This window comes from Massilia sp. Bi118 (assembly GCF_918697865.1).
Lineage (GTDB): Bacteria > Pseudomonadota > Gammaproteobacteria > Burkholderiales > Burkholderiaceae_D > Telluria.
This window is the reverse complement of record NZ_CAKKMV010000005.1, coordinates 279,519-337,189: the sequence shown is the minus strand read 5'-3', so window position 1 is coordinate 337,189 and position 57,671 is coordinate 279,519. Positions and strand designations below refer to the sequence as shown.

General features: G+C 66.0%; 43 protein-coding genes and 1 tRNA gene (2 of these 44 cut by a window edge). 19 read left to right on the top strand and 25 right to left on the bottom strand.

All coding sequences use genetic code 11. The features are described 5' to 3' along the window. Together LQV39_RS10125 and LQV39_RS10120 are read right to left on the bottom strand one after the other, a co-directional pair. Positions 1-188 carry the 5' portion of a heavy metal sensor histidine kinase gene (locus LQV39_RS10125; protein WP_230024957.1) on the bottom strand. Its footprint begins 1,186 nt before the window's first position, so 188 of the gene's 1,374 nt are visible here — the first part of the coding sequence; it begins with the start codon at positions 186-188; the stop codon falls past the left edge of the window. Further along, positions 185-874, bottom strand: coding sequence for a heavy metal response regulator transcription factor (locus tag LQV39_RS10120; RefSeq protein ID WP_230024955.1), 690 nt, complete (start codon positions 872-874; stop codon positions 185-187). The genes LQV39_RS10125 and LQV39_RS10120 overlap by 4 nt, the downstream gene beginning before the upstream one ends. 135 nt (positions 875-1,009) lie before the next feature. Between LQV39_RS10120 and LQV39_RS10115 the strand changes: the two genes are divergently transcribed. From LQV39_RS10115 to LQV39_RS10100, 4 genes are all read left to right on the top strand, one after another. After that, positions 1,010-1,510 carry a heme-binding protein gene (locus tag LQV39_RS10115; RefSeq protein WP_230024953.1) on the top strand — a complete coding sequence of 167 codons (501 nt, stop codon included), beginning with the start codon at positions 1,010-1,012 and terminating at the stop codon, positions 1,508-1,510. Positions 1,511-1,521: 11 nt separating this feature from the next. Further along, positions 1,522-1,935, top strand: coding sequence for a hydroxyisourate hydrolase (gene uraH, locus LQV39_RS10110; RefSeq protein ID WP_230024951.1), 414 nt, complete (start codon positions 1,522-1,524; stop codon positions 1,933-1,935). A gap of 51 nt (positions 1,936-1,986) precedes the next feature. Continuing rightward, positions 1,987-2,853, top strand: a complete 867-nt coding sequence (locus LQV39_RS10105) for a DUF4886 domain-containing protein (protein ID WP_230024949.1) — start codon at positions 1,987-1,989, stop codon at positions 2,851-2,853. Positions 2,854-2,945: 92 nt separating this feature from the next. After that, positions 2,946-3,914 (top strand): DUF2167 domain-containing protein, encoded by a 969-nt coding sequence (locus LQV39_RS10100; protein WP_230024947.1) that lies wholly within the window; start codon positions 2,946-2,948, stop codon positions 3,912-3,914. Positions 3,915-4,181: 267 nt separating this feature from the next. On the opposite strand, the gene LQV39_RS10095 is transcribed toward LQV39_RS10100, so the two are convergent. Further along, on the bottom strand, positions 4,182-6,263 hold the full coding sequence (locus LQV39_RS10095; RefSeq protein WP_230024944.1) for a M13 family metallopeptidase: 2,082 nt from the start codon (positions 6,261-6,263) through the stop codon (positions 4,182-4,184). Between the two features lie 157 nt (positions 6,264-6,420). Here LQV39_RS10095 and LQV39_RS10090 point away from each other — a divergent pair, with 157 nt between their 5' ends. Further along, positions 6,421-7,299 (top strand): CAP domain-containing protein, encoded by an 879-nt coding sequence (locus tag LQV39_RS10090; protein ID WP_230024943.1) that lies wholly within the window; start codon positions 6,421-6,423, stop codon positions 7,297-7,299. A gap of 116 nt (positions 7,300-7,415) precedes the next feature. Beyond that, positions 7,416-7,844 (top strand): organic hydroperoxide resistance protein, encoded by a 429-nt coding sequence (locus LQV39_RS10085; protein ID WP_230024942.1) that lies wholly within the window; start codon positions 7,416-7,418, stop codon positions 7,842-7,844. Positions 7,845-7,933: 89 nt separating this feature from the next. Here LQV39_RS10085 and LQV39_RS10080 read toward each other — a convergent pair whose 3' ends face one another. Then, positions 7,934-9,307, bottom strand: a complete 1,374-nt coding sequence (locus LQV39_RS10080) for an HD-GYP domain-containing protein (protein WP_230024940.1) — start codon at positions 9,305-9,307, stop codon at positions 7,934-7,936. Positions 9,308-9,520: 213 nt separating this feature from the next. Here LQV39_RS10080 and LQV39_RS10075 point away from each other — a divergent pair, with 213 nt between their 5' ends. Beyond that, a complete protein-coding gene (locus LQV39_RS10075) occupies positions 9,521-10,975 on the top strand; it encodes a catalase (RefSeq protein WP_230024938.1) in 1,455 nt (484 codons plus the stop codon). Between the two features lie 175 nt (positions 10,976-11,150). Beyond that, entirely contained in the window at positions 11,151-17,240 is a 6,090-nt protein-coding gene (locus LQV39_RS10070; RefSeq protein ID WP_230024936.1) for a type I secretion C-terminal target domain-containing protein, read from the top strand. Positions 17,241-17,256: 16 nt separating this feature from the next. Here LQV39_RS10070 and LQV39_RS10065 read toward each other — a convergent pair whose 3' ends face one another. Beyond that, positions 17,257-17,952 carry an alpha/beta fold hydrolase gene (locus LQV39_RS10065; RefSeq protein WP_230024934.1) on the bottom strand — a complete coding sequence of 232 codons (696 nt, stop codon included), beginning with the start codon at positions 17,950-17,952 and terminating at the stop codon, positions 17,257-17,259. Positions 17,953-18,094: 142 nt separating this feature from the next. On the opposite strand from LQV39_RS10065, the gene LQV39_RS26370 reads away from it, so the two are divergent. From LQV39_RS26370 to LQV39_RS10045, 3 genes are all read left to right on the top strand, one after another. Then, entirely contained in the window at positions 18,095-19,819 is a 1,725-nt protein-coding gene (locus LQV39_RS26370) for a methyl-accepting chemotaxis protein (protein ID WP_290368570.1), read from the top strand. A 64-nt stretch (positions 19,820-19,883) separates the two neighbouring features. Then, the gene (locus LQV39_RS10050; RefSeq protein ID WP_230024932.1) at positions 19,884-20,354 is read left to right on the top strand and encodes an acyl-CoA thioesterase; all 471 of its coding nucleotides are present in this window, start codon (positions 19,884-19,886) and stop codon (positions 20,352-20,354) included. A gap of 43 nt (positions 20,355-20,397) precedes the next feature. Continuing rightward, positions 20,398-20,473: transfer RNA gene (locus LQV39_RS10045), tRNA-Phe, on the top strand. Between the two features lie 62 nt (positions 20,474-20,535). On the opposite strand, the gene LQV39_RS10040 is transcribed toward LQV39_RS10045, so the two are convergent. The 18 genes from LQV39_RS10040 to LQV39_RS09955 all read right to left on the bottom strand — a co-directional run bounded on the left by LQV39_RS10040 (position 20,536) and on the right by LQV39_RS09955 (position 45,104). Beyond that, on the bottom strand, positions 20,536-20,988 hold the full coding sequence (locus LQV39_RS10040) for a hypothetical protein (protein ID WP_230024930.1): 453 nt from the start codon (positions 20,986-20,988) through the stop codon (positions 20,536-20,538). 58 nt (positions 20,989-21,046) lie between these two features. Then, positions 21,047-22,096 (bottom strand): glycine betaine/L-proline ABC transporter substrate-binding protein ProX, encoded by a 1,050-nt coding sequence (gene proX, locus LQV39_RS10035; RefSeq protein WP_230024928.1) that lies wholly within the window; start codon positions 22,094-22,096, stop codon positions 21,047-21,049. Positions 22,097-22,111: 15 nt separating this feature from the next. Continuing rightward, positions 22,112-23,167: a glycine betaine/L-proline ABC transporter permease ProW gene (gene proW, locus LQV39_RS10030; RefSeq protein WP_230024926.1), complete on the bottom strand. Its 1,056-nt coding sequence runs from the start codon at positions 23,165-23,167 to the stop codon at positions 22,112-22,114. Beyond that, a complete protein-coding gene (gene proV, locus LQV39_RS10025; protein WP_230024924.1) occupies positions 23,164-24,399 on the bottom strand; it encodes a glycine betaine/L-proline ABC transporter ATP-binding protein ProV in 1,236 nt (411 codons plus the stop codon). Before proV ends, proW begins: the two co-directional genes overlap by 4 nt. 370 nt (positions 24,400-24,769) lie before the next feature. Further along, positions 24,770-25,225, bottom strand: coding sequence for a hypothetical protein (locus tag LQV39_RS10020; protein ID WP_230024922.1), 456 nt, complete (start codon positions 25,223-25,225; stop codon positions 24,770-24,772). After that, positions 25,222-26,010, bottom strand: a complete 789-nt coding sequence (locus LQV39_RS10015) for a glycoside hydrolase family 19 protein (RefSeq protein ID WP_230024920.1) — start codon at positions 26,008-26,010, stop codon at positions 25,222-25,224. The genes LQV39_RS10020 and LQV39_RS10015 overlap by 4 nt, the downstream gene beginning before the upstream one ends. Before the next feature lie 30 nt (positions 26,011-26,040). After that, on the bottom strand, positions 26,041-26,847 hold the full coding sequence (locus LQV39_RS10010) for a hypothetical protein (protein ID WP_230024918.1): 807 nt from the start codon (positions 26,845-26,847) through the stop codon (positions 26,041-26,043). A 174-nt stretch (positions 26,848-27,021) separates the two neighbouring features. Beyond that, entirely contained in the window at positions 27,022-29,496 is a 2,475-nt protein-coding gene (locus LQV39_RS10005) for a glycoside hydrolase family 31 protein (RefSeq protein WP_230024916.1), read from the bottom strand. Then, positions 29,493-30,746 carry a sugar MFS transporter gene (locus LQV39_RS10000; RefSeq protein ID WP_230024914.1) on the bottom strand — a complete coding sequence of 418 codons (1,254 nt, stop codon included), beginning with the start codon at positions 30,744-30,746 and terminating at the stop codon, positions 29,493-29,495. The genes LQV39_RS10005 and LQV39_RS10000 overlap by 4 nt, the downstream gene beginning before the upstream one ends. Positions 30,747-30,755: 9 nt before the next feature. Then, complete coding sequence (locus tag LQV39_RS09995) at positions 30,756-33,158, bottom strand: GH92 family glycosyl hydrolase (protein ID WP_230024912.1); 2,403 nt, start codon at positions 33,156-33,158, stop codon at positions 30,756-30,758. Continuing rightward, positions 33,158-34,081, bottom strand: a complete 924-nt coding sequence (locus LQV39_RS09990; RefSeq protein WP_230024909.1) for a carbohydrate kinase — start codon at positions 34,079-34,081, stop codon at positions 33,158-33,160. The genes LQV39_RS09995 and LQV39_RS09990 overlap by 1 nt, the downstream gene beginning before the upstream one ends. Continuing rightward, the gene (locus LQV39_RS09985) at positions 34,074-35,288 is read right to left on the bottom strand and encodes an AGE family epimerase/isomerase (RefSeq protein ID WP_230024907.1); all 1,215 of its coding nucleotides are present in this window, start codon (positions 35,286-35,288) and stop codon (positions 34,074-34,076) included. Before LQV39_RS09985 ends, LQV39_RS09990 begins: the two co-directional genes overlap by 8 nt. A gap of 22 nt (positions 35,289-35,310) precedes the next feature. Next, positions 35,311-36,297 carry a LacI family DNA-binding transcriptional regulator gene (locus LQV39_RS09980; protein ID WP_230024905.1) on the bottom strand — a complete coding sequence of 329 codons (987 nt, stop codon included), beginning with the start codon at positions 36,295-36,297 and terminating at the stop codon, positions 35,311-35,313. A 128-nt stretch (positions 36,298-36,425) separates the two neighbouring features. Further along, complete coding sequence (locus LQV39_RS09975) at positions 36,426-39,092, bottom strand: glycoside hydrolase family 2 protein (protein WP_230024903.1); 2,667 nt, start codon at positions 39,090-39,092, stop codon at positions 36,426-36,428. After that, complete coding sequence (locus tag LQV39_RS09970) at positions 39,089-40,609, bottom strand: tryptophan halogenase family protein (RefSeq protein WP_230024901.1); 1,521 nt, start codon at positions 40,607-40,609, stop codon at positions 39,089-39,091. The genes LQV39_RS09975 and LQV39_RS09970 overlap by 4 nt, the downstream gene beginning before the upstream one ends. Positions 40,610-40,678: 69 nt before the next feature. Further along, complete coding sequence (locus tag LQV39_RS09965) at positions 40,679-43,756, bottom strand: TonB-dependent receptor (protein ID WP_230024899.1); 3,078 nt, start codon at positions 43,754-43,756, stop codon at positions 40,679-40,681. A gap of 638 nt (positions 43,757-44,394) precedes the next feature. Then, positions 44,395-44,760, bottom strand: coding sequence for a hypothetical protein (locus tag LQV39_RS09960; protein WP_230024897.1), 366 nt, complete (start codon positions 44,758-44,760; stop codon positions 44,395-44,397). 134 nt (positions 44,761-44,894) lie between these two features. Then, complete coding sequence (locus tag LQV39_RS09955; RefSeq protein WP_230024895.1) at positions 44,895-45,104, bottom strand: DUF2945 domain-containing protein; 210 nt, start codon at positions 45,102-45,104, stop codon at positions 44,895-44,897. Between the two features lie 177 nt (positions 45,105-45,281). Between LQV39_RS09955 and LQV39_RS09950 the strand changes: the two genes are divergently transcribed. From LQV39_RS09950 to LQV39_RS09915, 8 genes are all read left to right on the top strand, one after another. Next, positions 45,282-45,803: a host attachment protein gene (locus LQV39_RS09950; RefSeq protein WP_230024893.1), complete on the top strand. Its 522-nt coding sequence runs from the start codon at positions 45,282-45,284 to the stop codon at positions 45,801-45,803. Between the two features lie 187 nt (positions 45,804-45,990). Further along, complete coding sequence (locus tag LQV39_RS09945) at positions 45,991-46,212, top strand: hypothetical protein (RefSeq protein ID WP_230024891.1); 222 nt, start codon at positions 45,991-45,993, stop codon at positions 46,210-46,212. Between the two features lie 225 nt (positions 46,213-46,437). After that, a complete protein-coding gene (locus LQV39_RS09940) occupies positions 46,438-48,972 on the top strand; it encodes a diguanylate cyclase (RefSeq protein ID WP_230024889.1) in 2,535 nt (844 codons plus the stop codon). Positions 48,973-48,984: 12 nt separating this feature from the next. After that, complete coding sequence (locus LQV39_RS09935; protein ID WP_230024887.1) at positions 48,985-50,385, top strand: aminotransferase class I/II-fold pyridoxal phosphate-dependent enzyme; 1,401 nt, start codon at positions 48,985-48,987, stop codon at positions 50,383-50,385. Positions 50,386-50,406: 21 nt separating this feature from the next. Then, entirely contained in the window at positions 50,407-54,264 is a 3,858-nt protein-coding gene (locus LQV39_RS09930; RefSeq protein WP_230024885.1) for an AMP-binding protein, read from the top strand. Further along, positions 54,261-54,857: a hypothetical protein gene (locus LQV39_RS09925; protein WP_230024883.1), complete on the top strand. Its 597-nt coding sequence runs from the start codon at positions 54,261-54,263 to the stop codon at positions 54,855-54,857. Before LQV39_RS09930 ends, LQV39_RS09925 begins: the two co-directional genes overlap by 4 nt. A 72-nt stretch (positions 54,858-54,929) precedes the next feature. Continuing rightward, entirely contained in the window at positions 54,930-55,502 is a 573-nt protein-coding gene (locus tag LQV39_RS09920) for a lipocalin family protein (protein WP_230024881.1), read from the top strand. 101 nt (positions 55,503-55,603) lie between these two features. Then, a complete protein-coding gene (locus LQV39_RS09915; protein WP_230024879.1) occupies positions 55,604-56,515 on the top strand; it encodes a helix-turn-helix domain-containing protein in 912 nt (303 codons plus the stop codon). 15 nt (positions 56,516-56,530) lie between these two features. On the opposite strand, the gene LQV39_RS09910 is transcribed toward LQV39_RS09915, so the two are convergent. Both LQV39_RS09910 and LQV39_RS09905 read right to left on the bottom strand, forming a co-directional pair. After that, positions 56,531-57,070: a DUF2058 domain-containing protein gene (locus LQV39_RS09910; RefSeq protein ID WP_230024877.1), complete on the bottom strand. Its 540-nt coding sequence runs from the start codon at positions 57,068-57,070 to the stop codon at positions 56,531-56,533. 40 nt (positions 57,071-57,110) lie between these two features. Then, on the bottom strand, positions 57,111-57,671 hold the 3' portion of the coding sequence (locus LQV39_RS09905) for a PHB depolymerase family esterase (protein ID WP_230024875.1). 507 nt of this gene lie beyond the right edge of the window; the window shows 561 of its 1,068 coding nt (coding positions 508-1,068); the start codon falls outside the window, past its right edge — the gene reads right to left on this strand; the stop codon is at positions 57,111-57,113.

The following is a 57,671-nucleotide window of genomic DNA, read 5'->3' as shown; positions in this document are numbered from 1 at the left end:
AGCTGGGCCGCGCCCGGCCGCCCGAGCAGGATCTGGACCTGGCGCAGCTTGCCGAGGAGCTGAATGTCGTCACGCCGCTCGATCTCGGCGACAAAGGCCTGGTACAGGTAAATGCCCAGGCCCGCGGCCGCCAGCATCACGATCGCGGCAAACGCGATCGTCACGCGCAGGGTCAGCGAGCGCCTCATGCGCCCGGGCCATCGAGGTCGCAGACATAGCCCATGCCGCGCCGCGTGTGGATCAGTTTTTGCGGATAGGGATCGTCGATCTTGCGGCGCAGCCGGCGTACGGCGGCGTCGATGACGTTGGTGTCGCTGTCGAAGTTCATGTCCCAGACCTGGGACGCGATCAAGGCACGCGACAATACCTGGCCGCGGCGCCGCGCCAGCAGGTGCAGCAACGCGAACTCCTGCGCAGTCAGCACGATCGTCCCGCCCGCGCGCCGCACGCGCCGGCGCAGCACGTCGATCTCCATGTCGCCGATGACGATGCGCTCGTCCTCGCGCACCGGGCCGCGCCGCAGCAGCGTGCGGATGCGCGCCACCAGTTCGACGAAGGCGAAGGGCTTCACCAGGTAGTCGTCGGCGCCCAGCTCGAGGCCGCGCACGCGGTCCTGTACTTCGTCGCGCGCGGTCAGGAACAGGACCGGGACCTGCTCGAGGGAGGGATCGGCGCGCAAGGCTTCGAGCACCTGCCAGCCGTCCATCCCCGGCAGCATGACGTCCAGCACCACGAGCTCCAGCTCCTCCTCGCGCGCGATCGCCATGCCGTCGCGGCCGTTGCGCGCGAGCCGGACCGCAAAGCCCGTTTCGCTCAGCCCACGCTGCAGGTAGTCGCCGGTCTTCGGCTCGTCTTCGATCACCAGGATGGTCATGGGCCCGCCACTGTAAAACGCCATTCTATGCCGGATGGCCTGGCCCGAACATGACAGGATTGTCATCTGGCGATCATGCTGGCGTCGCCGCGCGGATGCGAGGATGCGCTCTTCACGGACCTTTCGGATACCGCCATGCGCAAACCAGCACTCTTCCTTCTCGGCCTACTCATGACCGCCCCGCTGGCGCCAGTCCAGGCGCAGCTGCAACAGCAGCCCGACCTGAACCTCGACGCCGCCACCCGCCTGGCCGCGCGCGCCGTGGACGCTTGCCGGCGCCTTGGACGCCCGGTCGCCGTCGCCGTGCTCGATCGCGGCGCCAACGTCATCCTCCTGCAGCGCGCTGACGGTGTCGGACCGCACAACCTGGAAGCAAGCCGGCGCAAGGCCTACACGGCTCTGTCCACGCGCACCCAGACCCTGGACCTGTCGCGCAATGCGCAGGCCAACCCGGACGCGCGCAACCTGGCGACGCTCCCCGAGCTCTTGCTGCTGGGCGGCGGCGTGCCGCTGTCCGCGGGCGGCCAGCAGGTCGGCGCGATCGGCGTGGCAGGTGGCGGGGGCGCCGGCAACGACCACGCTTGCGCGCAGGCCGCCATCGCGGCCGTGCCGGAACTCGACCAACTTCCACAATAAAAGGACATCACATGCAAACCATCAAACGACTGCTGTTCGCCTGCACCCTGATCTCGGCCACGGCCCTGGCGACGCCGTCCCCGAACCCGCTCAGCGTGCACGTGCTGGATCTCCAGAACGGCCAGCCGGCGCCGGGCGTGCCGGTCACGCTCGAACAGCGCGCGGGCGAACAATGGCGCGAACTGGCTGCCGGCGTCACCGATGCGCAAGGCCGCATCCCCGCGCTCTACCCGGCCGGCAAACCGATGGCGGCAGGCGACTACCGGATCGTCTTCAAGACCGGCGAGCACTACGCGCGCCAGGGACAGAAGGTGTTCTTCGAGCAGATTCCGGTCGAGTTCAAGGTCGAGGCGCCGGTGCAGCCGCACTATCACGTGCCGCTCCTGCTCAGCCCCTACGGCTACTCGACCTATCGCGGCAACTGAAGCGGCCCGCATGGCTCTACAATATCCGCATTGCCGATATTGGAGACCGCCATGCCCCTGCCCCGCAGCCTCGCTTTTCTGAGCCTTCTCTCGCTGGGGGCGCAGGCTTCCGCGGCCACCACCATCCTCTTCATCGGCAACAGCTTCACCTACGGCGATCCGGCCGGCGCGGCGCCGCTGGTGCGCGAATACCGCCCCGACACGGTGACGGACCTGAACGGCACCCACCTCGGCGGCGTGCCTGCCCTGTTCAAGGCGTTTACCGTGCAGGCCGGCCTGGACTACGAAGTCAGCCTCGAGACCTCGCCCGGCAAGGGCGTCGACTGGCATTACGAGAACAGGCTGGGCACCATCGCCAAACCCTTCGACAAGGTGGTCCTGCAGAGCTACAGCACGATGGACGGCGCCCATCCCGGCGATCCGGCCACGCTGGTGAAGTATGCCGGCCTGCTGGCCCAGGCTTTCCACGACAAGAATCCGAAGGTGGACGTGCGCCTGGCCGCGACCTGGTCGCGCGCCGACCAGACCTATAAACAGGGCGGCGCCTGGTACGGCCAGCCGATTGACAAAATGGCGCTGGACGTGCGCGCCGGCTACGACAAGGCGAAGCAGGCATCCGATCTGGTCAAAGGTGTGATCCCTGTCGGCCAGGCCTGGAACCGCGCCTTCGCCAGCGGCCTGGCGGACGACAATCCCTACGACGGCAAGGTCACCGGCATCAACCTGTGGGCGCCGGATTCGTACCACGGCAGCGTCTACGGCTATTACCTCGAGGCCTTGACCATCTTCGGCAACATCACCGGACACGATCCGCGCTCGCTGGGAGCAAAGGAGCAGGTGGCGAAGGAGCTGGGGATCGGCGCGGACACTGCCGTCGCCCTGCAGAAGGTCGCGGCTGAGCAGCTGAAGGATTTGTGACTCGCAATCACAAATAAACAACAAGCGTGACAATTCGCGTTTTTGTACAGATTTCCTTTCAGTAATATTTACGTTTTTTACTGGAAACGATCATGCGCAAACTCCTGCTTGCAACCCTGGTGTGCCTGGCGCTGGGCAGCGCAGGCGCCGCGCCCGGCAATGATGCAGCGGCCCAGCAACAGGCCCAGCAGCAGTCCGAGCAACAGCTGGTCTCCTCCTTCCAGCCCCAGGAAGGCAAGGTCACCCTGCCGGGCAATATCGCGACCCTGGACCTGCCGGCGAATTTCCGCTACCTGAGCGTGGCCGACTCCGCGCGCCTGCTGGAAGCCTGGGGCAACCCGCCGGGCGCCGAGACCCTGGGCATGATCGTGCCGGCCGGCGTGAATCCGATGTCGAACGAGAGCTGGGGCGTGGTCATCACCTATGACAAGGACGGCCACGTCAAGGACGACGATGCCGACGGCATCGACTACGGCAAGCTGCTGAAGGACATGCAGGAAGGCCTCGCCGAGAGCAACGCCGAGCGCAAGAAGCAGGGCTACCGCGCCATGACCCTGGTCGGCTGGGCCGAGACGCCGCACTACGACAAGGCCGCCCACAAGCTGTACTGGGCCAAGGAACTGCAGAGCGAAGGCGAGGCGCACCACGGCCTGAACTACAACATCCGCGTGCTGGGCCGCGAAGGCGTGCTGGTGCTGAACGCCGTGGCCAGCATCGACCAGCTCGGCCAGATCAAGAGCGAGATGCAGAAGGTCACCGCCTTCACCAACTTCACGGCCGGCAACCGCTACGAGGACTTCAACGGCAGCACCGACAAGGTGGCGGAATACGGCATCGCCGCGCTGGTCGCGGGCGGCGTCGCGGCCAAGCTGGGCTTCTTCGGCAAGCTGTTCGCCCTGCTGCTGGCGTTCAAGAAGCTGATCATCGTCGGCGTTGCCGCGGTGGGTTCGGGCATCTGGAAGTTCTTCAAGCGCGAGAAGAAGATAGCGCCGCCGCCGGTGCATTTCGAAGACCCCACGGCCGCGACTGAATCCGACAAAGTCGACCTGAGCAAACGATAATGGCCTACCCGCAGATCAAGGCGGCGCTGAGTGGCGACCATGGGCGGCCGCCGGCGTACTAACAGGTGCCGCAGGAGGCACGGGTGAATTATGCGGTGATGTATCTGGGGCTGGCGGCGTTTTTGGCGGTCATGCGTTATGACTTGCATGAGATGCTCGGCCGCTAAAACGTCGTTCCCGCGGAAGCGGGAACCCATACTGAGCGTCTTTAGCCTACTCAGCATGGATCCCCGCTTTCGCGGGGATGACGGTTTCTGAGCTAACGATTTACCAGAAAATCACACGCTCTTCCGGCGCCAGGTACATCTTGTCGCCCGGCTTGACGTCGAAGGCTTCGTAATAGCCCGGGTGGTTGCGCAGGCTGCCGTTCACGCGGAACTCGGCCGGCGAGTGCGGATCCGATTTCACTTGCGCGATCAGCGCGGCGTCGCGCGCCTTGCCGCGGCGGGCCTGGGCCAGGCCCATGAAGATGCGCTGCTCGGCGGTGTAGCCGTCGATGACCGGCGCCGGCTTGCCCTTCAGCGAGATCTTGTAGGCGCGGCTGGCCATGATGGCGCCGGCGTTGTCGGCGATGTTCTCGCCCAGCGTCAGTTCGCCGTTCAGGTGATAGCCGTCCACCGGGCTGTAGCCTTCGTACTGCTTGACCAGCACCTTGCCCTTGGCCGCGAACTTCTCGCCGTCTTCCTTGGTCCACCAGTTGCGCAGGTTGCCGTCGCCGTCGTACTGCGAGCCCTGGTCGTCGAAGGCGTGGCTGATCTCGTGGCCGATCGAGATGCCGACCGCGCCGTAGTTGATCGCCGGCTCGGCGTCCGCGTCGTAGAGCGGCGACTGCAGGCGCGCGGCCGGGAACACGACCTCGTTCATCTCCGGGCTGTAGTAGGCGTTCACGGTCTGCGGGGTCATGTGCCATTCGCTGCGGTCGACCGGCTTGCCCAGCTTGTTCACGCCGTACAGGTGGCCGAATTCGCGGGTGCGCATCACGTTGCCGACCAGGTCGTCGCGCTTGACGGCCAGCGAGGAATAATCGCGCCACTTGTCCGGGTAGCCGACCTTCACCGAGATCTTCGCCAGCTTGGCCTGCGCCTGCTTCTTGGTCTCCGGGCTCATCCAGTCCAGGGTCTCGATGCGCTCTTTATAGGCAAGCAGGAAGTTGTGCACCATCTCCTCGACCTGCTGCTTGCGCTCGGCCGGGAAGTAGTTCTGCACGTAGACCTTGCCGACCACTTCGCCCAGGTCGCGGTTGACTTCGGCGATCGCGCGCTTCTCCAGCGGACGGTTCACCTTGGCGCCGCTCAGCACGCCGCCGCGGAAGGCGAAGCTCTCGTCGACGAAGGGCTGCGACAGGTAAGGCGCGTAGGCGCTGATCAGGCGGAAGGCGAAGTAGGACTTCCAGGTATCGACCGGGGTCGCGGCGATGATCTTGTCGAGGCCCTGGAAATACGAGGGCTGGCTGACGATCACTTCCTTGGCCTTGGCCGCAACGCCGCAATCCTTCAGGTAAGTCGCCCAGTCGAAGCCCGGCGCCAGCTTGTCCAGATCCGCCGCCTTCATCTTGTTGTAGCCCTTGACCGGGTCGCGGTTCTCGACGGCGCTCCACTGCGCCTTGGCGATTTCCGTTTCCAGCGCCAGGATGGCCTGCGCTTCGCTGGCGGCGTCCTTGTGGCCGGCCAGGCCCAGCATCTTCTCGATGTGGGCCAGGTACTTGGCGCGGGTGTCCTTCAGGCGGGCGTCGTCCTGCAGGTAGAAGTCGCGGTTGGGCATGCCGAGGCCGGACTGCGAGATGTCGACGATGTAGCGGGTCGAATCCTTGTTGTCCTGGTGGACGCCCATGTTGACCGGCGAGCCGGCGCCGATGCGCTCGAAGCGCGCGGCGATCTTGGCCAGCGCCTTCTTGTCCTTCAGCGCGGCGATCTTCGCGAGCTCACCCTTCAGCGGGGCCAGGCCGAGCTGGTTGCGGCGGGCTTCGTCGATGTAGCTGGCGTAGAAATCGCCCATCTTCTGGGTATCCGAGCCGGCCTTGGTGTTCTTGTCCTGCGAGGCCTTTTCGATCAGGGTGCGGATCTGGGTTTCGACGCCGTCGGCGGCGATGTTGAAGGCGCCCCAGCTCGAGCGGTCGTTCGGGATGTCGACGTCCTTCAGCCACTTGCCTTGCGAGTAGCGGAAGAAATCGTCCTGCGGGCGTACCGCGGCGTCCAGCGCGCCGGCGTCGACGCCGGAACGGGCATTCGCTGCAGCCGCGCTCGATGCGGCGGAAGGTGCGTCCGCTGCCGGGTGGGCGGCGGGTGCGCCGGCGTGGGCAAAGCCGGCGAACAGGCCCGCGATCAGGGCGCTGCACAGGGTACGCTTCATGTTGTTGTCTCCATGGTGAATCGGATAAATCGGACCTTTGATCCTAATTTAATCTTTGCCCGATGCCAAGGTTTCGCCCCGGTTTTTGGGTATGCATGTGTTGCGTTCCGGACGGTCCTGCTTGATATCGCCGGTTGCCGGCCCCATCATCCGCTGCATGCCCGCATTTCACCGCGCATTCGCGCTCTCCTTTACGGTCGCGCTCGCCTGCGCCGCCGTGGCCACGCCGCCCGTCTTCGCACGCCAGAATGGCCAGGCGCGCGACGAACTCGCCGACCTGATCAACGCCTACCGCAGCGCCCCCGGCAGCTGCGCGGGCCGCGCCGCCCTCCCTGCCGCGCCGCTGGCCAAGGAGCCGGCCCTGGCCAGGCTGCGCGTCGGCGCTGGCACCTTCCTGGAACCGGCGTTGAAAAAAGCCGGCTATCCGGCCGACCTGGCCGAGATGATCTCGGTGACGGGGCCGAACGATGCGCAGGCGGCGATGGCGGCGATCCGCGACAGGCACTGCGGCCGCCTGCTGAGCGGGGAATTCGCGGCGGTCGGCACGGCGCGCTTCGGCAACGAGTGGCAGATCATCCTGGCGCACCCGATGGTTTATCCCACCCTGCCCGATCCGGCGCAGCTGAGCGAGGAACTGCTGGCCCGCGTCAACGAAGCGCGCGCCGTGCCGCGCAGCTGCGGCGCCCAGGCCTTTGGCGCCGCGCCGCCCCTGAGCTGGAACGAAGCGCTGGCCCAGGCCGCGCTCGGCCACAGCCAGGACATGGCCACCAAGCGCTATCACGCCCACAAGGAACCAGGCGGCAGCGAACCGCCCGAGCGCGCCACCCGCGCCGGCTACCGCTGGACCCGCGTCGGCGAAAACATCGCCTCGGGCCAGCAATCGGTGTCACAGGTGGTGAGCGACTGGCTGGGCAGCCCCGGTCACTGCGCCAACATCATGAATCCGGCGTTTACGGAAATGGGCGCGGCGTATGCGGTCAATCCTTCAAACGAAAACCGCACCCCGTACTGGACGCAGATGTTCGGCCGTCCGTAACAGGCTTGTTATTATTTTCAGCTATCGTCCTCATTGGAACAATTGAATAGCGCGCTATTTAATTTCGCGCTATGATTCTTTCCATCGACACACCACTCACACGAAAGGGTAAGACCATGACCACCAAGCTCGACAAAGTCCTGTACACCGCAAAAGCGCACACCACCGGCGGCCGCGACGGCCGTTCGACCACCGACGACAACCTGCTGGACGTGCGCCTGGCGCCGCCGAAGGAAATGGGCGGCAAGGGTGACGCGACCAATCCTGAGCAGCTGTTCGCCGCCGGTTACTCGGCCTGCTTCATGGGCGCGATGAAATTCGTCGCCGGCCAGAAGAAAATCGCGGTGCCGGCCGATGCGGCCATCGACGCCAGCGTCTCGATCGGCCCGATCCCGGCCGGTTTCGGCCTGGCCGTGGAACTGGCGGTCAGCCTGCCGGGCATGGACCGCGCCGCCGCACAGGAACTGGTCGAGGCCGCGCACGGTGTCTGCCCGTACTCGAACGCAACCCGCGGCAACATCGACGTGACCCTGACCCTGGTATAAGCGTTTTCCGCCGTCATCCCCGCGAAGGCGGGGATCCAAGTTTGTTCGCGTTTCGATAGCTCAAGCAGAACTTGGAGGGAATGACGTGTTCAAGCCGCTTCAGGAAACGGCACTCGGTCCACCGCCCGCACCAGGGCGTCGTAACAGTCCGGATCGAGTGCCGACCCCACCGTTTTCTGCATCATCTCCAGCGCCTGCGGAATCGGAATCGCGCCGCGATAAGGGCGCGTTGCCGTGATCGCGTCGAAGATGTCGGCCGTGGTGATGATGCGCGTCTCGATCCGGATGTCGTCCGCCGCCAGGCCGCGCGGATAGCCGCTGCCGTCCAGGCGTTCGTGGTGCGCGCCGGCGATCGCCGCCAGCTCACGGAAGGCGCCGATGCGGCCCAGGATGGTCTCCGTGTAGGCCGCATGCAGCTTGACGGCGTCCCACTCGGCGCGGTCGAGCGCGCCCGCCTTGTCCAGCACGCTGTTGCTGACGCCCAGCTTGCCGACGTCGTGCAGCAGCGCCCCGCGCTTGAGCCAGCGCCGCCGGTCCATGGACAGCCCAAGCGATTCGCCGATCATGTCCGTGTACAGCGCCACCCGTGCGCTGTGGCCGCTGGTGTAGGGGCTCTTGGCGTCGACCACCTGGCCAAAGGCGGTGGCGATGTCGTCGAGATAATCGTCGTCCAGCACCTGCTGCTGTCCTGCCCCGGCCGGTTGCAGGGCCGTGATCGCCGCGTCGATGTCCACCGAGCCCAGCGTCGTCCAGAATGCCTCCGACTGCGCCACCTGTTCAAAGGCCTGGACCAGTAGAGGGTCGAACCATTGCCCGGCCCGGATCCGCGCTTCCTTCAGCGCGCCGGCACGCCCGCTCTCGGTATGGAACACATCGATCACCTGCGCCAGCAAGGCAATGCGCGAATACAGCGGAATCGACTCGCCCGCCAGCCGCGCCGGCTTGCCATTGCCGTTGAAATGCTCGTCCAGCGAATAAATCCCTTCCGCTACTGCTTCCGGAAAACGCAGCAGCCGCGCGATGTCGGCGCCGCGCTGGCAGCGGGTAGCGACCAGCTCGCGCGCGATTTCCGGCCCGTCACGCAGGATCGTCATCACGCTGCGGAAGCGCTCGGCCAATCCGGCTTTCAATCCGGTGTGTTTGAGCACGAAGCCCAGCACTTGCGGCAGGCTGTCGCCGACCGTCTTGTAGTCGCGCTTGAAGTCGAGGTCGTCGGTCAGGTAGAGCTCGCAGATGCGGGCGGCATTGCTGCTGCAGCCCAGATCCTTCAGCAGCAAAGTGTAGTAAAGCTCCCACAAAGCTTCCTGGTCCATGCCGGCCTGGTGTCCGATGTGCATGCCGATCCAGCAAGCGCGCACGCAATGGCCGGGCGGCTGGCCCTCAGTGATATCGAGGGCGTAGCTGAGAGAAGCGATCAATTCCGACAGTTTCAGCTCGGCGGCAGGGAGAAATTCGGCTTTCATAAGGGAGGCGGCTTGGGTTCCAGGAAAAATTTGATGATTTCTGGAAATAGAGTACGCCTGCTGCCGAGAAAGCTCTACATTTATTTTTACTATGGAATGAATAGGAATAGATAGTTTGCGCAAATCATATAGCAGACTTAACATGGCTTCAGATCAAACAAAACTATCGAATAATAAAATTCGATAGCCAATAACCTGAACAAGAAAGCTGCCATGACCGACCTCACCACCGCTTCCGGCATCCCCGTCGCCGACAACCAGAACTCGATCACCGCCGGCCCGCGCGGCCCGGTCCTGCTGCAGGACTTCCACCTGATCGAAAAACTCCAGCACTTCAACCGCGAGCGCATCCCCGAGCGCGTGGTCCACGCGAAAGGCTCGGGCGCCTTCGGCACGTTCACCGTCACCCACGACATCACGAAATACACCAAAGCCAAGCTGTTCGGCCAGGTCGGCAAGCGGACCGACACCTTCCTGCGCTTCTCCACCGTCGGCGGCGAAAAGGGCTCGGCCGACACCGAGCGCGATCCACGCGGCTTCGCGCTGCGCTTCTACACCGAGGAAGGCAACTGGGACCTGGTCGGCAACAACACCCCGACCTTCTTCCTGAAGGACGGCATCAAGTTCCCCGACTTCATCCATACCCAGAAGCGCGATCCGCAGACGAACCTGAAATCGGCGCAGATGGTGTGGGACTTCTGGAGCAAAGCGCCGGAAAGCCTACACCAGGTGACGATTTTGTTCTCGGATCGTGGCATCCCGGACGGCTACCGCCACATGGATGGCTTTGGCAGCCACACCTATAGCCTCATCAACGAGGACGGCAAGCAGCATTGGGTCAAATGGCACTTCAAGACCCTGCAGGGCATTAAAAACCTGAGCGCGGCGGACGCGGTGCGCCTGGCCGGCACCGATCCGGACTACGCCCAGCGCGACCTGTTCAATGCGATTGCGCAAGGCGACTACCCGCGCTGGAGCGTCGAGATCCAGGTGATGGACGAGGAACAGCGCGCCGCCTGGGAAGCGCGCACCGGCTGGGATGCGTTCGACTTGACCAAGGTATGGCCGCAGGGCGACTTCCCGCGCATCAAGGTCGGCATCCTTGAACTGAACCGCAACCCGGACAACTACCATCTAGATGTCGAGCAGGCCGCGCTGTCGCCGTCCAACATCGTGCCGGGCATGGGCTACAGTCCGGACAAGATGCTGCAGGCGCGCCTGTTCGCCTACCACGACGCCCAGCTCTACCGCGTCGGCACCAACCACCAGCACTTGCCGGTGAACCGTCCGCGCTGCCCTTTCCACAACCAGCAGCGCGACGGCGCGATGGCGATCGTCAACGGCGGCGCAGCCGCCAACTATGATCCTGTGCGCAGCGGTGGACCTGCCGCGGGCGGTTTCGGCCACGGCGATGCCGGCTGGCAGCTCGAGGGCGCCGCGGGCCGCTACGACACTCGCGCCACCGACGACCATTTCACGCAAGCCGGCAATCTGTTCCGCCTGCTGGATGAGGAAGGCAGGCGCAATCTGGTCGCCAACATCGCCGGCTCGCTGAGCCAGGCCGATGCAGTGACCCAGGACCGCCAGATCGCGCATTTCCTGCGTGCCGATCCGGCGTATGGGCATGGGGTGGCGGAAGCGATTTACGCGTTGGCCAGTAAAGCCTGACATCAGGCGCTGCAGCAATGAAACCGGGATGCTCGGCCCATCCCGCTTTGTGTGATATTCCCTTAAGAAATATCACACAAAATCACCTAACTCATTCTTTTAAAAGAACTTCTGGACTGTACTGACGAGCTAAGCCATAGTTTGGTTTTATAAAAAATATAACTTAATCATGGCCATGAGCTCAGCAGATACCACCGCCCCGGTCGTCGTCGCCTTCCCGCCCTATGGCCAGCCGGCCGCCGGCGACCTCGTGTTCACCTTCAGCGAGGAGATCCAGGCCGGCAGCGGACTACTGACGCTGAGCGATTACCGGAGCGGCCAGGTCCTGCTGAGTATCGGCGTCACCGACGCTGCCGTCCGCATCGCCGGCAACACCCTGACCCTGCACCTGGCGCAGCCGCTGGACTTTGCGACCATGTATTCGCTGAAGCTGGACAGCGGCCTGGTCAAGGACCTGGCCGGCAATGCCTACGCTGCAAACCCCTGGCCCTTCGTCTTCGAGTCCGGCCTCAGCCCGGTGGCCGTGGACCTTACCGGCACCAGCGGGCCGGACAAGCTGCACGGCAGCGACCTGGCCGACACCCTGTCCGGCGGCGCCGGTAACGATTCCCTGTACGGCCACGGCGGCAACGACCTGCTGAACGGCGGCGACGAAGACGAGACGCTCGACATCGGCGACTGGCTCGACGGCGGCGGCGGCAACGACACCCTGAATGGCGGTAGCGGCAGCAACTGGTTGGCCGGCGGCGATGGCGACGACCAGCTATTCGGCGGCAAGCATGTCGACCGCCTCAACGGCGGCGCGGGCAACGACCTGCTCGATGGCGGCGAGGGCAACGATTACCTGACCGATTACGAGGGGATGAATGTGCTGCGCGGCGGCGCCGGCGACGATCACCTGGTCTCCGCCGACCCCTACGACGATGCTTCCGCCGGCAGCGGCACCCTGGACGGCGGCGCGGGCAACGACTGGTTGGCCGGCACCGACGCGGTGGACTTCATCGGCGGCACGGGCAACGACACGATCTCAATCTACATCCGCGAGATCGGCGCACCGGTTTCGCATGTCAGCGGCGGCGATGGCGACGACCGCATCGCCCTGTTCCATGACGCCGGTACCAACGGCCATGTGCAGGTCGCCGGCGGGGACGGCGCCGACACCTATGCGCTGCAGCCGAACCTCGGCCTGCCTTCGCTGACCGCCCGCGTCGACATCACCGACTTCAAGGCCGGCGCCGGCGGCGACCTGATCGACCTTGGCGCCCTGCTGGGCTTTAACTATCGCGGCAACCCCTTCGGCAACGGCGACCTGCGCCTGGTGGCCGGCGACGGCGAAACCCTGCTGCAGTCGCGCATCTCTTCCCCCTCTTCCGGCTACCTGACGGTGCTGCACCTGGCCGGCGTGCAGCCGGCCCAGCTCACCGGCGCCAATTTCACCGGAGGGATCGATCCAGCGGGATCCCCGGCCGGCCTGACGATCGTCGGCACCGGCCTGGCGGACATCCTGAACGGCATGCAGGCGGACGACACCATCAGCGGCCTGGGCGGCGACGACACCCTGAACGGCGGCCTCGGCAACGACGTGCTCGAGGGCGGCGAGGGCAAGGATGAACTGTGGGGCGGCGATGGCGACGACAGCCTTTCCGGCGGCAACGGCAACGACAAGCTGTCCGACAACGCCGGCAACAACACGCTGGATGGCGGCGACGGCGACGATGCGCTCGGCTCCACCTCCGCCGGCAACAACCTGCTGCGCGGCGGCGCCGGCGACGACAACCTGGGCGGCGGCGCCGGCAACGACACGCTCGACGGCGGCATCGGCCAGGATACGATCAGCGTCATGGACGCCGCCGGCCTGCCGGCGCACGCCGTACTGGCGCAGGGCGGCGACGGCAAGGACACGCTGATATTCCGGAACAGCTCGGCCGAGGTCACGGCCAGCGGCGGCAATGACGCCGATACCTTCGTGCTGCAAAACGGCCTGACCGGCAAGAGCGTCACCATTACCGACTTTTCCGCCGCGGACGGCGACCGCCTCGACCTGCAGCTCCTGCTGCCTTACGACCTGAGCGGCAATCCCTTCGGCGCCCTCGGCTACCTGAAGGCGGAGCAGGCCGGCGCCGACACCCGCATCTACGTCGACCGCGATGGCGCCGCCGGCAACGTCACCAGCCCGGTCCTGCTGGTGACCTTGAAAGGCGTCAACCTGGCATCCCTGCCGGCCGCGGCCTTCATCGGCGGCTACGATCCCTCGGGCACGAACAAAGGCCTGGTCCTGACCGGCGGCGCCGGCAACGACACCCTGACCGGCGGCGGCCTGGACGACACCCTCAGCGGCGGCAGCGGCGGCGCCGACCGCCTCGATGGCGGCCCGGGCGACGACCTGCTGGACGGCGGCGACGAGCAGAACGCCTTCGGCAATGGCGATACGCTGCAGGGCGGCCTCGGCAACGATATCCTGAAAGGCATGGGAGGCAACGACCTCCTGCAAGGCGATGAAGGCAATGACACGCTGGATGGCGGCGCCGGCAACGATGCGCTGTACGGCGGCGCCGGCAACGACATCCTCGACGGCTTCGACGGCAATGACACCCTGGTCGACAGCGAAGGCAACAACGTCCTGCGCGGCGGCGCGGGCAACGACAGCATCTACGCCGCCCAGCTCTCCTTCCCGCATGCCGGCTCCGGCGCCACGGTCGACGGCGGCGCCGGCGACGACAACATCACTGTCGGCCGCAGCGACAGCACAGTCGCCGGCGGCGCCGGCAACGACATCATCAACATCGAACTGGGCTACGACAGCAGCTACCGGCACGAAATCGACGCCGGCGACGGCGACGACACGATCGTGCTGCGCGCCGGCGGTCCGGGCAGCCAGGACAGCGTCAGCGCGAGCGGCGGCGCGGGCATCGACACCTTCCGCTACGACCGGATTACCTCCCCGCCGGCCGGCCTGCTGACGATCCGCGATTTCAAGGCCGGCCCAGGCGGCGACATCCTCGACGTGGTGTCGATGCTGAAGGCGCTCCCGGAAACCAACCCCTTCGGCCCTCAGACCTTGCTGCGCCTGGTCCAGGACGGCAGCAATACCCTGCTCCAGCTGGACGAGGACGGGCCGGCAGGCAGCGGCGGCTTCAGGACCCTCGTCATCCTGCAAGGGGTGACGGCCGGCACGCTGACGGTCGATAACTTCCCGCTCGGCATCCGGCCGGACGGCTCGCAGACCGGCTTCCACCTGGTCGGCACCGACGGCCGCGACACCCTGAACGGCGGCCTGCTCGACGACACCCTCGAAGGCGGCGCCGGCGACGATTTCCTGAGGAGCGGCTATGGCCACAACCTCCTCGAAGGGAATGCCGGCAACGACTGGCTCGAAGGGGAAAGCGGCCACGATACCCTGTCCGGTGGCGACGGCAGCGACCGGCTGTTCGTGCAAAACGGCGCCAACACCCTGCTCGGCGGCGCCGGGGACGACAACCTGAGCGCCGGCTTCGGCGCCAACATGCTGGATGGCGGCGAGGGCAACGACTACCTGGACGCCAGCGGCGAATCGACGCTGACCGGCGGTCTTGGCGACGATACCCTCTACCACCTCGGCAAGGGCATGCTCGACGGCGGCGACGGCGACGACCGAATCTTCGCCCGCACCGCCAGCTCGAGCGCCATCGACACCTCCTCGGACGGTACGCTGCGGATCGCCGGCGGCGCCGGCAAGGATTTCATACAGATCGCACTGGAGCCGGCGTCGAACACCCAGGTCACGGTCAGCGGCGGCAGCGGCAGCGATACCTTCAGCGTGGTGCAGGCTTCGTCTCGGATCGCCATCACCGTCACCGATTTCCAGGCCGGCAAGGGCGGCGACCTGATCGACCTGGCCGGCATCGTCCCCATCGACACCCGCACGCCCTTCGGTCCCCGGGGCCGGGTACAGCTGGTCCAGCGCGGCGCCGACACGGTGGTGCAGGTGGATCCCGACGGCGCCGGCGGCGAGGGCTACGCCGACGTGCTGGTGCTGAAGAACGTCGACAAAGCGCTGCTCGGACCGGACAATTTCTGGAACGGTTTCAATCCCGACGGCTCGAACACGGGCCTGGCGCTGGCCGGCAGCGGCGGCGCGGACACGCTGCGCGGCGGCTACCTCGACGACACCCTGGAGGGCGGCGGCGGCAACGACTTCATCCGCGGCAGCTACGGCAACGACGTCATCGATGGCGGCGACGGCGACGACGAAATCGCTGGCGACCTCGAATTCGACAGCGCGACGGCGAATCCGGCCGGGCACGACAAGCTGCTGGGCGGCGCCGGCAACGACCTGCTGACCAGCTGGAGCGGCAACGATACGCTCGATGGCGGGGCCGGCAACGACCGGCTGGTGATCGGCATCTACGACCAGTCGCCCGCCGCCGGCGCGAACATGGTGCACGCCAGCGGCGGCAACGGCGACGACCGCTTCGAGGTCACCCTGTCTTCCGAATCGCCGGGCAACGCGGAACTCAGCGGCGGCAGCGGCCGGGATACGTATGCCATCATGGCGCGCAATGCCATCGGCAGCATCACGATCACCGACTTCCAGGCCGGCGACGGCGGCGACGCGCTCGACCTGCTGCAAAGCGGCGACTGGGCCGGCCTCACGCCCTATGCCGGCGGCTACTACCGGGTCGTGCAGCGCGGCGCGGACGCGGTGTTCCAGTACAACGCCAAGGGCGCCTCGGGCGCCGGCGCCTGGTACGACATCGTCGTCCTGAAGAATGTCGACAAGGCTTCCCTGACGACCGACAACACCGGCGGCTGGCCGTCGGACGGCGCGGTCGTCGGCCGGGTCATGGAGGGCACGCCGCTGGCCGACACCCTGAACGGCTCCCAGCTGGGCGACACCATCCGCGGCGGCGACGGCAACGACAGCCTGTTCGGCGGCAACGGCGACGATACGCTCGTGGGCGGCAATGGCGACGACCTGCTCGACGCCGGCAGCGGCGGCGGCCTGCTGCAGGGCGGCAGCGGCAAGGACCACCTGATCGTCTACAACGGCAACAGCACGCTCGAGGGCGGCGACGGCGACGACCTGCTGGAGCTGTCGGGGAACAGCTACCCCGACAGGATCACGGCCGTCCTGCGCGGCGATGCCGGCAGCGACACCTTCGCCGTCCACGCCGTGCTGGCGCCAGACAGCCAGGTCACGGCCTATGGCGGCGCCGGACAGGACATCTTCCACGTCCTGACGCCTTATACCGTCGCCGACTTCCAGGCCGGCGCGGGCGGCGACCTGATCGACCTCGCCGAACGGCTCGATCCGGCGGCGCCGGCCAGCAATCCCTTCACCACCGGCTACCTGCGGCTGCTGCAGTCGGGCGGCGATACGCTGCTGCAGTTCGACATGGACACGTCCCCGGGCACCACGTTTTACGTCACCGCGCTGACGCTGCAGAACGTGCAGGCATCCACGCTCACCGCCGACAACTTCCTCCAGCACTTCAGTCCGGCGCCGACGACACCGCCGCCGGTGGTCGTCCCGCCGCCGGTGGTCGCGCCGCCTGTCGTCGTCATCCCGCCGCCGCCGGCGCCTGTCCCCGGCGTGGTCAGCATCGGCGGCGACGGCGGCGACACGCTCCCCGGCAGCATCTACGACGACAAGCTTGACGGCGGCGCCGGCGACGACATCCTGTTCGGCGCCGCGGGCACCGACCTGTTGATCGGCGGTAGCGGCAAGGATGTGGCCCTCTACAGCGGCAAATTCGAGAATTACAAGATCACCCACGACGCCACCGGCTGGCACGTCAGCGACCGGCGCAGCACTTACGATGCCGACGGAAACGACACCCTGCAGGGCGTGGAAACGCTGAAATTTACCGACCAGGTGGTGGCGCTCGACGTGCCGGTCGACGCGCTCGAGTCCCAGGCCTACCGCCTGTACCGCGCCGCCTTCGACCGCGATCCGGATCCGGGCGGCCTCGGCTACTGGATCATGCGCCTGGAACAGGGCGCCTCGCTGCGCGACGTCGCCGACGGCTTCGCGCATTCGCAGGAATTCGTCGACCTGTACGGCAGCGCGGCCAGCAATGCCGACATCGTCAACCGCCTGTACCACAACATCCTGCATCGCGATCCCGATCCGGGCGGGTACGCCTACTGGCTCGGCATCCTCGACAACAAACAGGCGCCGCTGAACTTCGTGCTGGCTTTCTTCAGCGAGAGCAAAGAGAACATCGAGGCGGTGGCGGAAGTGGTCGGCAGCAGCGGGATCGCCTATACGCCCTCGCCCGGCTGAGGCGTCTCAGTCCGCCTCAGTTTTCATATTGCGCCAGCCAGGGCACGATGAGCGCGGCCAGCCGCTGCGGCGCCTCGATCGGGATCATGTGCCCGGTGTCCTCGACGATCTCGAGCGTGGCGCCGGGGATCCCGGCCTGCAGTTCGCGCGCTTCCTCGAGGCTGCGCAGCTGGTCCTGGGCGGCCGCCACCACCAGGGTCGGGCAGCGGATGGCCTGCAGGCGATCGAGGTCGCCGGGCCGCTCCAGCAGCGACTGGCGGCGGAACACCTCGCCGCCCAGCCGCATGCCCATCGCCCTCACCCGTTCGATCAGCGCCTCGTTGTTGCGCTCCTTCGGGTGCAGCGAGGAAGCCACCGCGATGCGGCTCAGGCCACTGAAGGCGATCGAGGGCGCCGCATTGCTGCCGACCGCTCCCTTGCGCTGGCGCAGCGCCGGCGTATCGGGACGGGTCGAGGTGGCGACCAGCACCAGCGCGCGCACGCGTTCCGGCGCCAGGCGGGCGATCTCGCGCGCGACGTAGCCGCCCATCGAAAACCCGATCAACATGAACGAAGGCGGCGCCGCATCCAGCGCGCGGCGCGCCATCGCCGCGATCGAGCTGTCGTGGCGCAGGTCGGCGTAATGCAGGGGACCGAAGGGCGCCAGCGGCGCCTCGAGCGCCGACCACAGGGTTTCATCGGCCATGAAGCCGGGGACGAGAAGTAGAGCCATATTTTTATCGTAACAGAAACTAAATATTACCAAACGGTATATATTATTCGTTTTGGGTAACGTTTCCATTGTTGCGCCAGCGCATGGCGGCGAGGTACGGCCCATCCTTAAATTGACTATTCCCTCTCTACAAGGAAACGAAGTGTTCACTACCCTCACTGCCAGCGTACGGAACCAGTTGCGGTTCGCGTTCGCCATCGTGATCATCCTCTCCTTCGTGTCGACCGCGGTCGCCATCTGGCGCCTGCAGGTCCTGTCGAACGACACCAACGAACTGACCCACCGCCCGCTGGCGAAGGAGCGCCTGGTGTCGAGCTGGCTGCTGAACATCTCGACCTCGTCGAAGCGCACCGCGGCCCTCGCCCGCGCCTCCGACGCCGAGCTGGCGAAGTTTTTCGCCGACGAAACCATACAACAGTCGAAGCGCACCACCGAGCTGCAGAAACAGGTAGGCGACATGCTCGACACGGCCGAAGAAAAAACCCTGTTCGCGCAGATCGCCGAAGCGCGCCAGCAATACATCACGTCGCGCGACCGCGTGATGGCCTTGAAAGCCGACGGCAAGACGGATGAAGCGCGTGCGCTATACGAACAGTCCTTCGCCGGCATCATGGATCGCTACATCGACAAGGTGAAGGAACTCCAGGCGCTGCAGCAGAAATCGATCAACGCGCGCACCGAGGTGGTGCTGGACAGCGCCCACCAGAGCTCCACCGTGCTGGTCTGCCTGTGCCTGGCCACGCTGATCTTCAGCATCGGCGCCGCGCACCGCTTCGCGCGCGCCCTGTTCCGCCGCCTCGGCGGCGAACCGGCGCTGGCCGCTGCGGTGGCCAGCGAGATCGCGGCCGGCAACCTGCGCGTCGACGTGAAGGTGGCCGACGGCGACCAGGCCAGCCTGATGGCCGCCCTCAAGCGCATGCGCGACAGCCTGGCCGGCATCGTCGGCGAAGTCCGCCAGGGCACCACGGCCATCGGCGAATCGATCTCGGAAATGTCCAGCGAAGCGCAGGAACTGTCGCGCCGCACCGAAAGCCAGGCCGCGGCGCTCGAAGAAACCGCCTCCTCGATCGAGCAGCTGACCCAGGGCATCCAGCACAGCACGGACAACGCCGAACAGGCGAACGAGCTGGCCGCAAAGGCTTCCCAGGTGGCCCAGCAAGGCGGCGCAATGGTCAGCCAGCTGGTCGAGACCATGGGCGCGATCAACGAGTCCTCCTCGCGCATCGCCGACATCATCGGCGTCATCGACGGCATCGCCTTCCAGACCAATATCCTGGCCCTGAACGCGGCGGTCGAAGCGGCGCGCGCCGGCGAGCAGGGGCGCGGCTTTGCGGTGGTAGCCGGCGAAGTGCGCGCCCTGGCCCAGCGCTCGGCCGCGGCAGCCAAGGAGATCAAGGCCCTGATCGACGATTCGACCGGCCGCGTGACGGAAGGATCGACCCTGGCCGGCAAGGCCGGCGAGACCATGAAGGGCATCGTCGCCGGCATCGACCGCGTCAGCGGCATCATGAACGACATCGTCGCCTCCAGCCGCGAGCAGGCCAGCGGCATCGCCCAGGTCAACCAGGCGATCACGCAGATGGACGGCGCGACCCAGCAGAACGCGGCGCTGGTCGAGGAGTCGGCGGCGGCCACGCTCGCGATGCAGGAGCAGTCGCACAAGCTGAAGGAGCTGGTGTCCGTGTTCCAGGTGGACGTGGCGGCGCGTGCGCCGGCTGCGGCGGCATCGGCGCGCCCCGCCCTGCCGGCCAAGAAGCCGGCGGCGCCGGCGGCCGCGCAGCCGGCTGCCGCACGCGCCGCGCGCAAGGCCGCGCCAGCCATGCCGGCCAAGCCTGCCGCCGTCGCCGAGGACTGGGAAGAGTTCTGAGCCGGTGCTTGCCTCGCTGGGGGATTCCATGTCAGCATGACGGCGACATCGACAAGGAGCAGCAATGAATCTTCCCAGCCATCAGCTCAGCATGACGGTGCTGATGACCCCGGACACTGCCAACTTTTCGGGCAACGTCCACGGCGGCCACATCCTCAAGCTGCTCGACCAGGTCGCCTACGCCTGCGCCAGCCGCTACGCCGGCGCCTACGTGGTGACGATGAGCGTCGACCAGGTCACCTTCCGCCAGCCCATCCACGTGGGCGAGCTGGTGACCTTCCTGGCGGCGGTCAACTACACCGGCCGCAGCTCGATGGAAATCGGCATCAAGGTGCTGGCCGAGAGCATCCGCACCCAGGAAGTGCGCCACGTGAACAGCTGCTTCTTCACCATGGTGGCGGTCGGCGACGACAAGAAGCCGGTGCCGGTGCCGCCTTTGCAACCGTCCACGCCGGACGAGATGCGCCGTTTCCAGGAGGCCGAGGGCCGCAAGGAAGCCCGCCTGGCGCTGGACCGGCAGCACCAGAAACGCTGAGACTTCCGCTCGGCGCTAGCGGTGTGCTACAATTCGCCGCCTTGGCCTGGTAGCTCAGTTGGTAGAGCAGAGGATTGAAAATCCTTGTGTCGGTGGTTCGATTCCGCCCCGGGCCACCAAGAATTCAGCAGTTCATATCAAAACGCCAACCCATGCAGGTTGGCGTTTTTGCTTATCAGCCTCAATCCTTCCTTTCCTTGAATTCACCTTCGATCACATCGTCATCGATGCTTTGGGGACGGTTTTGTCCAGCGAAATTGAAGACGGACGAACGTACCCGATCGAACATGGTTCGCCTCAACCAGGGGAAGGTCAGAACAAAAGCCGCAGCGAAACCTGCGAACGCTGCGGGCACATAGTCGCCCCGGGACAAGAAGTGCAGCAAGCAGAGTGCGAGCAAGCTGGCCATCACTGGACGACGGACGGGCTTGGGTAATAGACCGACGATACGTAACTTACCCTTGCTAGCCCACGGAAATCTTGCAAAAAGAGCCCCCAGAAGCAGACCCGCCATGCCACGGCCTGTGCCGAGATAATCGGCCAGCACCCCGACGACAAGGTAAGCGCTGTAGGACAGCGTTCCGGCCAGGGCGACCAGCACACATAGTGCGAGCGCGAGCGTCAGCTTTGGCATACGCATCGCCGCGGTGAGCAAAAATCTCAGGATTTGTGTTCTCCTTCCAGGTGTTTCATCAAGGTTTCGCCGCCGCCAGCGCCTGCGCGATCCAGCTGTCGAACAGCTGCTGATGGTATTGGATCCAGCCTGCCGTATGGCGCGCAATATCGGCCTGCGTGTTTTCGCCAGCCCGCATGCGCTCGTTTTGCGCATTGATGTCGGCAATCGGCAGGCGCATGACTTCAAACAGTTTGACGGCCGCCGGATTTCGGTCGGCCCAGGCGCGATTCACGACGATACGCGTCGTGTTGACGGAAAATCCGTAATCGCTGCCATCGTCGAGACGGGTATTGGCCTTTTGCGGATTCGACGAGAACGGCACCTGCAGCCAGACCACGTCCCTGCCCGGCGCCAGCACCCCGCTTACCCAATAAGGCGTCCAGGTGTAGTACAGAATGGGTTCGCCGCGCCGGTAGCGGCCGATGGTATCGGCGATCAGTGCGGCATAGCTGCCCTGCACATGCCTGACCGTGGCACGCAATTGGTAGGCGTCCATGTGATTTTCGATCATCGCCTCGCAGCCCCAGCCCGGATTGCAACCGGTCAGGTCGGCCTTGCCATCGCCGTCATGGTCGAACAGCTTCGCCAGCGCCGGATCGCGCAACTGGCCGATATTGGTGATGTGGTACTTCTCGGCCGTTGCCTTGTCGATCAAATAGCCTTGCGCGGCCGGACCGGCATAGTCGCCGGTGCGCAGCAGTTTGGCGTCGCCGCCGGCATTGTTGTAATAGTCCTGGTGCAAAGGGTCCCAATGCACCGCGAGGAAGGTCGCGTCGCCGTTGGCAATGGCGATGTGCGCGGTCGGATAGTCGACCTCCTTGATCGGCTGCGGCTCGTAGCCCAGTTTTTCCAGGGCGCTGTCGACCAGCATGGTCTGGAAGGTCTCTTCGGCGATCGGGCTTTGCAGCGCCTGCACCTTGATGCCCTTGCCGGGCAGGCCGGCGTCCGGCGTTTGCGCCATGGCCAGGCTGGTGGTCAAGGCGAGCGCGGCAATCGCCAGGGCCGAGAACCATTTGAATCTGCGCTGCGTTTTGTACGTGGCCTCGAAGTTCTCAATACGTTGCATCAGGATCCTTTCTATTTATTGTGCGCTGACGGAGGTGACTGGCGCGGCCGCTTCGCCGCGCGCTGGACTGCTCCGTACCAGGCGCAGGATGAAACCGGCCGGGCCCGTCTGGTACCAGTGGCGTACGCCACGGCGCGGCTGCCCCATGGCCTGCGTCAGGCGGTCCAGCGTGATGGCCAGCAGTACGATACCGAGACCGCCGACGGTGGCCAGGCCCATGTCCAGGCGGCCAATACCGCGCAACACCATCTGGCCCAGGCCACCGACCGCGATCATCGAGGCGATCACCACCATCGACAGCGACAACATCAGCGACTGGTTGATGCCAGCCATAATCGACGGCATGGCCAGCGGAAGCTGCACGCGTGTCAGCAGCTGCCAGGGCGAAGCACCATAGGCGCGTGCCGCTTCGATCAGGTCGGGACGTACCTGGCGAACGCCGAGATTCGTCAGGCGCACCAGCGGCGGCAGGGCGAAGATGATGGTCACGATCACACCGGGCGCGTCACCGATACCAAACAACATGACGACCGGCACCAGATACACGAAGGCAGGCGTGGTCTGCATGGCGTCCAGCAGCGGACGCAGGAGTTTTTGCGCGCGGTCGCTGCTGGCCAGGAATATCCCCAGGGGCAAACCGATCGCCAGGCAAAAAACAAGCGAGGTCAGCACCAGCGACAAGGTGAGCATCGCTTCCGGCCAGACGCCCAGCATCGCCAGGACCAGCAGCGCCAGCACGGTGCCGATGGCCAGCGTGCGGCTGGTGAACTGCCAGGCCAGCAAACCGACGATGGCGATCACCGCCAGCGACGGCGCGGCCAGCAACAGGTCGCCGACGCCGGCCAGGGTCGCGTCGATCGGCGCACGCACGGCCTGGAAAAACGGGCGAAAATGCTCGACGGCCCAGCCCAGGCCCTGGTTGATCCAGGATGCCAGCGGCAGCGAGCCATCGAAGATTTGCGTCAGCTGAAAGCCGTCGGCGTGCCCGGACGCGGCGGCCGGCGCTGCCGCGTCGAGCCAGGCGGTGTCAGCCGGCGGAGTCGGCAGCCATGGGTTGGTAGTTGGATTCATGCTTGTCCTTTCTGGATCTGGGGCTCGGCAATGGGAGGCGTATCGCGGTCGAGGAACTTCAGCAAGGTGGTCTTGCTGATGGCGCCGCGGAAGCTGCCATCCTCGGCCACCACCGGGACCGCATACGGCAATTGCGCCACCTGGCCGAACAGGCCGGCAACCGGCTCGTCCGCGCTGATGGTCTGCACATCCGGCAGATAGGCATGCGACAGGCCCAGCGGGCCGGTATGGCCTTCGAGCGCGCTGCGCAGCGACTCGGCCGACACCAGGCCGAGGAACTCGCGCCTGGGGTTGACGACATAGGCGTAGGCCCGGTCCTGCTCTTCCAGCATCGACAGGGCCGCGCGCGAACCGCGGCTGGGCGATTCCGACACCACGATCTGGCTCTTGCGGGCGATGTCGCCGGCCTTGAAGACGGCCGCCGCATCGACGCCGCGCACGAAGTTGCGCACGTAATCGTTGGCAGGCTTGCGCAGGATCTCTTCGGGCGTGCCCACCTGCACCACATGCCCGTCCTTCATGATGGCGACCCGGTCGCCGATGCGCATGGCTTCGTCGAGGTCATGCGAAATGAAGACGATGGTACGGCGCTTGATCTGCTGCAGGCGCAGCAGCTCCGATTGCATTTCCGTGCGCATGATGGGGTCGAGGGCGGAAAACGCCTCGTCCATCAGCAGGATCGCCGGGTCGCAAGCCAGCGCGCGCGCCAGTCCCACGCGTTGCTGCATACCGCCGGACAATTCGTCAGGATAACTGGCGCCATAGGCCGCGAGGCCGACCTGCTCCAGCGCCTGCCGGGCCAGCGCATGGCGCTCGGCTTTGGGAATGCCGGCCAGCTCCATGCCGAAGGCCGTGTTGTCGAGCACGTTAACATGCGGCAGCAGCGCGAACGACTGGAACACCATGCTGATGTCCTTGCGGCGCAAGGCGCGCAACTGCGCGTCCGGCAAGGTATTGATGTCCTCGCCGTCGATCAGGATGCGGCCGGCGGTCGGCTCGACCAGGCGGTTCAGCATGCGCACCAGGGTCGACTTGCCCGAACCGGACAGGCCCATGATGACGAAGATCTCGCCAGCCTCGATGGTGAAGCTGGCGTCGAACACACCGATCGTGCATTCGGTCCGGGCCAGGATATCCTGCTTGCTGGCCCCTTGGTGGACCAGCGCCAGTGCCTGTTCCGGTTGACTACCGAATACCTTGAAGACATGGTCGATAACGATTTGTTTTGCCACTGTGTGGTTCTCCTTCGATTTGGCAAAGGCAATGAAACCCTGGGCCGTTGGCGATGCAACGGCGCATCGGCGTGCGCAAGCGGCGAAAAGAAACGAGGCACGCGTTCCGGCGGCGTTCACGCCGGGCCAGGGTGTCATAGGCGTGTTAAAAGAGGCTGGGTTTCAGGACTTTTAACGACGATTACGGATACGGGCGCTGGGCCCAAGAATTATTTCCCGCTCGTTGAGAGGAAATACGGTGCTGCGGAAATACTTTTGAACAAATATATTGCACGAATGATAGCGCAAAAAGCGCTAAAAGTCCAGTGGCGTTCCAATTTGGAATGTGCTAATAATGTTTTGCCATCGCACAAACCGGGAAGCAGGAGAACTATTCAGGCGGGTGTAAGGGAGCACTCGCCGGCTGCTTGGACGACTGCGCAACAATGCCTAGCCGCAGTTGGTAAGTAGCGTTGCCGCGCGTCGGACCGACGACGATCAGGTAACGGCCGGTTTCCGGAAGTGAACCGGCCCAGCGCTGTGCGTCCTCGCCTTCGCCTGCGCCGGGCAAGGCCTTGCCTTGGATGTCTTCATCGTCCGCCCCCAGGCGGGTTCCTGGACGCCAGACGGTGATGGCGACGTTGGACTCGACAGCCGAAGCGTCGATACTGGCCTTCTGTCCCTTGCGCGCAGAAAACGAATAAATGTCGCGCGTGCCACGAACGACAGCACCCGACACCGTGGCGCTGCTACTCCCTGGCGCGAAACGGATTTCGCGTACCTCTTGTGCCATGGCGCTTGCCGACAACAGCGCCAGAGCGAGTGAAGCGACGATTGGGCGCATCATGGGTACACCAGGAACCATTTTGACCGGGCCAGATAGGCTTTGCGGTCCGCCAGACCGTTGAGGCCCCCATTGATGATTCTCGTGATCTTTTCCACTTTATCGGCATCGGCCCACGCGTTGAGTCCCTGCGTCTCCCAGAACCACCCGGCCACATCCACCGCCAGCTCGGGATCGGTGGCAACCAGGTTCCAGTTGCCGTCCACCGTCAGGTCGCGGCCAATCGACTTCCCATACGCCAGATAATTGCTACGCCCCGTCAGCTGGATCAGTCCGCGGCCCTTGAACCTGGCCCCATCGCCTTTTTGCGTGTTGCCCAAATCCTTGCGGTCTTCGTAGGCCGTACCGCTGGCAATCTCTTCGTTGTACTTGAAGCTGCCGCTCTCGTGACCGAGCTGGGCGAGGAAATGCGCGCGCCGCAAGGGCGTGTTGATCGATCGTGTTTCCATCGTCGTGACCAGATGCTTGTAATAGCGGACAACCGATTCCCGCTCAGCGTACACCATGATGCCACGCAGCGAACACAGGTCGAATGTGGAAGGTATGTTATCGAAGAGAGACTTGATGGTCTTGCCATGAGGAGATATCTGACCATCTGGCTTGGCCATGTGCTGAATGCGCTCCTGATAGTCGGCAATCGCAGCGACGGTGCCATCTCCGCATTTGCCGTCGATGCCGACGGCGGGATACGGTGCGCCGCGCCAGAAATAGCTGAGCGCACATTGAAGCATTTTCACGTCCGCATACGCGTTGGTACATTTCTTTCCAACGCTGGATAGAATGCCCATGGAAGTCCTCCGTTCGAGGGAAGTGTCCGCTTACTGGATGATGCCCAACATACAATCGAGTTGCTGCTCGGCCGGCCAACTCTCGGCTGCCGCCATATCGCGCTGCCATTTCAGCACCAGCGCCGTCTGCTCCCGCCTGGCCTTGGAGGACAGGTCGAAAGTCACGCTGTAGGTCAGATCCATGACCAGCGCATGCACTTCCGCGGGCGACTGCTGGGCCTTGATGAGTTCGCGCACGCTCGCGGTCATGACGTCGCGTGCATTCTGGATCGGCGTGCCTTCATTCTTGGCCGCGAAGCTCTTGTCCGCAAGCGCACGCAGCCGTGCCATCTCGGTGCCGAGCAGGGTGCCCGTATCGTCCAGGTAGACGCCTGCCGTGGCCTTGGCTGCCTCGGTCAGATAAACCCGCAAATCGGCGCGCAGATGTTCGATCGCCTTGTTGATCCCGGCATCGTCGGGCACCAGGTTCATGGACGAGCTGTTGACTTCGTCGGCCACACGAATGATTGCCTGATCCAGCGTTTTCGGCAGGCGCTTGAAGTTCCGCTTGCGCAGGTGATTCAGCACAACCGCCAGCGCTTTCGACTTATCGCCCTTGTGCTCCCGCTCCAGGGCGGTGAACACGCGGCTCAACACCGGCTTCAATTGCTCACTGAGGTGCAAGAGATGGCGCCGGTCCTCGGTCTTGGCCACCTTCAGCTTTTTACCCGAGCCGATGAAGCGACCGCGCCCTTCCAGCTTCACCACCCCGTCGGTTCGGTCCACTTTGAACTTGGCGCTTTTTCGTTTCTTGGCGCCCGTTGTCTTGCCCGCATTCTTTGCTGTGGAACTTGGCATCGCCGAATACTCCCGATTCAAGAAGTTTGCCGACCGCGACAGCGGATTTCTGCCGCATTCTTGAGTTTGCTCCAACTGAACGGGATTGCAATTGCAGGTGCATATTGTGGAAAAACGGCCTCACTGTTTCCAAATGCAAAATTCTATTTCCAATAGCGCAGGGCTTGGTTTCGCTTATTGGACGAGCGTGATCCGCTTCACGCTCTCATCCGGCAACGCCATGCGCAGACGGCGCGCCGCCGCATCGAAGCGCAGATCCTGCACAGGCTTGCCGTCGATGTGCACGCCAGCCGGCGCCGCCCGCAAGCCGATGAACTCGATGGCCTCCACCCGCTGGTAGCCGCGGTTCCGCGGAATGTCCAGCCGCAGGCCCTGCCCGTCCTGCGCCACCGCGATCCGGCGCGACCTGCCCTCCCGGTAGCCATAGCCATCGCCGGCATCCTGGAACACGTGGCTGGTCCCCTCGCCGCCCACCGCGACCGCCAGCGTCAGCCCGGCGCCCTTCATCTCGCCCGTATGCTGCACCACCCCGGACACGGGCACGCTCGCCCCCGCACGGACGAACAGCGGCAACCGGTCCAGCGGCGCCGCGATCATCGCGGCGCTGCCGCCTTCGTGGCGGCTGCCGTCCCACCAGTCCAGCCACGCATCGCCCTTGGGGAAGTAGACCTCGCGCTTGCGCTGTCCTTCGCGCAGCACCGGCGCCACCAGCAGGTCGGCGCCAAGCAGGAACTGGTCGTCGACCAGGGCGGCGCGAGTATCGCCCGGATACGCGAACCACAGGGGCCGCATCGGCGGCAGGCCTGTGCGCTCGCTCTCCTCGAACAGCGTGTACAAATAAGGCAGCAGGCGGTAGCGCAGCTCGATGGTGCTGCGGTTGATGGCTTCGAGCCCGGCGCCGAAGGCCCAGGGCTCGCGCGGCGCGGAGACGTCGCTGGAATGCGTGCGGAAGTAAGGCGTCAGCGCCGCCGCCTGCAGCCAGCGCGTGTGCAGCTCCGCGCTCGGGCTGCCCATGAAGCCGCCGACGTCGGCGCCGACGAAAGGCACGCCCGACACCGACAGGTTGGTGAGCATCGGGATCGTCAGGGCCAGGTGCGACCAGGTCGGCGAATTGTCGCCGGTCCAGACCGCGGCGTAGCGCTGCACGCCCGCATAGCCGGCACGCGTCAGCACCAGCGGGCGCCTGTCGGGCCGCAGGCTGCGCAGGCCTTCGAAGCTGGCGCGCGCCATCTGCATGCCGTAGACGTTGTGGTACTGCGCGTGCGACCCCGGCCGGCCGTCGCCGGCGTGGCGTACGTCGATCGGGAAGCTGCGCTGCGGGCCAAGGGAGATTTCGGGCTTGTCGAAACCGTCGGCCGGGAACACGCCGGGCTCGTTCATGTCGTTCCAGAAGCCGTCGACGCCGATGTCCAGCGCCGCTTCATACAAGCCGCCGAACCAGGCGCGCGCCGCCGGCGAAGTGAAATCGGGGAAGGCGCAGATGCCCGGCCAGACCTTGGCGTGCAGTTCGCTGCCGTCGGCGTTTTTCACATAAACGCCCTGCTCCCGGCCGCTACGGTAGATGGCGTAGTTGCGGTCGACCTTGATGCCCGGATCGACGATGGTCACCGCATGAAAGCCCTGCTCGTGCAGCTGGCCCAGCATGGACTTCGGATCGGGGAAGGTCTTCGGGTTCCAGGTGAACACGCGGAAGCCGTCCATGTGGTCGATGTCCAGATAGAGCACATCGGCCGGGATGCGGCGCCGGCGGAACTCGCGCGCAACGTCCAGCACCTTCTCCTGGCTCATGTAGGACCAGCGCGACTGCTGGTAGCCCAGCGCCCACAGGGGCGGCAAGGCGCCGCGTCCCGTGAGCAGCGTGTAGTCGCGCAGGACGCCGGCCGGGGTTCTCTCTTTCCCGCCGCTGAACACGTAATAATCCAGCTCCCCGCCGTTCGCGCCGAAGCTGTAGCGGTGGGGTTCGGTCTTGCCCATGTCGAACCAGCTGCGCCAGGTATTGTTGAAGAACAGGCCGTAGCTCCTGCCCTCGTGCAGGGCGATGAAGAAGGGAATCGCCTGGTAGGACGGATCGTGCCCTTCCGGATAGGGCGCCACGTCCGCATTCCACATCACCGTGGCTTGCTGGTGGCGCGACAGCGGCAGCGTCTTTTCGCCGAAGCCGTAATACAGCTCGTAGTCGTCGCGGCGCATCGCCGTTTCGACGGCGCCGCCGTCCGTGTTGAAGGCCATGGGCCGCGCCGGATCGGCCGCGACCACCAGCCGGCCGGCGCCGTCGTAGACCGAGATCGCCAGCTCGGGCGAGGTCCGGATCACGGCGCGGATGCCGCTGCCGGAGCGCAGTTCGATCGTGGTGCCCTGCTTCGTCAGCGTCGCTCGGGATGTGGGGATGGCGCCGGCGATAGCGTAGGAGACGTCCTTGTCGAAGCGTCCGCCCGGGTTCATCCGCACGCGCAGCACATCCGGCGTGACGAAGCCGACGTGGACCCGGGCACCGCTGGACAGGCGCAGGTCCACACCATCGTCCGTCGGCGTACTTTGCACGACGGCGCCGACCGTGCGCAGGGCCGCGGCGGCGGGCATTGCGGAGAAGGCGATGCAGGCGATCAGGCCGGCGCCTGCAAGAATCCGCAGGAGCCGGCTTGTTCTCATTGCTTGTCGCCGGCGAGGTAGAGACCGGCGAAGCGCAGGCCGAAGTAGAGGATGAAGGCGTAGCAGGCCGCCGGCACCAGGAAGGACCATTGCAGGCCCACGGCGTCGGCCACCATGCCCTGCACGAAAGGCACGATGGCGCCGCCGACGATGGCCAAGCACAGGATGCCCGAGGCCTGGCCGGTGAATTTGCCGAGGCGGTACAGCGCCATGCTGAAGATGGTCGGGAACATGATCGAATTGCACAGGCCGACCGCGAGGATCGCCCACATCGCCGCCTGACCGTGGCCGAAGATGGCGGCCATGATCAGCGCGATGGAGACGGCAGCATTGAAGGCCAGGGTCTTGCCCGGGCTGACGTAGCGCATGACGGCGAAGCCGACGAAGCGGCCGATCATGGCGCCGCCCCAGTAGTAGCTGACGTAGTGGGCCGCGTCCGCCGCGCTCAGGGCGGCGATGTGCGGCTCGCCGATGAAGTTGATCAGGAAGCTGCCGATGCTGACCTCACCGCCCACATACAGGAAGATGCCGATCGCGCCCATCAGCAGGTGCGGATGCGACAGCACCGAGGCACGGGTAGCCGTGTCCAGCTGCACCACGCCGTCATCGGCGTGCTCGATCTTCGGCAGGCGCGCGAAAGCGAACAGCACAGCGAGCAGCAGCAGCGCGCCGGCCAGGAACAGGTAGGGCTTCTGGACGCTGGACGCTTCGCTGACCTGTTGCGCACCGGCGGACAGGATCAGCACACCGCCCAGGATGGGCGCGATGGTCGTGCCCAGCGAATTGAAGGCCTGGGTTAGCGACAGCCGGCTCGAGGCCGTGCGCGGGTCGCCCAGCACCGTCACGTAGGGATTGGCCGCCACCTGCAGGATGGTGATGCCGGCCGCCAGCACGAAGAAGCCGAGCAGGAACAGCGCGTAGCCGCTCATCGAGGCCGGATAGAACAGCGCGCAGCCGGCCGCCGCGATCACCAGCCCGGTCACGGCGCCGCTCTGGTAGCCGATCTTCCGGATCAGGGCGCCGGCCGGCAGCGACACGATGGCGTAGGCGCCGAAGAAGCAGAATTGCACCAGCATGGCCTGCACGTAGTTGAGCGTGTACAGCGCCTTCAGGTGCGGGATCAGCACGTCGTTCAGCGCGGTGAGCAGGCCCCACATGAAGAACAGGATGGTGATGATGACCAGCGGCCCGGTGTTGCCGGTGGTGGTGCTGGACTGCGGCCGCAGCGCCGGTTGCGAAATATGTTCCATGGTGTCTCCTTATTTTGGTGCAGCGGGCAGATCGGCCGCCTGCGTGCCCCAGCCCGCAGGATTCGGCTGCGGCGCCAGGCGGTAGCCGAGGGTGCCGCCGGCCTGCAGCTGCTCCCAGTCCAGCCACACGCGCGACAGCGGCTTGCCGGCCCAGTTCACGGACTGCACGAAGCGGCGCTCGCCTGCTTTGGCGTCGGGCGCCTCGATGCGCAGCACGCGGCCTTGCGGCAGGTCGATCTCGGCGCGGGCGAAGCGCGGTGCATGCAGCAGGAAGCGGCCGCTGCCCGGCGCATCCGGATAGATGCCCAGCGCGCTGAACAGGTACCAGGCCGACATGGTGCCGAGGTCGTCGTTGCCGGTGACGCCGCTCGGGCCATTGCCGAACAGGGTTTCCGCCGCGCGCAGCACGGTGGTGGTCTTCCAGGGCTGGCCCATCAGGGTGTACATCCAGGGCGCGTGCAGGTCGGGCTCGTTGTTCGGGTTGTAGCGGAACTGGCTGTAGTAGCTGTAGGGGCCGACCACCCAGGACTTGCGCACCGCCGCCGGGTCGGCCTGGATGGCGTCGTAGTCGAAGAACAGGTCGAGGCGGTGCAGGGCCTGGGCCTGGCCGCCCATGGCCGCGGCCAGGCCGGGCACGTCCTGCGGCACCAGCCACTGGTACTGCCAGGCCGTGCCTTCGTGGAAGCCGTGGTCGCCGCGCGGGTCGAAGCCGCTGCCGACGTCGGCGAACCAGCTGCCGTCCTGCAGGCGCGGACGCGGGAAGCCGTGCAGGCCGGTCGGCGCGTCGACCACCGACGGATCCCACACCTTCTTCCAGTTGAGGGCGCGCTGCGACAAGGTCAGCGCGTCGTCTTCCAGGCCAAGCGCCCAGGCCATCTTCGCCAGCGCGCTGTCGGCCAGCGCATACTCCAGGGTCGCCGAGGCACCGTGGTGCGGGTCGGTGTCCATGCCCTTGGCCATGAAAGTGCGGTCGTACTGCACGAAGCCCTTCTGCAGATAGGTCGGGTTGCCCGAGCGGCCCTGCGGGCGAATATTGAAGGGCGGCGCGCCGAAGGCATTCTGGCGCAGCGCCTCATAGGCTTCGCGCTCGCGTCCTTTCAATGCGCCGAAGCGCCACAGGTCGACCAGGAAGGGCGTGACCGGGTCGCCGGTCATGACGTTGGTCTCGAAGTTGGCATAGCCCCAGCGCGGCAGCCAGCCGCCCTGCTCGCGGATCTTCAGCACGGAATTCGCGATGTCGCGCGCGCGCTGCGGGCGCAGCAGGGCCAGCAGCTGGTTTTGCGCGCGGTAGGTGTCCCACAGCGAGAAGTACTCGTAATAAGTCCAGTCGCGCGCGGTGTGCACGTTGTTGTCGTAGCCGCGGTAGCGGCCGTCGGCGTCGTTGCCGGTCATCGGCTGCAGCAGCGCGTGGTACAGCGCGGTGTAGAACACGGTGCGGTCGTCGTTGCTGCCGCCGTCGATGCGCACGCTGCCCAGTTCGCGCTGCCAGGCCGCCTGCGCCTTGTCCTTCATCGCGTCGAAGGCCATCGGACGGCCGCCGGCCATGCCCTCGGCCTGCAGGTTGTTGCGTGCACCTTCTGCATCGACGTGGGAGATCGCGCTCACCGCGGTGACGGCGCGCCCGTTCTTCAGGTCGAAGCTGAGCCAGACGCCATGCGGTTTGGCTTCGCCCGCCTGGCTGGGGCCCTTGACGCCCGGCCAGCCGCCGCGGTCGTCCCAGATGCCATGGGCGACCACCGGCTGGTCGAAGACGATGCGGAACCAGGTAGTGTACTTGGCGCCGCCGCAGAAGCTGTTGGTGACGATCTTGCCCTCGACGCTGCGCTCGTCGATCAGCTTGATTTCGCTGCCGACCACGTTGTGGCGCTCGTTGGCCTGGCCCAGGTTGAGCAGCACGTGGCCGGTGGCGGTGCCGGGGGCGAAGGTGTAGCGCTCGGCCGCGGCGCGGGTCAGCGCGGTGGCTTCCGCCGTGATGCCGCCGTAGCTGCTCAGCTGGACCTTGTAGTAGCCGGCCTGGCCGACTTCGCCCTCGTGGCTGTACTCGGCGCCGTACTTCTTGTAGTCGAAGCTGCCTGGTTTACTGGTGTCGAAATCGCCGCCGGGGCCGATGCGGCCGGTCACCGGCAACACCGACAGCTGCCCGCCCTGCTCCCAGCAGCCGGCGCCGGACACGTAGGAGTGGCCGAAGCCGCGGATGCGCTTGTCGCTGTAGCGGTAGCCGGCGTAGTGGTCCGCGGTCGGGCTGATCTGGATCATGCCGAACGGGGCCGAGGCGCCGGGGTAGGTATTGCCTTCGTCCTGGGTGCCGATGAAGGTATTGACCGGGGTAAGGGAAGCGGACTGCGTGGCGGCGAGCGCGGCGCCGGCCGCCAGGGCGAGCGCAAATGGGAGGGTGAATCGGGTCAGGCGCATCACGAGGCGTCTCCTTCGAGCTGTTCGAATAATCGATGCATGACCGCGGGCGGCGGCGGGGTGGCGCCGGCCTGCAGGCAGGCGGCGGAACCGGCCGCCAGCGCGGCGTGCAGGTGGGACTGCAGCGACCGGTCCGGGTAGCGGGCCAGGCTTTGCAGCAGGCCGGCCGCGCTGGCGTCGCCGGCGCCGACCGTGTCCACCACGTCCACCTTCGGCGCGCGCGCATCGGCACGCTCCGCGCGATGCAGCAGGCTGGCGCCTTCGCCGCCGCGCGTCAGCAGGCAGAGCGCGTTCGGGTTGAAGGCGCGCAGCTGCCGCAGCGCCTCATCGAGCTCGGTGCCCGGGAACAGGCCGCGCAAATCGTCGTCGGACACCTTGATCAGGTCGGCCAGCGCGGCCATCCGCTGCAAGGTCGGCGTATAGCGCTCGTCCATCAGGTTGCGGAAGTTGGGGTCGAAGCTGATCGCCACGCCCTTCTCTTTCAGCTGTTCGGCCAGCGCCGCCAGCTTCGAAGCCAGCGGCTCGCGCGCCAGGCTGATGCCGCCGAAATGCGCCCAGCGCAGCGAATCCGACCAGCCGGTGGGCAGCGCCGCCGGATCGAAGTGCAGGTCGGCGCTGTCCTCGCCGATGAAGAAGTAGCGCGGCGGTTCGCATTTTTCCACGATGGCCAGCAGCGGCGAACGCGGCACGCGCTGCAGCAGGCGCAGGTCCAGGCCGGCCTCTTCGCTGGCCGCCCACAGGGCGTCGCCGAAGCGGTCCTGGCTGATGGCGCCGGCAAAGCCGGTGGGCTCGCCCAGCACCGCCAGCGCGCGCGCCACGTTCCAGGTCGAGCCGCCGACGCGGCTGACCCAGTGTTCCTTGCCCTGGTCGATCATGTCCGTCAGCGCCTCGCCGGCGCATAACATCAATGGCGCGTCATGCATGGCCGGACTCCGCCAGCACCGTCAGGATGTCGTAGCAGGCGCCCATGGTGTGGTAATCGACCTTGCCCGCCGGGCTCTTTTCGTCGCTCAGCTTGCGGTTCTCGCGGTCGAGGATGCGGAACCAGGCGCCGTACTGGTGATCGACGAAATGCGTCCAGCTGTATTCCCACAGGCGCTGGTACCAGTCCCAGTACTTTGCGTTACCGGTGCGCTTGGCCAGCATGGCGGCAGCGGCCGCGCTCTCGGCCTGCACCCAGAAGTACTTGTGCCAGTCGCAGATCGCCAGGTCGGGCGCCAACGAGTAGCACAGGCCGCCGTTTTCAGGATCCCAACCCTTCTCCACCGCCACGCCGAACAGCTTTTCGGCGGTCGGCAGCAGCCAGCCCAGGTCCTGGTCCAGCACGCCCTTGCCGCGCGCTTCCAGCTGCACCAGCAGCTTGGCCCACTCCGTGAAGTGGCCGGGCTGGTAGCCCCAGGGGCGGAACAGGTTTTCCGGATCGTCGATGTTGAACTTCCAGTCCGGCTGCCACTGTTCGTCGTAGTGCTCCCAGATCAGGCCTCCGCAGCGCCCGGCCTGGCGCTGGGTGATGTTGAAGGCGACCAGCCAGGCGCGCTCCAGGTAGCGGCGCTCGCCGGTGGCCTGCCACGCGGCCTGCAGCGCTTCGCAGGCGTGCATGTTGGCGTTCTGGCCGCGGTAGCTCGAGAGCGTGCTCCAGTCCTGGCTCGCTTCGTCGGCGTACAGGCCGTCGGCGGCGTTCCAGAAGCGTTTCTCCATCAGGTCGAACGCTTCGCCGATCCACGGGCGTGCCTCGTCCATTCCCGCCATCGCGGCATGCGCATAGGCCAGCAGCACGAAGGCTTCGCCGTAGGCGTGCTGGGTGCCGTCCTCGATGTCGCGGCCGTCCAGCATCCAGGCGTAGCTGCCGTCCTGCTGGCGGTGCGCCTCGCGCAGGAAAGTCACGGCGTGCTTCAGGCCGTCCAGGTAGGCCGGGTCCTTGAAGTGGCGCCAGGCCATCGCATAGGTGAACACGAAGCGGGTGCTGCTGACCAGGTGGCGGTGGCGCGGGTCGTAGACCGTGCCGTCGTCCTTGAAATACTGGTACATGCCGCCGGCCGGGTCGATGGCGCGCGGGTGGTAGAAGCGCATGGTGTGGCGTGCGTGGTCGAGCAGGACGGCGGGATCGCGGAAATTCGGGAGAGTGGTCATGGTGGTCTGGGTCAGGTGTGCTCTAGTCGTCGCAGCTGCTTTCGCGCACGACCATCTCGACTGGCACGGTTATCTGGGATGGATTTTCGTCTGGTTTGTTGAGCAGTAATTCGATGCCGGCGCGGCCCAGCGCTTCCTTGTCCACGTGGATGGTGCTGAGCGGCGGAATGGCGGCAGCGGCGGCGGCGATGTCGTCGAAGCCGACGATCGCGATGTCATGCGGGATTTTCATGCCCTCGTTCAGGCAGAATTTCATGGCGGCCAGCGCGGTGCTGTCGTTGTAGCAGAACACCGCGTCGGCCCGTTTCGGGAGGCTGAGCAGGCTGCGCATGGCCTCGGCCACGCCCTCGTCGCCCTCGCCCATCGACGGCACGACGACTTCCAGGCTCGGGTCGGCATGGACCTTGGCGTCGAACAGGGCCTGGCGGAAGCCGCGGTTGCGCTGCTGGATGCTGTAGTGGGCCAGGGAGCCGGACAGCATGGCGATGCGCTTGCGGCCGCAGCGCAGCAGGTGCTGGGTGGCCAGGTAGCCGCCGCGCAGGTTGTCCGGGTTGACCGAGGTGAAGCCGCGCCTGTGCATGTCGACCAGCACGATCGGCTTGCCGGCATGCTGCAGGGCGTCCAGCACCTCGGGCTCGAAGAAGCCGGCGCACACGAAGGCGTCCGGCTGGTGCACGCGGATCTGCGCCAGCACCGGCTCGGCCGGGTCGACCGTGATGAAGGACAGCGCCACGCCCTCGCGCCGACAGGCCGCTTCCGCGCCCTGCAGCACCGGCGAGAAGAAGGGACTGGAAGCCAGCGTGTTGTGCTGGCTGTGCAGCAGGAAGGCGATGCGGCGGATGCGGCCCTTCTTCAGCTGGCCGAAGTCGTAGCCCAGCCCCAGCGCGGCGTCGCGCACCTTGTTGCGGGTGAACTCGGTCATGCCGGCCTGGTTCTTCAGCGCGCGCGACACCGTGCCGATCGACAGCCCGGTGGTCTCCGCGATGTCGCGCAGGGTGACCTGGCTCACGGCTGTATCCTCGCGCGGCGTGGCGGCGTCAAATACATCAAGGTCTCCAAAATTCTTCTGTTTATTAAACGAGTTTTATCCCAGCAGCCTCAGTAGCGTCAATCGAAGGCGCTGCTTAGCACCCGTTTTTAGCGCGTTTTAGTAAACGATTTCCCGCCAGCGAGCACCTCGGCCAGCGAACGCACCCGCAAGGACTTGCGCAGCGCCTCAAGACTGGCTTTCGACGCCACGCGCATCGTCAGGCTTTCGCCAGGCAGCAGGGTCAGGGCATTGTCGGCCGGCTCGGCGTCCAGATTGCCGAAATCGATCCACACGGCGCGCGCCAGCCTGTCCGCACGCAGGTCCAGCAGGTAGCCCTGGCCGTCGCGGCGCAAATCGGCATGCAGGCCGGCCTCCGGCCATCGCATGTCCCTGGCCGCCTTGAAGTACACCATCCCGCGCGAAGCCGGCTCGCCCTCGGCCCGCAGCTCGAACACGGCGACCGTGGACGCCGGATCGGCGCCGCCCAGCAGGTCCGCATCGACGTAATCGGCCATCCTCGAGGCCGACAGCGGCGCCAGCTCGACCTTCTTGCGTTCGTCGCGCAGCAGCTTGCCGTCCAGGCTCATCACGCGCAGGCGCAGCTCGCCGCGCACCGGCTGCGTGCGGTCGTTGAGCAGGCTGACCGTGGTCTTGCCGGCGGCATCGCGCAAGGCGGCCACCGCCACCGGCGCATAGAAACGGCGCGCATGGTATTGCAGCGCCTTCCAGCGCCCGAACCAGTCCAAGCTGGACCAGGAGGCGCCCGGCCACACGTCGTTGAGCTGCCAGTACAGGGACCCCATGGTGAAGGGACGGCTGGCGCGGTGGTGCAGGGCCGCCAGTTCGATGCCTTCGGCCTGGGCGGCCTGGCTCAGGTAGACGAAAGTCGGGAAGTCGGTGGTTTCGCCGAATTCATAGGCCACGTACTTCATCAGCCTTTCGTTGCCCTTCCCGGCCAGGAATTTCTGGTGCGCCTCGATCACCGGCGTGGCGATGCCCTGTTCCGCGCGTTTGGCGAAGGCGTCGATGGTGCGCTGCACCGGCCAGGCCTGCAGGCCGTATTCGGACATGAAGCGCGGCGTGATCTCCAGGTATTTCACGGGCGGGTGCGCCGGATTGCCCCAGACTTCCCAGTAGTGCATGTCGCCGCTGGCAGGGGTGTTGGCGACTTCCGCCAGGTCGTCGCTCGGAGAGCTGGCCCAGTAGGCGATGCCGCCGCCTTCCTCCGCCACCACCTTGCGCAGGTCGGCGCCGAACAGCTGCACATAGCCTTTCCAGACCTTGCCGGCGAATTCGGGCGCGGCCGCCGTCATCTCCTTGCCCGGTCCCCAGTACTTCCACGCGATCTCTTCCTCGTTATTGCCGCACCAGAGGGCGATGCTCGGATGGTTGCGCAGGCGCCGCACCTGGTCGCGTGCTTCCGCGACGACGTTGGCGCGGAAGGCCTCGTCATAGGCCGGCTGCATGCCGCCGCCGAACATGAAGTCCTGCCACACCAGCAGGCCCAGTTCGTCGGCCAGGTCGAAGAAGTCCTCGCTCTCGTAATAACCGCCGCCCCAGCTGCGCAGGAAGTTCATGTTGGCGTCCACCGCCGACTGCAGCACGCGGCGCAGCTGGGCTTTGGTGACCCGCGGCTGGAACATGTCGAAGGGGATGGTATTCGCGCCCTTGGCGAAGACCGGAATGCCGTTGACGGCAAAATAAAAGCCGCGGCCCCTGGCATCCGGCTTGCGGCGCAATTCGATGCTGCGCAGGCCGGTGCGCGCGCCGGCTTTGGCGATCGTCGCCTTGCCCTCGCCGACTTCCAGCTCGTAGCGGTACAGCGGCTGCTTCCCGTAGCCGTTCGGGAACCAGCGCTGCGGGCGCTCGACGTGCACGGGCAGCTCGATGCGGTTGTCGCCGGCATGCAGCTCGACCCGTTTCTGCGCCGCCAGCGAGCGCTTGCCGTCCGGCGCGGTCTGCCACAAGCGCACGTCGACGCCGCCATCGCGCACCGCATCGAGCGATGCCACCGCGGCGACATCGGCGCGCGCTTCGTCCACATGGTCCTGGCGCAGCTGCAGATGATCGATGCGAACCGTGTTCCAGCTCTGCAGCACCACCGGCTTGCCGATGCCGGCGGTGACGTAGCGCGGCCCCCAATCCCAGCCATAGTGATAGCCTGGTTTACGCACGAAGTTGGCGGTCATCGCCTCCTTCGGCTCGTCGCCGTAGGGCGATGGATAATTCCCGGCCAGCTTGTGCGGCATGGCCTGGACCTGCGGCAGCAGCCTGGCGATGGGCGAATGCAGGACGATGCGCAGCTCGTTGCCCTGCGCGCGCAGCTTGCCCTGCACCGGCACGCGCCAGGTGCGGAAGGCGTTGTCGGCATCCAGAACTTTGGCGCCGTTCAGCCAGACTTCGGCAAAGGTATCCAGGCCGTCGAAGACCAGGTCGCTGCGGGCGCTGGCCAGCGCGGCGCGCGGGGCGTCGAAACGGGTGCGGTATTCCCAGTCGCCCAGGCCTATCCATTGCAGGCCCGCTTCGGGCGCGCCGACATAGGGATCGGGGATCAGCTTGTTCGCCAGCAGGTCGGTGTGCACGGTGCCCGGCACCGTGGCTGCACGCCATGGCGCCGCTTCCGGATGCGCCGCCCCCTGCGCATTGCCGGATACGAGCCGGAACTGCCAGCCCTTGCCGATCACGAATCCCTCGGGCGTGGCAGCACGAGCCGAAACGGCGGCAGCAGCGAGTAAAAGCCCCAACAACAGCCGCGCAAACGGACGCGCGCTCATACAATGGGCGCCTTCCAGTAACGCTCGATCCACTCCTCGTGGGTCGGCATCGACTCCACCGCATGCGCCAGCGTGCCGCGCATGCCTTCGACCAGCTCCACCAGCCTGTCCTCGGGCATCTCGTCCACCATCGGGTGGTAGCCCTGCGGGACGATGCCCTGGCCCAGCATCACCTGCACCCAGCTCGGCAGCGCGAAGAAGTCCTCGCCGTTGCGGAAGTAGCGGCCGTCGACGCGGAACAGGTCCATGGTTTCGCGCAGGGTGTCCGGCACTTCCATCGTGCGGCAGTTGTCCCAGAACGGCGTGTCGCTGCGTTCGGTGGCGTGGTAGTGCAGGATGATGAAGTCGCGGATGCGCTCGTATTCGAAGGCGGCTTCGCGGTTGTAACGCTCCGCCAGCATCGGATTGAAATCGCGCGTGGGGAAAAGGCTGAGCAGGCGGGTGATGCCCGACTGCGCCGAGTAGATGCTGGTCGATTCGAGCGGTTCCAGGAAGCCGCTGGCCAGCCCGATCGCTACCACGTTCTTGTCCCAGAATTTTTTGCGGATGCCGGCGCTGAAGCGCAATTGCCGCGGTTCGGCCAGGGCTTCGCCGTCGAGGTTGGCCAGCAGGGTCGCGGCGGCTTCGTCGTCGCTGATATGCCGGCTCGAATACACATGGCCATTGCCGGTGCGGTGCTGCAGCGGGATGCGCCACTGCCAGCCCGCCTTGCGCGCGGTGGCGCGCGTGTAGGGCGTGACCGGATGGGTGCTTGCGCTGGGCACGGCCAGCGCGCGGTCGCAGGGCAGCCAGTGCGACCAGTCTTCGTAGCCGGCCTTCAGGGTCTGCTCGATCAGCAGGCCGCGGAAGCCCGAGCAGTCGATGAACAGCTCGCCTTCCACCACCTGGCCGCTCTCCAGCGTCACCGATTCGATGAAGCCGTTGTCGGCGCGCTGGTTGACCTTGACGACCTTGCCCTCGATGCGCGTCGCGCCGCGCTGCTCCGCCAGTTCGCGCAGGTAGCGCGCGTACAGGGTGGCGTCGAAGTGGTAAGCGTAGGCGATGTCGGCCAGCGGCGAATTCGGCGCCGCCTTGCGGTCGCCCGGCGCGAATTTGCCGCGCGGCGCCATCACAGTCTGCGGCGAGTAGTCACCGATCGGTCCGGCGCGTCCGGCCTGGCGCAGCTTGAGCCAGAACTGGTGGAAAGGCAGCGGCCCGAGCGAGCGTCCGATCGCGCCGAAGCCGTGGATATAACTGTCGCCGATGCGGCTCCAGTCCTTGAATTCGATGCCCAGCTTGACCGTGGCCTGGGTGCGCTTGACGAATTCCGCCTCGTCGATGCCGAGCCACTGGCCGTTGAACAGCCGGATGTGCGGCACGCTGGCCTCGCCCACGCCGACGATGCCGATTTCCTCGGACTCGACCAGGCGCACGGCGGCGCTCTTGCCCAGGTAAGTGGCGAGGGCGGCGGCGGCCATCCAGCCCGCGCTGCCGCCGCCGACGATGGTGATGCTGGTGATCCTGTCCTGCATGCTCATTGCAGCCTCCAAGTTGCAGCCTCCAAAAAAGACCTCCCCGGCCAGGCAGGCCGGGGAGCAAGGGGCAACTCAGAACTTGTAGTTCAGGCCGACGTACGCGATGCGGCCGGCGTAGCCGTTGGAGTAGAAGCGGTCCTTGGTGTCGTTGCCAAGGTGGGCGCGGGTCTCCTGCCTGGTCAGGTTCAGCACCGAAGCGGTCAGGCTCAACTGGCTGGTGAAGTTCCAGGCCGCGTTCAGGTCGATCTGGCTGTACGGGTCTTCATACACGTTCAAGCCGTTCTGCAGGCCGTCCACCACCTCGCCGCGGCGGTTGTACGAAGCGCGCAGCAGCAGCTTGTCGGTTTCGTAGAACACGGTCAGGTTGGCCTGGTTGCGGGCGCTGCCCACCAGCGGCGAGGAGCCGACGTTGGTGCCGTCTTCCAGCGTGATGGCGGCCTGGTTGGTCTTGTTGTACGTGTAGTTGAACTGGAAGCCGATGCCGTTCGACAGGGTGTGCTGGGCATACAGCTCGGCGCCCTGCGACACGCCGTTGCGGCCGCCGGCGCTGGTCGAGTAGTTCTGCACCGTCACGTTCTCGCCGCCGACGTTCAGGACCACGTCCATCACGACCGGCACCGAGAAGTTGCTGACGTTCTTGCGGAACACGTCGAGGCCGAGCACCGAGCCGCGCTGGAAGTACCATTCCAGGCCCAGGTCGAACTGGGTGGCCTTGTACGGCTCCAGGTTCTTGTTGCTGCCCGAACCGAACCAGCCCGGGTTGCCGCCGCCACCGATCAGGCGGCGGTCGTTGACATATTCCTGGCTGAAGTTCTGCAGGCCGCCCGGCGAAGCGATGTCGCCGTAGCTCGGACGCGAGATCACCTTCGATGCGGCTGCGCGCAGCAGCAGGGTATCGGTCAGGTCGTAGGCCAGGTTCAGGCTGGGCAGCACGTCGTTGTAGGTGCGGTCCAGCGAGCTGACGACGAAGGACTGGGTGCGTGCGATGCTGTCCGGCAGGGTCGTGAAGCCGCTGACGCAGCCCGAACCGCTAGGCGCGCCGGCAGCCGGGGCGCCGCCCGCCAGGCAAGGCGCCGGGGTGCCGTTCGGACCGTTGAAGAAGTAGTCCTTGTAGTTCTCGACCTGGTCGGTCGAATCGGCATGCTGCTTGGTGCGGACCAGGCGCATGCCGACGTTGCCCCGCAGGCGGTCGGTCTTGATGTTGGCCTGCAGGTAGGCCGAGGTGATCTTTTCGCCGACGTTGTACACGAAGTTGTCTTCGTTACGGGTCTGCATCTGGCCGTAGGTCTTGTTCAGGTAATTGACGTAGGTTGCGTAGTCGATTGCCGGGAAGGCGCTGGCCTGGATGCCGCCCGCGATATTGTCCAGCGACTGGCCGTACAGGAACTGGGGCTGGAACTTGTTGGCGGTCGGGTCGCAGCCGGCCTGGTAGCGGTTGTCGTAATTGCTGGCGTCCTTGCCCGGGCAGACCCAGTAGTTGTTGCCGGTGTTGCGGTGGGTGCCGCCGTCGCGGTACTTGGCGCCGAACTGCAGCGAATCCAGCCACTTGCTGCCGTCGTTGTGCCAGGTGAAGTCGGCCTGGGCGTAGTTCTGCTTGGTGCTGTTGCGGGTCCACGACGACGAAGTCGAGCCGAGGTCGATCTCGCCGATGCCCTTGGCCAGGTTGGCCATCAGCTCCGGCGAGAAGGTCATGGTCGGCGTGCCGTTCAGGTTCCAGCTGCTGGCGTAGTTACCGAGGGTCCAGCTGCCGTCTGCATTCTGCATGCGCGGCTTGATCGGCATGCTGAACTGCAGCGACGGGCCGCCGCCGGCCCAGGTACGGCCGGCCAGGAAGTTCGCGTCCAGCGACTCGCCCTTCCATTCGGCGCCGATGTCGAAGGTCTGCGATTTCGCTTTTTCGCGGTTATAGCTGCCGGTGATCTGCGGGGTCGGGATGGTGCAATCGTCCGGCCCCCAGCCGCCCGGCTTCTGGCCTGCGGCCTTGGCCTGGTCTTCGCTGCAGTAATAGGTCTTGCCCGGATGGACGCTGTAGTTGGCGCCGGTGACGATGGTGCCGCTCGGGTCGAAAGTCAGGCCGTCCAGCATGCGGCCGCCCGGCCAGTTGCCGTCGCCGCTGTAGCGCGCCAGGTTCCATTCCGGGACCTTCAGCGTGTTGGTCTGCGAGTTCTGCGACAGGTCGAAGCGGAAGTAATTGGCGGTCAGGTTCAGGTTGCGCATCGGCTTGAACTGCAGGGTCAGCTGGCCGCCCTTGCGCTCGCGCTGCTCTTCCTTCACGTTGAAGTTGACCGAAGTCGGCATCATGAAGTTAGTGTAGTACTTGCCGCTCTGGTCGTAGAAGCCCGACTGGCCCCACCAGTAGCTGGTCATGTCCGAGGGCTTGCCGTTGACGTCCGTCGCCGGATGAGCGTCGTAGTCGTCGCCGTACCAGCTCCAGTTTTCGGTGGTGGCGCTCATGGTGCGGGTGGTGCGCTTCTGCTGGGTGTAGCCGACCAGCACGCCGAAGCGGTTGCTCTCGTCATGCCAGGCGTACTGGCCGGAGAACTGGCCGTCGCCCTTCTTGCTCGTGTCGGCCCAGGTGCCTTCGGCGTTGACGAAGCCACTGCCCGACTTCACGTCCAGCGGACGGCGGGTATGCAGGATCACGGTGCCGCCGATGCCGCCTTCGTCGATGCGCGCTTCCGGCGTCTTGAACAGTTCGGCGCTGCCCAGCATGTTCGAGGGCATCAGCATGTAGTTGAAGGAACGCGAAGGATCGCCGTTGGATTCGGCGGTGGCGACGTAATTGCCGTTCAACTGGGTCAGCGTCAGTTCCGAGGACAGGCCGCGGACGCTGACGTTCTTGCCTTCGCCGCCGCTGCGGTCGATGATCACGCCCGGTACGCGCTGCAGCGCGTCGGCCACGTTCTTGTCGGGGAATTTGCCGATGTCTTCGGCGGTGACCACGTCGACGATGGCGTTGGCGTTGCGCTTCTGGTCGAGGCTCTTCTCGATCGAATAGCGGTAGCCGGTCACGATCACTTTTTCCGGCTGCTTGGCATCAGCCTTCGTATCAGCCGAAGTGTCGGCGGGCGTGGTCTGCGCATGCGCGCTGGCAATGCTCAACAGGGCCAGGGCGACTGCCGCGGCAATCGGGGTGTTCCTGAACATCATGTGAAATCTCCTTGTGTGCCCTATGGATGGGCTTCTTTTATCTGACGCTACCGAGGCCATTTACTAAACGGCTGTTCCAGCGTCCCTGCGCCGTGGGGCATCGCACTGCGCCCTAGTGGAGTTATACAAACTTGGTTTTGCAGGCTCAACAAGATTTGAAAAACGGCGCGCAGTTTAGCCGTGTTTTCGTAAACACGCGCTGTTTCGGGGTGCGATCGGGATGTAAGGGCGAAGGCGCGGGCTTACCCGTGTTTCATAAACAGGGCGTGTAGATAGGGATCGCGCTGCGCAGGAGTGACTTCTTTGCAGAGGGTGACAGTCCTGGCAGCGGGGTTGTAGAGTGGCGCTTCAAGCGTTCGCAACCGGCCAAAAGCGGACAGTCGGCAATCGCGACAGCGGCCGCTGTAGGCTATGCCAATATTGCAGCGTGTCAGTGAGGGAAATCCAAAGCATCAGGACGCATTGTCCAGACATGGAAGGACGGGCAGCGGATCCTCTAGAAGCTCGTCGATTAATTCGTGGCTTCGGAAAGCCCGCTTAGAGTTGCGCATTCAATCGGTCGTCGTGTCCAACGATAGATCGACAATCTAACAAGGAACACGGCCGGCTTGGAAACCGGCCGGACAAGCTGGCGCTAACTACTTGGAGCAGGTTTTGCCCTTCACGCCATGGAAGCCTTTCGCTTTTGCGTCCGCTTCCACCATGTACGAACCCTTCTTGGTCTTCCCGTAGTACTTGTCGCCTTCGCAGTGGTAGACCTTGCTGGATTCGTTCGCCCACACTTTGCCGTCACCGCCACCAGGGGCCTGCTCCATCTGCGCTTTGTCTGCTTTGCCTGGCTTCGCAGAGTCAGCCTTGGCCGGGTTCGCTGCCGCGCCGCCGGTAGCTGCCTTCGCTGGAGCAGTTGCAGTCGTTGGGGCAACCGGATTCGGCACCGTTGTCTGGGCGAACGCTGCACTTGCCATAAAAAGGGTGAGCGTGGCGCTGAGCAAGAGCTTTTTCATGATGGTTCCAATAGGGACGACACGAACATACGTGCATCACCAGATAACGATATCGCAATCTGCCAGTTGACAGCGAAAAGTAACTGATTGCAAGCAAGCGAATGCTGGCGCATTAGGCTAGCTGGGCGCAGCCCCTAAATCTTCTTGAGCGCCGAGGGCTTGTGCGCCGCCTCGGCCCCGGTCTCGTCGCTCACGACCAGGTATTCCGGATTTTCTTCCGAAGCGGCCACGTGGTGGCCCTTGATCTCGGTGGGCGCGGTCAGCTTCTTCTTGACCGTGCCGCGCACCGCGCCCTGCGATGCATGCCATTCCACTTTGTCGCCTGCCTTGAACGTCTGGGTCATGATGGGCCTCCTTTGTCCTGGACAGTTATTTGAACACAGCGCCCTTCCCCGCAGCGTTCCTTACCGGCTGGATACGTGACGCCAGCCATTCGGAACCTTGGCTATACTGAATTCAAGCCATGATCGGCACGCAATGCCGATCCATCCATCACGTTTCATCGACTGACAGGGGGTAATATGCAGACGACCTGGATTGTGTCGGCCAACGCCGGCCGCGCGAGGATTTTTTCGGAAGCCGATCCGTCGGAGCCGCTGGAAGAAATCGAGGACATGATCAGCAGCGCCGCGCGCATGCGCACCTCGGAAATCAATACCGACGAAGTCGGGCGCACCGCGGCCGGCAGCAGCAGCCATAACATCGGCGGCAACGAGGCCGCGGGCTTCGCCCACAATGCCAAGGCCGGCGCGCCGAACAAGGCTTACCAGCCGGCCCAGACGCCGCAGGAACACGAGGCCGAGCAGTTTGCCAAGGAAATCTCGAAATACCTGATGGACGCGCACCAGGAAGGCCGCTTCCAGCAACTGGTGATTTCGGCCTCGCCGCAATTCCTGGGCGCCCTGCGCAACTACCTCGATTCGCACATCAAGCCGCTGATCAAGCTCGAGGTGAACAAGGACTACACCCACTCCAACGCGCAGCAACTGCGCGAACAGATCCGCGAGCAGCTGCAAGCCCAGCGCGCCAACAGGCTGCAGTAAGTCTTCACTAGCTGTCCAGGACAACGCCAGCCGACAAAGTTGGCGTTTTCATATGTGGCGTTTACCGCACGCCTGTTCGATTTTCTATCCAAAAAGCATATCCACTTCCGCATCCCGCTGGTATTCTTGCGATCTTTCCATGTGGCAATACTCATTGTCACTTTGCAATTCTCGTAGCGGAGCCAATGTGATTCGAGCAATAAACGCCAGCGTGCGCCATCAACTCAGACTAGCCTTTGCGATCGTCATCGCGATTTCCTTCCTGTCCACCGGCCTGGCGATCTGGCGCCTGCAGACCCTGTCCGGAGACACCCGGGCTCTCACCGAGCAGCCTCTATTAAAAAAGCGGCTGATCTCGAAGTGGCTGCTGAACATGTCGGTGGGCGCGAAACGCACTCAAATTCAATAATCTACCGCCAATGTTTTGCACCATCCTGGTGCAGTGTTGGCGGTAATACTTCGCTTGCTGGCATCCGTACAACAGCTGAGTCTTGGTCCATACGCATAGTCATCAAATTGGTATAGCGCAAGTTCGCGAACATGCTAACATCGGCAAATTCCCTCTGGAAACATTTTCAAGACGTATCGTTGCTGCGTATAACAATAATTAACCGGCAATAAGCCGAGAAACTCCATGAAAAATATCGGTTCCAGGTTGATCGACCGTTACATGACGGCGATCCACTGGTTCATCCCCGTCGAGGCGCAGCAGAACGCTGCCCAGCTCACGCGGGCGCAGAACGTCGTCAACGCCGTGGTCCTGGCCGCGCTCTCGGGGCCCTTCTACTCGCTGGCCTACTACCTGCTCGGCTTCTCGACGGCGGCCCAGGAAATCCTGGCCTGCTGCGCCTTCATGTTCGTTGCGCCCTTCCTGCTGAGGGCGACCCGCAGCATCGCGATCGCGCGCGAAGTCTTCCTGTGCGCGGTATTCTTCAACTTCACCTGGCTGACTTTTAATTTAGGCGGGGTAAACGCGCCCACCGCCGGCTGGTTGATCACGGCGCCGGTGGTGGCGATGTTCCTGGGCGGGGTCGGGACCGCCGTGTTCTGGCTGGCCATGAGCTGCGGCGCGGTGGCCGCCATCTATATCCTGCCACTGATAGGCGTCGCCCTGCCGGCCCATCCGGTCAAGGACATGGACCTGCTCTACCTGCTGTGCGACCTCGGCCTCTATCTCGTCATCGTCGTGTTCGTGCTGCTGTTCGAGCTGACCAAGACAAAAGGCTTCATCAAGCTGGAGCAGGCGCTGAACGTCATCAACGAGCTGGCGATCCGCGACGAACTGACCGGCAGCCATAACCGCCGCCACCTGATCGGCCTGATCGAGCAGGAGCGCGAGCGCGTGGTCAAAGGCGCCCAGGCCTTCTGCGTCTGCCTGCTCGACATCGACTTCTTCAAACGCATCAACGACACTTACGGCCACGCCGCCGGCGACGCGGTGCTGCGCAGCTTTGCCGTCACGGTGCAGAAGCAGATCCGCGAAAGCGACGCCTTCGGCCGCTACGGCGGCGAGGAATTCCTGCTGATGCTGCCCGAGACTTCGCTGGAAGACGCCATGCTGTTCGCCGAGCGGGTCCGCATGGGCATCGAGCGCCTCATGTTCCGCGACGTCTCCAGCGACTTGAAAGTTTCGGTGTCGATCGGCGTGGCCCAGTTCCGCCTGGGCGAGACCATCGGCCAGACCGTCACCCGCGCCGACGAAGCCCTGTACACCGCCAAGTCGAGCGGCCGCAACCGGGTCATCAATTATGGCCAGACCGTCGAACTGTCGCGCGAGCAGGCCGAAGTCCAGGCGGAAGCGGAAGCCGCGCCGGCGCTGCTGCCGCTGGAGCTGACCGACACCAGCCAGTGCGACCCGCTCACCGGCCTGCTCGGCCGGCGCGTGCTGCGCGACCGCCTGAACCACGCGATGTCGCGCTCGATCCGCAACGAGCGCCTGGTCGGCCTGATGCTGCTGAACGTGAACAAGTTCAAGGACATCAACGAAGCCCTCGGCTATGAAGCCGGCGACGCCATCCTGGCCCAGATCGCGGCCAATGTGCGCGACTGCCTGCGCGATTCCGACACCGTGGTGCGCTGGGGCGGCGACGAATTCATCGTGATCCTGGAAGACCTGGCCCAGCTCGGCGACGCCCAGCAGGTGGCGGAAAAGATCCTCGACCGCTTCGCCCTGCCGCTGCGCGCCGGCGAGCGCGAATCCTTCGTCAGCCTGAGCGTCGGCATCGCCACCTTCCCTGCCCCCGGCTGCGACATCGACACGCTGCTCAAGCGCGCCGACACCGCGATGACCCGCGCCAAGATGTGGGGCGAGAACAGCGTGCAGGTCTACTCCTCGGACGCGCCGCTGCCGCCGAGCGAGCGCCTGATCCTCAAGAACCACCTGCGCGAGGCGCTGGCCCAGAACCAGCTGCTGCTGGAATACCAGCCCCAGGTCGACATCGCCACGCGCCGCATCGTCGGCGTCGAGGCGCTGATCCGCTGGAACCATCCGCAGTACGGCCGCATCGAGCCGGGCCGTTTCATCACCCTGGCCGAAGAGACCGGCCTGATCGTGCCGATCGGCGAATGGGTGCTGCGTACCGCCGCCGCCCAGAACCGCGCCTGGCGCGACGCCGGCCTGCCGGCGCTGAAGACGGCGGTCAACCTGTCGGCGCGCCAGCTCAAGCATCCGGAACTGGTCGACCGCGTGCTGGAGATCATCGCCGAGACGGGCATCGCGCCGTCCTGCCTGGACCTCGAGATCACCGAGGGCATCCTGATCGACAACATGGAGATGAACCGCCAGGGCCTGCAGACGCTGCGCCAGGCCGGGGTCCAGGTCTCGATCGACGATTTCGGCACCGGTTATTCGAGCCTGGGCTACCTGACCGAGCTCCCGGCTGATATCCTGAAGATGGACCGCAGCTTCGTCACCCGCCTCGGCCAGGGAGAAACCGGCGCGCGCGGCTATGCGCTGGCCGAATCCATCATCCACATGGCGCACCGCCTGCAGCTGGCGGTGATCGCGGAAGCGGTCGAAACCGAAGAGCAGCTGGCCGACCTGACGGCCATGGGCTGCGACTACGCCCAGGGCTACTACTTCCACCGTCCGCTGGCGGCCGACAAAGTGGCCGAACTGCTGCGCCAGCAAGCCGCTACCGACCAGGGCCCCGCCCTGCATGTCGCCTAACAGGGAATACGCATGTCTACTCCATCGATACAGGACCACGAAGCGATTGATACGGATGAGGATCCGCAACTGGCGGCCGAGCGCGAACTCGCGCGCCAGGTCGACGCCATGCTGGGCAACGGTTCGCTCGGCGGCACCGCGGCCCAGTTCGCGCAGCCGCGCGGCGCCGACCTGCTGCGCCGCACCGAGCCGGTCGAAGCCTGGCACAAGGCGCGTAGCGCCGACGGCCTGTGGCAATACGCCCGTTCGCTCGACGGCGCCCCGCACCCGATCGCCAGCATCCGCGACGAAGGCGGCAACGGCGCACGCGGCATCAATTTCGCGTCCCAGGATTACCTGTCGCTGGCCTCGCACCCGCAGGTGAGCGAGGCCGCCGCGCGCGCGCTGCGCGACGCCGGCCCGCACAGCGCCGGCTCGGCTGTTTTGCTCGGCAATACCCGCACCTCGCTGGCGCTCGAGGAGGCCATCGCCGGCCTGGTCGCGACCGAGCACGTCGCCCTGTTCCCGACCGGCTGGGGCGCGGCCTTCGGCGCCATCACCGCGCTGGTGCAGGCCCAGGACCACATCGTCATCGACCAGTTCGCCCACGCCTCGCTGCGCCAGGGCGCCAGCGCCGCCACGCCCAACGTCAGCATCAACCGCCACCTCGACGTCGGCCACGTGCGCGAACTGCTGGGCGCGATCCGCGCGCGCGACACCGATCACGGCATCCTGGTCGTCACCGAAGGCCTGTTCAGCATGGATTCGGACACGCCCGACCTGGCTGCGCTGCAGGCGCTGTGCCACGAATACGGCGCCACCCTGCTGGTGGACGTGGCCCACGACCTCGGCGCCATGGGCCCGGGCGGCGGCGGCTGCATCGCCCAGCAGGGCATGCTGGGCCGGATCGACCTGGTGATGGGCGCGTTCTCGAAATCCTTCGCCTCGAACGGCGGCTTCGTCGCCACCGCCTCGCGTTCCGTCAAGCGCCACCTGCAGCTGTACGCCGGGCCGCACATGTTCTCGAACGCGCTGTCGCCGGTACAGTCGGCCGTCATTCTGGAATGCATCCAGATCATCCGTTCGGACGAGGGCGACTCGCTGCGCGCCGACCTGATGCGCAACGTGGACGGGCTGCGCGCCCAGCTGGCGGGCGAAGGCCTGCATTGCATGGGCATCCCCTCGGCCATCGTGCCGGTGCTGATCGGCAGCGAAAAAGTCTCGCGCCTGACCGGCAAACTGCTATTTGAACAGTCGGTGTTCGTGAACCAGGTCGAGTTCCCCGGGGTGCCGGTCGGCGCTTCGCGCTTGCGCCTGCAGCTCATGTCCAACCATAATATGCAGCAAATTAAACGCGCTGCACCGATCATCGGCCAAACGGTGGCCCGGGCGCGCGACGCCATCGCTGCCGGAGAAGCACGCCGCCGGCAGTAATCAGGAGCTAGCTTGGGACAAATGCGGGAAGACATCGACACGGTCAACAATGAATGCGTCCTGCTGCACGAGCGGCTGCGCCAGCATGCCCGGCAGACGCCTGACCGCCTGGCCTATACCTTCCTGCGTGACGACGGCAAGATCGACGAGCTGACCTATGGCCAGCTGGAACGCCGCGCCACCGCGCTGGCCGCCGCGCTGGCCAAGCATGCCGAGCCGGGCGCCCGCGCGCTGCTGCTCTACCCGGCCGGCCTCGAATTCATCACCGTCTACTTTGCCTGCCTGCTGGCCGGGATCATCGCGGTGCCGGCCACCATCCCCCACAAGAGCCGCGCCTCGCGCCGCCTGAAGGCCCTGCTGGACGACGCCGACCCGGCCCTGATCCTGACCCGCAGCGACGTCGAGCCGGCGATCAAGGCCAGCCTGTCGCTGGTGGATGCTTCGAACCGCGAATGCATGTGCACCGACGTCCTGGAAGCATCCGGGGATCCGTCCGCGCTGCCGGCCATCTCGGCCGACATGACCGCCTTCCTGCAGTACACCTCCGGTTCGACCTCGCTGCCCAAGGGCGTGCGCATCACCCACGGCAACATCGCCGCCAACGTCGAGTCGATCCGCGAAGGCTTCGGCTTCCACCCGGACACCGTGATGGTGAGCTGGCTGCCGCTGTTCCACGACATGGGCCTGATCGGCAGCGTGGTCTCGCCAATGCATGTGGGCTTCCACTGCGTGCTGATGGCGCCGGCCGCCTTCCTGAAGAACCCGATGATCTGGCTGGACGCGATCACGCGCTACCGCGGCACCTGCGCCGGCGCGCCCAACTTCGGCTGGGACTATTGCGCCACCAAGGTCAAGGACGAGCAGAAGGCGCAGCTGGACCTGTCCAGCCTCGAAGTCGCCTACAACGGCTCGGAGCCGGTGCGCGCCAGCACGCTGCGCGCCTTTACCGATGCCTTCGCCGGCGCCGGCATGCGTGAAAGCGCGCTGTTCCCCTGCTACGGCATGGCCGAGACCACGCTGTTCGTGACCGGCGGCCCGCGCGGCCGCGGCCCGCTGGTGCGCACCGTCAGCAAGTCCCTGCTGGAAGGGAACCAGATCCGCGATGCGGCGCCGGGCGATCCGGACGCGCGCGAGATCGTCAGCTCCGGCCGCGTCGGCCTGGGGAGCAAGGTGCTGGTGGTCGATCCCGAGACCTGCCTACCGGTGTCGAGCCACCGCGTCGGCGAAGTCTGGGTCAGCGGCCCCAGCGTGGCGCACGGCTACTGGAACCGCCCGCTCGAAACCGAAGCCACCTTCGGCGCCCGCCTGGCCAAGACCGGCGAAGGTCCTTTCCTGCGCACCGGCGACCTCGCTTTCATGCGCGACGGCGAGCTGTTCATCACCGGCCGCCTGAAAGACCTCATCATCATCAACGGCCGCAACGTCTACCCGCAGGACATCGAGGAAGTGATCGAACACACGATCGACTTCATCGAACCGAACATGTGCGCGGCCTTCTCGGTGGAGATCGGCGGCCAGGAAAAGCTGGCGATCGTCGCCGAAGCCAACCGCGGCCTGGTGCGCGCGGCGCAGCAGCTGGAAAAGGAACTGGCCCAGAGCGGCGAGCAGCAGAAGGCCAAGGACGACTACCTGGCGCGCATCGAGGCGATGGCGCAGAACATCGTCAAGGTGATCGCCCAGCAGTTCGACGTCTCCGTGTCTTCGATCGTGTTCGTCAAGCCGGGCACCTTCCCGCGCACCACCAGCGGCAAGGTGCAGCGTTCGCGCTGCAAGGAACTGGCGCTGCACGGCCAGCTCGAGCTGGTCTACGTGATGCCGGGTTCGATCTTCGACCGCCGTACGCCGCGCGGCCCGGCGCCGGCAACCGCGCCGGCTGCAGCACCGGCATCTGCGCCGCAAGCCTCCGTGGCGGCCGTGACGCCAGCGGTGCCAGCGCCGGCCCCGGCCAGCGCCGACGCCGCGCGCGCCCTGTCGCGCAGCACCGCCGACCAGATGATAGTCTGGCTGCGCCGCTACGCGCAGCGGCGCCTGAATTCGCGCGTCATCGACGAACGCCGCACGATTCCGCCCTACGTCGTGCTGGACCTCGGCAATGCCGGCTTCTTCGGCCTGCAGGCGCCGCGCAGCGCCGGCGGCAAGGATCTGGCCACCGTCGACCTGATGCGCGTGCTGGAACAGCTGGCGGCGGTCGACATGACGGTCGCCACCATGGTCGGCGTGCACAACGGCCTCGGCCTGCGCCCGCTGCTGCGCTTCGGCAGCGATACCCAGCGCGAACGCCTGCTGCCGCAGCTTGCCGCCGGGCGCCAGCTGGCGGCCTTTGCGCTGACCGAACCGGCCGCGGGCTCGAACCCGATGGCCCTGCGCGCCAGCGCCGTCAAGGTGCCGGGCGGCTGGCGCGTCAACGCGGAAAAGCAGTGGATCGGCCTCGCCTCCTGGGCCGGCCTGACCACCGTGTTCGCCAAGGCCAGCAGCGCCGAGGGCGCGCCGCTGGGCATGATCTCGCTGCTGGTGAACGCCGACAACGAGGGCCTGGTGCAGGGTCCGGAATCCCTGACCATGGGCATGCGCGGCATGGTCCAGAACACCCTGTTCCTCGAGAATGCCTTCGTGCCCGACGACGCGGTGCTGCTGGCGCCGGGCGAAGGCATGGAAGCCGCCCACGACGCGATGCTGTTCTCGCGCCTGGGCATCGGCGCGATCTGCGTCGGCGCCATGAAACGCTGCGCCCAGCTGATCGCGCGCTATGCCTCGCGCCGCACGGTTGCTACCGGCCTGCTGGCCGAGAATGCCGTGACCGTGGTGCGCCTGCAGGAACTGACCGCCGCGATCCAGGCCAGCGAAGCGCTGGTGTATGCGATCGCCTCTGAAATCGACGCCGGCCGCGCGCCTGCCGCCGAAGCCTATATCGCCTGTAAAGCCGCCGCCACCGAAGCGCTGGGCGAAGCGGCCGACCTGCTGGTGCAGATGCTGGGCGGGCGCGGCTACATCGAATCCAACGGCGCGCCGCAGATCCTGCGCGACGCGCGCGTGCTGCGCATCCTCGAAGGCCCGACCGAGACCCTGTACGCCCACCTCGGCGCGGCGCTGGCCAAGCCGGGCGGCGCCGGGCGCGCCTTCCTGGCCGACGCCCTCGGCAGGTCGGCCCTGTGCACCGAGCTGGATGCCGCCATCGCCCGCGTGGCCACGCTGGCCGAGGGCGCGCAGCGCCTGTTCGGTTCGAAGATCGCGGCGCGCCAGTGGACCGACTACAAGCTCGGCGAACTGTCGGCCAGCGCCTTCCTGCTGGGCGCCGCCGAGCGCCGCCAGCAGTCGCAGAGCGGCGACGCGCAGGCGGCCAGCAATGCCGTGGTGTGGGCGCGGCGCCGCTTCAATCATCAGTTACAGGCGCTGCTGGCGGAACTCGCCGGCCAGCGCCCCTACAGTTCTTCCGGCGACCTGCTGGCCCTGGTGGCCGGCTACGCCCAGGAGATCGGCGACATCGACCAGCAGATGCCGGGCGAAGACCAGCAGCCGGACGCGCTGCTGCTGCGCGCCGGCGCGAAACCCGCTGCGCTGCCGCAGGCCGCACCGGTGCAGGCACCGGCCGAGGCTTCGACGCCCGCACTTGAAGCAGGTGACGGCAAGGGCAGCGGCATCCACGCCGTGGTCCAGGATTGCGTGCTGGCCTGGCTGCGCACCGAGAGCCGCCAGACCCTCGATCGCATCGACCCCGACACCCCGTTCGCGGCGCTCGGCATGGATTCGCTGGCTACCGCCTCGATCGCGGTCGAACTCGAGCAGCGCCTCGGCATGCCCATCGTGCCCGAGCTGCTGTTCGACTACCAGAGCGTCAACGAACTCGCAGGCTTCCTGGAACGCCAACGGAGAACAGAATGATCACCCACCCTCCCCATAGCATGATCAAGCTGTTCGACAGCATTCTCCCGGCGCCCCTGCGCGCCGATACCCGCCAATGGCAGGCTGCGCGCAATTTGACGGTGCTGGCGGCCGTCACCGCGGCCAGCGTGCCGCTGCTGACCATGATGTACCACCTGCTCGGCTTCGACTCGGTGGGCATGGTCGTGCTGACCGCCGGCATCGTCATGATGGTGACGCCCTTCACGCTGGCCGCCGGCCTGCCGATCGCCGCCGCGCGCGACCTGTTCGTCGGCGCCCTGTTCCTGCTGAAGGTCTGGATGGCAGTCTACCTGGGCGGCCTGGCCGCCCCGACCACGCCCTGGTTCGTGCTGTGCCCGGCGGTGGCGATGCTGCTCGGCGGCCTGCGCCCGGCACTGCTGTGGAGCGCCCTGGTGAGCGTGGTGTTGGTCGCCCTGTTCATGCTCGACCGCTCCGGCGCGATCGCCGCCCCGCCCACCGGCCCGGCCGCCACCGTGCTGCACCTGGCCAGCGTCATCGGCCTGATGGCGCTGGTGGTGCTGATCCTGGCGCTGGCCAACGGGGTTGCCGCGGTCGAACGCCGCCAAAAGTAAGATGCCGGGGCCGGCGACGGCATCGGCCCGCAGCTGCTAAGCTGGCGGCGTTATCGACCACGGACGCCTGCCATGCCCCTACCCGTTTCCCGCCTCGCCCTGATCGCCCTTGGCCTGCTCGGCGCCACCATGACCGTGCTGGCCGCCGCGCGCGAACGCCATGAGGGTTCCGATCTCGAATCCATCGCGTCCCTGGACGTGCCGCGCTACCTCGGCGCCTGGTACGAGATCGCCAAGTACCCGAACCGCTTCCAGAAGCAGTGCGACCGCGACACCACCGCGCATTACAGCCTGCAGCCCGGCGGCGGCATCCAGGTGATCAACCGCTGCCGCCGCGCCGACGGCCGCATCGACGAGGCAGTCGGCAGCGCGCGCCAGATCGGCCCGGCCGATTCGCCGAAGCTCGAAGTGCGCTTCGCGCCGGGCTGGCTGTCCTTCCTGCCGATGGTGTGGGGCGATTACTGGGTGATCGACCTCGACCCGGACTTCCAGCTGGCGGCAGTGAGCGAACCGAAGCGCGAATACCTGTGGATCCTGTCGCGCACGCCCACCGTGCCGCGCCTGGCCATGGCCGGCCTGCTCGACCGGCTTTCGCGCCAGGGCTTCGACGTCAACCGCCTGGAGGCGACAAAACACACACGTTAACAACACTTTGGCCATGCATACGCGGCAAATGCTTGCCAAAGGCGGGTTATTTACGGAATATACTTATTTCATATTTGTAATTATTTCGTAAACAAACCCGGATGAAGCCGCCCTCGCGCGTATCGCGCCTGTACGAAGTGATGGACCTGATGCTGGACTCGGTCGGTGACCCGCTCGCGCTGAAAAGCCTGGCGGCGTCGGCCAGCTATTCGTCCTTCCACTTCGACCGCATCTTCCGCGAGCTGACCGGCTTCTCGGCCGTCGAATACCAGAGAAAGCGCCGGCTGCGCCGCGCCGCCCACCTGCTGCGCCACGAGCCAGACGTGGCCATCGTGCGCATCGCCCAGGACTGCGGCTTCCCGTCCAACGCGGCCTTCGCCAAGGCCTTCAAGCAGCAGTTCGCCATGTCGGCCAAGGCCTGGCGCGAAGGCGGCTGGCGCGCATACATGGACCAGCAGGTGGGGCGCGAGAGCGACGTCAGCTTCTTCGTGGCCGAGCCGGACAATCTCGAGGCGCTGTTGGCGCCCTACTGCCCGCCGCAGCCCGGCACCATCGCCGCGCGCATCGCCGTGCGCATGCTGCCGGCCGTGGTCCTGCGCTACCAGCGCTTCTTCGGCCAGTCCGGCGCGGCGCTGTCGATCGCCTGCAACGATGTGGTTTGCGAGCGCGAGCGGCGTGACGCCGCGGCCGGCGCGCCGGAAGTCCGGCCCTGGTTTGGGGTGTTCGACGAGGATCCCGGTTTTACGGGAGAGAGCGAATACTGCTACGACTTCGGCCACGCCGACGATGCCGGCGCCGACCCGGGCATGGGCATGCGCGTGCTGCCGGCCGGGAGCTACGCCTGCCTGGACTTCCACCAGGAATGGCCGCGCTTCCGCTCCATGTACGAGGACTGGCTCGACAAGCAGTCGCTGTGGCGGCTGGACAGCACCCGGCCGCATATCCAGATGGTCGAGCGCAGTCCCGAGGGCCGCTGGCGCGGCTGGCTGGCGCTGCCGATCAAGAAGCGCTAAAAGCGCTCTTTGGGATTACCAGGTGAAGTCGTCCGGGATCTTGAAGTCGGCATAGGGATCGTCTTCCTCGACCGCCTGCGGCGCGGCTTTGGTCACGCGCACCACGCTTTCCGGCGCGCGCTCGGCGATCTTCTCGGCGATCACGCGCGGCACCAGCTCGAAGCCGCCGCCGTGGGCGACGATGGCCAGGCGGCCCGCCACCAGGTGATCCCTCACCTTTTCCGAGACGTGGATGCGCTCGATCTTCGTCCCCATCGTGAAGTTGTAGGGAATGTCGCCATTGCCCTTGGGCTGGCGGTTGGTCGTGACCATCTGCGCGATCTGGGCCGCGACCGCCTTCTGCGCCGCGGCGGCGTCGCGCTGGGCGTTCAGCTCGCGTGCGCGCTCGGCGTTCTTGCGCTGTGCTTCCAGCGCGGCCTCGCGCGACTCGTTCTGCTTTTCGACGCCGGTGCGCAGCTCGATCTTGTGCTGCTTGCTCTTTTCCTGGTTGGCCAGCTTGACCTTCTTCTTGTCGACCAGGCCGGCCTTGAGCAGCTGCTCTTGCAGGGAAACCATCTCATGTACTCCGTATGTGCGAAGCCGTCAGCATAGCAAATCACTGCGCAAGGAAGAAGCGCAACATCTCGCTGGAGGCGTTCGGACCGGACGGATCGGCATACGAACCGGCCGAACTGCCGCCGGACCAGGCGTGACCGGCGCCGTGCAGCAGCCAGTGCTCGGCCACCACTTTGCCGTCAGCGTCCAGCGACATCGTTCTCATGTGGCCCTTGCCGGGCTCCTCGATCTCGGTGCGGGCCGCGCCGCCGCCGAACTGGCGGTACACGGCCTGCCCGTTCGACGGGTGCACGGTGGCGTCGCGGTCGCCGTGGAAGACGATGGCGCGGACGCTGCCGCCCGGCGCCTGCCTGCGCGCGCCCTGGTGCTTGCCCTTCATCGCCTGCAACCCGGTGATCAGGTCGCGCGCGCTGCCCGCCGCCAGGCCGGAATGCACGCCCACGGCTGCGTACAGCTCGGGATACGTCGCCGCCATAACAGCCGCCATGGCGCCGCCCGCCGACAGGCCGGCCACATAGACCTTGGACGGGTCGCCGCCATGCTCGCGCAGCACCTGGCGGGTCATGCCGGCGATGAGGGCCGGTTCGCCCTGGCCGTGTTG

Bases quoted from the DNA above. Each gene is read 5' to 3' on its own strand.
- LQV39_RS10040 (WP_230024930.1), bottom strand. From the start codon at position 20,988: ATGCCAAAGCTGACGCTCGCGCTCGCACTATGTGTGCTGGTCGCCCTG.
- LQV39_RS09925 (WP_230024883.1), top strand. From the start codon at position 54,261: ATGATCACCCACCCTCCCCATAGCATGATCAAGCTGTTCGACAGCATT.
- proW (WP_230024926.1), bottom strand. From the start codon at position 23,167: ATGAATCCAACTACCAACCCATGGCTGCCGACTCCGCCGGCTGACACC.
- LQV39_RS09995 (WP_230024912.1), bottom strand. From the start codon at position 33,158: ATGCGCCTGACCCGATTCACCCTCCCATTTGCGCTCGCCCTGGCGGCC.
- LQV39_RS10080 (WP_230024940.1), bottom strand. From the start codon at position 9,307: ATGAAAGCCGAATTTCTCCCTGCCGCCGAGCTGAAACTGTCGGAATTG.
- LQV39_RS10020 (WP_230024922.1), bottom strand. From the start codon at position 25,225: ATGATGCGCCCAATCGTCGCTTCACTCGCTCTGGCGCTGTTGTCGGCA.
- LQV39_RS09970 (WP_230024901.1), bottom strand. From the start codon at position 40,609: ATGAGCATGCAGGACAGGATCACCAGCATCACCATCGTCGGCGGCGGC.
- LQV39_RS09955 (WP_230024895.1), bottom strand. From the start codon at position 45,104: ATGACCCAGACGTTCAAGGCAGGCGACAAAGTGGAATGGCATGCATCG.
- LQV39_RS10100 (WP_230024947.1), top strand. From the start codon at position 2,946: ATGCGCAAACTCCTGCTTGCAACCCTGGTGTGCCTGGCGCTGGGCAGC.
- LQV39_RS09940 (WP_230024889.1), top strand. From the start codon at position 46,438: ATGAAAAATATCGGTTCCAGGTTGATCGACCGTTACATGACGGCGATC.
- LQV39_RS10120 (WP_230024955.1), bottom strand. From the start codon at position 874: ATGACCATCCTGGTGATCGAAGACGAGCCGAAGACCGGCGACTACCTG.
- LQV39_RS09985 (WP_230024907.1), bottom strand. From the start codon at position 35,288: ATGACCACTCTCCCGAATTTCCGCGATCCCGCCGTCCTGCTCGACCAC.
- LQV39_RS09990 (WP_230024909.1), bottom strand. From the start codon at position 34,081: ATGCATGACGCGCCATTGATGTTATGCGCCGGCGAGGCGCTGACGGAC.
- LQV39_RS09910 (WP_230024877.1), bottom strand. From the start codon at position 57,070: ATGGTTTCCCTGCAAGAGCAGCTGCTCAAGGCCGGCCTGGTCGACAAG.
- LQV39_RS10115 (WP_230024953.1), top strand. From the start codon at position 1,010: ATGCGCAAACCAGCACTCTTCCTTCTCGGCCTACTCATGACCGCCCCG.
- LQV39_RS10010 (WP_230024918.1), bottom strand. From the start codon at position 26,847: ATGCCAAGTTCCACAGCAAAGAATGCGGGCAAGACAACGGGCGCCAAG.
- LQV39_RS10015 (WP_230024920.1), bottom strand. From the start codon at position 26,010: ATGGGCATTCTATCCAGCGTTGGAAAGAAATGTACCAACGCGTATGCG.
- LQV39_RS10105 (WP_230024949.1), top strand. From the start codon at position 1,987: ATGCCCCTGCCCCGCAGCCTCGCTTTTCTGAGCCTTCTCTCGCTGGGG.
- LQV39_RS10075 (WP_230024938.1), top strand. From the start codon at position 9,521: ATGACCGACCTCACCACCGCTTCCGGCATCCCCGTCGCCGACAACCAG.
- LQV39_RS10000 (WP_230024914.1), bottom strand. From the start codon at position 30,746: ATGGAACATATTTCGCAACCGGCGCTGCGGCCGCAGTCCAGCACCACC.
- LQV39_RS09960 (WP_230024897.1), bottom strand. From the start codon at position 44,760: ATGAAAAAGCTCTTGCTCAGCGCCACGCTCACCCTTTTTATGGCAAGT.
- LQV39_RS09920 (WP_230024881.1), top strand. From the start codon at position 54,930: ATGCCCCTACCCGTTTCCCGCCTCGCCCTGATCGCCCTTGGCCTGCTC.
- LQV39_RS10085 (WP_230024942.1), top strand. From the start codon at position 7,416: ATGACCACCAAGCTCGACAAAGTCCTGTACACCGCAAAAGCGCACACC.
- LQV39_RS09935 (WP_230024887.1), top strand. From the start codon at position 48,985: ATGTCTACTCCATCGATACAGGACCACGAAGCGATTGATACGGATGAG.
- LQV39_RS09975 (WP_230024903.1), bottom strand. From the start codon at position 39,092: ATGAGCGCGCGTCCGTTTGCGCGGCTGTTGTTGGGGCTTTTACTCGCT.
- proX (WP_230024928.1), bottom strand. From the start codon at position 22,096: ATGCAACGTATTGAGAACTTCGAGGCCACGTACAAAACGCAGCGCAGA.
- LQV39_RS09965 (WP_230024899.1), bottom strand. From the start codon at position 43,756: ATGATGTTCAGGAACACCCCGATTGCCGCGGCAGTCGCCCTGGCCCTG.
- uraH (WP_230024951.1), top strand. From the start codon at position 1,522: ATGCAAACCATCAAACGACTGCTGTTCGCCTGCACCCTGATCTCGGCC.
- LQV39_RS10065 (WP_230024934.1), bottom strand. From the start codon at position 17,952: ATGGCTCTACTTCTCGTCCCCGGCTTCATGGCCGATGAAACCCTGTGG.
- LQV39_RS09930 (WP_230024885.1), top strand. From the start codon at position 50,407: ATGCGGGAAGACATCGACACGGTCAACAATGAATGCGTCCTGCTGCAC.
- LQV39_RS09950 (WP_230024893.1), top strand. From the start codon at position 45,282: ATGCAGACGACCTGGATTGTGTCGGCCAACGCCGGCCGCGCGAGGATT.
- LQV39_RS10095 (WP_230024944.1), bottom strand. From the start codon at position 6,263: ATGAAGCGTACCCTGTGCAGCGCCCTGATCGCGGGCCTGTTCGCCGGC.
- LQV39_RS10090 (WP_230024943.1), top strand. From the start codon at position 6,421: ATGCCCGCATTTCACCGCGCATTCGCGCTCTCCTTTACGGTCGCGCTC.
- LQV39_RS10005 (WP_230024916.1), bottom strand. From the start codon at position 29,496: ATGAGAACAAGCCGGCTCCTGCGGATTCTTGCAGGCGCCGGCCTGATC.
- LQV39_RS09915 (WP_230024879.1), top strand. From the start codon at position 55,604: ATGAAGCCGCCCTCGCGCGTATCGCGCCTGTACGAAGTGATGGACCTG.
- LQV39_RS10070 (WP_230024936.1), top strand. From the start codon at position 11,151: ATGAGCTCAGCAGATACCACCGCCCCGGTCGTCGTCGCCTTCCCGCCC.
- LQV39_RS10050 (WP_230024932.1), top strand. From the start codon at position 19,884: ATGAATCTTCCCAGCCATCAGCTCAGCATGACGGTGCTGATGACCCCG.